Genomic DNA, 49,788 nt, shown 5'->3' on the forward strand with positions numbered 1-49,788 from the left:
AGCGCGAGGACGAGCAGGGTGCCGCCCAGGATGACGATCCTGCTGGTGGCCGTGACCGGATCGATGGCGAAGGACTCACCGAAGGCCGTCTCCACCGGACCCACCGCGGCGATCGCCGCCGCCACGATCCCCCCGATGCAGGCCGCGCCCGCCAGGGCCCCGGTCAGCCACTGACGGCGACGCGGCAGCCACGCTCCGAGCAGCAGGCCGAGCACGGCGGAGGCGGCGAGCAGGACCTCGGGCAGGAGGTCGAGGGGGTTCTCGTTCATCCCGGTCATCTCGTTCATCGCGTGAGCAGCTCCAGCACGGCGCGGGAGGCCGGTTCGATGACGTCGAGGACGAACCGGGGTGCGAGGCCGAGGACGACTCCCAGGGCCAGCAGGGGGACGATCGCGAGTCCTTCGTGGAGGCGGATGTCGGGGAACGGCCGGTCGGCACCGGGCGCGACGGCGGGCAGCCTCAGCGGCCCGAGGAAGACCTGTTGCAGGGCGCGCAGGAACAGGCCCGCGGTGAGCAGGATCCCGAGCACGGCGAGGCCGGTGGCGACCGGCTCCGGCCCCAGGCTCCCGGTGAGGATCTGGAACTCGGCGATGAAGCCGGAGAAGCCTGGCAGTCCGAGCGAGGCGAAGGCGGCGACGCCGGTCAGCGCGGCGAAGACGGGTGCCCGCTCGGCGATACCCGAGTATGCGGACATCTCGTACGTACGCCCGCGCTCGTACAGCACGCCGGACAGCAGGAACAGGGCGCCGGTCAACAGGCCGTGGCTGACCATCTGGAAGACCGAGCCGGTGACGGCGAGGCGGCGGGCCTCCTCCTGACCGGCGCCGACGGCCCCTGCCGCGCCGATCGCCAGGATGATGTAGCCCATGTGGTTCACGGATGTGTAGGCGACCATCCGCTTGAAGTCGGTCTGGGCAAGGGCGACCAGGGCTCCGTACAGCACGGAGACCACGCCGACGACGACGAAGACGAGCGCGTAGTCGCGCCAGGCGTCGGGCAGGACGGGCATGGCGATGCGCAGGAAGCCGTACGTGCCCATCTTCAGCAGCACGCCGGCGAGGATCGCCGACCCGGCGGCCGGCGCGTCGGTGTGGGCGGGCGGCAGCCAGGTGTGGAAGGGCACGGTCGGGGTCTTCACCGCCAGCCCGACGGCGATGGCGAGGAGGACCAGGGCGCCGTAAGTGGAGCGTCCGGCCAGGGGGTTGGCGCGGGTCAGATCGACGATGTCGAAGGTGTGCGGGTCGGCGGCCAGGTAGAGGCCGATGAAACCGAGCAGCAGGGCGAGGGAGCCGATGAAGGTGTAGAGGAAGAACTTCAGCGCGGCGCGGGCGGCGCCCTTGTGTCCCCAGCCGGCGATGATGAAGTACATCGCCACGATGGACAGGTCGAAGAAGACGAAGAACAGGATCAGGTCGAGGGCCACGAACAGGCCGAGGCACGTCGTCTGCAGAAAGAGGAACAGCGCCGCGAACTCCCTGACCCGCTTGGTCTCGCGCCACGCGTACAGCGCGCAGGCGAGGAACAGTACGCAGGTGACGGCGACGAGCGGCAATGACAGTCCGTCGACGCCGACGTGGTAGCTGATGCCGGCGCTGGGGATCCAGCGGGCCCGGGTCTCGTACTGCATCCCGCCGTCGGCCCGGTAGCCCGCCCAGACGATCACGGTCAGCACCAGCTCAGCGCCGGCGGTCACCGCCCAGGCCGACAGGAACAGGAGGCGGGGCGCGCTGCGGGGCACGCACAGCAGGAGGACCGCCATGGCGGTGGGGAGCAGGACGATGGCCGTGAGCACGGCGGTCACCTCACGAGGACGAGGACGACGGCGAGGACGGTGAAGGCGGCGACCGCCTGAGCGAGGTACTGGTGCAGCTGCCCGGTCTGCGGCCTGCGTGCCCAACGTCCGAGCGCACGGGCACCGCCCGCCACGCCTTCCACAGTGCCGTCGACGAGCCGCTCCGCCTGAGCGTTGGTCCATTGGGCCAGCCGGACAGAGCCGCGGCCGGTGCCTTCGACGGCGCGGTCCAGCACCCGGTCGTCGAAGGCGGCGAGCGCGTCGGCGAGGCGCAGGACCGGACGTACGAGGAGCATGTGTGCGGCGTTCTCCAAGCGGAGCCACTCCGACGCCAGGGTGGTGATCCGGCTGGGCAGCGTGAGGAGTTGGGGACCGCGGATCCAGACCACGGCCGAGACGGCGACCGCGGGTGCACCGGACAGGACCAACTCCCACAGGTGCGGGGCAGGTTGTGTCTCGCCGCCGAGCACCCGCTCGACGGCGTCCCGTACGGGCGGGAAGGACGTGACGGTCAGGGCGGCACAGGCGGCGGCCAAGGTCACCAGCGGCAGTCGCGTCGCATACGGCAGCGGCTCCTCCGTACGGTCGTCCGTCGCGGAAGCGGGCTGCCAGACGAACCACAGCGCCTTGGCGCTGTAGATCGCGGAGATGACGGCAGCGGCCAAACCGGTGACATACAGCGCCGCGTTGTCTTCCAGAGCGCCGGCAAGGAGTACGTCCTTGGCCGCCCACAGCGCCAGCGGCGGGACTCCGGCGAGGGCCAGCGCCGCGACGCCGAACGTGATCCCGGCCGTGCGGTGACGCCGGGCCGCGCCGCGCAGGGCGGGAAGCGCCTTGGTGCCGAGGGTTGTCAGCCAGGCACCCGCGACGAGAAAAGCCAGGCTCTTTGCGGCGGCGTGCGCGATGAGCTGGAGGGTTCCGCCGGTGACCGCGCCGGTCCCGGCGGCGAGCACCATGAAGCCGATCTGGGCGCAGGTGGAGGCGGCGAGCAACTGCTTGAGGTCGGTCTGCGCCACGGCGACCAGGCCGAGCACCACCGCCGTCACCGCACCCGTCCACGCCACCACGGGCCCGCCCCACCCGGAAGCAGACAGCAACGGCTCCAGCCGAAGCAGCAGATACGCCCCGGCCACCACCATGGTCGCCGAGTGCAGCAGGGCGGAGACCGGGCTCGGGCCCTGCATGGCCCTGGACAGCCAGAAGCTGAAGGGCAGTTGGGCCGACTTACCGAAAGCGGCCGCGATGACGCCGACGGTGATGACCGTGGACCAGGCGCCGGTCGCGTCCGGCAGTTCATCGAGGGCGAGGGAACCGGCCTGTCCGCTCGCCAGCGCCGCACCGGCAGCCAGATAGAGGCCGAGGTCGGCGGCGCGGGTGGTGAGGAAGGCCGTGTTGGCGGCATCGCCGCGCTCGGGGTCACGCCACCAGTAGCCGATCAGCGCCCAGGAGGTGGCCCCCATGACCTCCCACGCCATCAGCAGGACCGGCAGCGTGGTCGCGGTGACCGTGGTCAGCATCGCACCGCTGAACAGCAGCATCAGCCCGAAGAAGCGAGCACGGGCCTCGCCCGGACCGATGTCCGCGACGCTGAACAGGAGGACCGCCGCGGTCACCGCCGTGACGGTCACGACCATGAGCCCCGACAACCCGTCGACCGCGAGCCCTGCGGGGAGCCCTTCGAGCAGCGGCGCCTCGGCCCGCGGGTGCTCGAACGCCACCGCGACGGCAAGGCCGAACGCGGCGACGGCCGTGCCGACCGCGACACCAGGGGCGTACCGGTCCGCCGGGCGGCCCACGACCGCCAGCAGCGTCCCCACCGAAAGTGGCAGCGCGACGAGCGTCCACAGCAGCGCGCTCACTCCTTCAACTCCGCCGCCATGTCGGTCATGTCGACCTCACGAGCCCGGAAGAGCGCGGTGACCACGGCGAACCCGATGGCCATCTCCACCGCCATCACCGTGACCGCGAGGACCACCAGCACCTGTCCGTCGGCGGCGGCAGGGGCGACGTAGTGCCAGACGGCCGCCGCACCGACGATGACGCCGCCCAGCATCAGCTCCAGGCCCATCATCAGCATCACGATCGACTGCTGGGTGAGCGCGCCGAACAGCCCGATGCTGAACAGAGCCGCGGCGAGCAGCAGAAAGAGTTCAAAGCTCACCGGCCCATCCCTCCCCGCACGGGGTCCTTGGCGGTACGTGCTTTGAGGTCGTCGCCGAACCGGTCGTAGCGGCCCCGGCGGGTGGCCAGGACGACGGTGGCGACGATGGTGGCGAACAGGGCGAGTCCGAGGGTCATCATGGTGAGCATCTGCGGCCCCATCAGCGACAGGCCCAGGTCCATGGTGGGATCGGCCGACGGCCGGCCGCGCCGGGACGGCCACGGGGTGAGCAGGATCCCGGCGGCGAGCACGGCGAAGACCGCCGCGCAGATCACGGCCGCGCCCTTCTTGTTGTGGACCATGGTCATCGGCATGAGCCCGGCCGGGTTCATCATGTACATCACCATGAACACGGCCATGATGGCCATCTCGATGGTCATCATCAGCACGATCACGACCCCGAGATAGTCCAGCCCGAGCAGCAGCACTTCACCGCCCACACACAGCAGCGAAGTCAGCAGCGCGTACGTGGCCCGTGCCATGGAGTCGAACCGGAACACCATGACGCCACTGGCCACCGCCAGCAGGGCCAGCACCCAGAAGATCACGTCGTCAAACACGGCCATCACCTCGCTCATCGGTTCAGGACGACGACGGCCACGACCAGCGCCTGAAGCAGCGTCAGCGGCACCAGCACCATCCACGCCAGTTCCATGTACCGCTCCATCCGCAGCGTGGGCAGCAGTCGGCGCCCGGCCACCAGCAGCGCCAGCACCGCCGCGGTCTTGAGCAACGTCCACGCCCAGCCCGGCAGCAGCGGTCCGTGCCCTCCGCCGAGGAACAGCGGCACGCTGAAGCCGGCGGTCACCACAAGCAGCAGCCACCGCCCGCCCAGGAACACCAGCCGGTCCACGCCCGCCAGTTCGGCGGCGGCGCCACCGGCCGCGTCCCGCGACAGCGGATGCTCGAACGGCCCCCAGAACGCCATGGCGAGCGCGCTCAGCAGATAGACGACGAACGCCACAGGCATCCACACCGCGAACCACAGCCCGTCCTGAGCCGCGACCACGTCACCGACCCGCAGGGACTCGGCGCCGAGGGCGGCGGTGGTGATCGCGAACATGTGCGGAAGTTCGTACGCCAGTCCCTGCGCGAGGAACCGGTACCCGCCGATCAGCGACAGCGCCGAGTTCGGCCCCCAGCCCGCCAACCACACCGCCGCCCAGGCCAGCGCCTCCATGGCGTTGAACCACACGACCCCGACCGACGGATCGCTCACGGAACGGAAGCCCCACGGCAGTACGGCACCCGCGAGCACCGCGGCCACGGGAACCATCACCACGCCCAGCCTTCCGAGCAGCCGGTCCGCGGCCGTCGTACGGCGCGGCTGCTGGACGAGCAGCCGCAGAGCTTCCCGTAATGGGGCCACGGCCCGCAGTCCGGCCTCCCGGACGCTCCTGGCGGGACCACGTTCGGCCGACCCGGACAGCACCGCGTCGAACCCGGCCGTGACCAAGGCGGCGACCGCCAGGACGACAGGAAGGATGGCGGTCGCCCACAGGGGCGCGGCATCAGACATGGGCCGCCCCGGACACGGGCGCAAGCGCGAGTTCCTCGATGTCGGGGTCCAGACTGGCGACAATGATCCGCGCGCAGGCGAACTCGGCGCCGGTCAGCAACTCCGGAAGGACGTCGAGCAGCGCCCGCGACGGCGGCTGCGCACCGTCGAGCCGCCCGCGCGGGCCGGTGAGCTCGTCCGGCGTCAACGGCCGTTCGTCGTCGATCCCCTCAAGGCCGCGCCCGATCTCGCCCAGCCACATCCGCAGCCGGTCGTACGCGTCCCCGTCCGCAGCGAGCGCCGGCCCGGTCACTCCTGCCGCCCGTGCTCTCGACGACGACAACTCCCCCAGCCCGGCGATCGACCAGCGCAGGGTGCGCGACCGTTCCACCCTGCGCAGTGCCCCGCGCAGGTCTCCACTGATCGCGTCACGAGACGCCCCCGACAGCAGTTCGTCCCGCAGCCGACGGCACCGCGCTGCGACGTCGTCCCAGCCGACGACAGCAAGGAGCCGCCCCACACTGTCCAGATGCGAGGAACAGCGCCGACGCGCCGCACTCCCCCTGGTGACCTCCTCGCCCTTCGCCGCCCGCAGCCACGGCTCGTCCCAGAAGGGCAGCCGAAGGCCGGACGATACGGGGAGATGGTCTACCTCGACGCCCTGTACGACGTCTCCTTGCAGAGTGAGGCGGAGAATGAGCCCCGTCGGCCAGTCGGCCAAGCCGGGGCCGATCGGCACGTGCAGTTGGTCGAGCCTCAACTCGTCCCGGTCGTCGCCCCGTTCGGCCATCGGCAGGCCGGCCACCTCACCCATGGCGTGCATGTCGTGACCCATGTGATCCATATGGCCTGCATGGCCTTGGTGATCCATGTGGTCCATGTGCGCCACATGGTCGCCGGGTTGATGGCCCCCATGGCCCTCATGGCCCTCATGGCCCTCATGGCTGGAATGAGCCGCATGGTCGCCGTGGCCGTGGCCGTGGCCCATGGTGTGGTTGTGATGGCCTTGGTCATCGGGCATCTGAGGCGGCGAGCCGTCGTGGTGCGCGCCGTGGCCGTGATCGTCACCGTGCCCGTGGTGCCCGCCTTGCGCATGGCCGCCAGGCTCGCCCCTCGCGGCCTCCAGCTGGTCGCCTGTGCCGGCCTCGCCCGGAATCACCGCTCTGTCCGTCAGATCCCTACGCCCCGTGTCGAGCGCGTGCGCGGCCTGCCCGGTCTCCTGAACCACAATCCGCACGGCGGGCTCCGCCATCGACCGCTGGATGCCGTCCAGCCACTCCGCGTCCCCTGGCTGCGGGGCGCCGCAGACGACCAACAGGTCGGCGGCCGCCGGGGCGCTCACCACCGGCCACCCCTGCCGACGTACCTCCGCTTCCACGGCCATCCGCACTTCCGTCGCTCCGGGCAGCGCGATCACCAGCACCGCCGGGCGCCGCATCGCGGTACGCCGCAGAAGGCTCCTCAGGTCCACCTCAGGGCCCCCTCACGCCAGGCGTAGGCCACCGCCGCGAACAGGATCCCCAGGAAGAGGAACATCTCCACGACAGCCGTGGTGCCCACCTCCGAGACGACCTTCACCCACGGGTACATGAACAGCATCTCCATGTCGAAGGCCAGAAAGATCATGGTGACCGGGTACCAGCGCACGTGAAACCTGGACACGGCGTGCTCGCCCGGCTTGAGGCCCCCGGCGAAAGGACCCGTTTCGAGAGGAGTCCGCGCTGCCGCCAGCCAGAGCCCCAGTCCGTACACGGCAGCCAGACCGGCCCCGACCATACCGAGAAGGACCAGCATCGGCTGCCACGCGTCCATCCCGTCCGACCTCCGTTCTCGGCGTCATACCGCTTATGGTGCGCGACCGGCCGGCTCGGGCCCTGCAGGCGTGACCCAGGGCACCGGGTGAGGCAACCAAGCACCACGCCACTAAGGACATTAGTGGTTGGGAAGCCGCCGGGAACACCCCCACCCCGGTGACACATTACCCCATGGGGGTATCGTGAGGCCCCTCTTGGGAAGGAGCAAGCACATGGTTCAGAAGGTGTACGACGTCAAGGGCATGACGTGCGATCACTGCGTCCAGGCCGTCAGCTCCGAACTCAACGGCCTCCCCGGAGTCGAGGACGTCCAGGTGGATCTGCAGTCGGGCAAGGTCACGGTGACCAGCGAGCAGCCACTGGATTCCGCCGCCGCCGCCGTCGCCGCCGCGGTCGACGAGGCCGGCTACGAGCTCGTCGGCGGCGAGAGCCGGTGAACCGGCGGGCGGAACTGCTGCGCCGGGCCGTCGGTCATCCGGTCGTCAGGCTCACGGCCGCCGCTCTTCTCCAGGCCGCAGTCTCCCGCCTCGCGGATCCCGGAGCGGCACCGGCGCGGAAGACCTGCGAGTGCGGCGGCTCCCCGCGCGCCACAAAGGTCTGAGCAGCGTCGTACTTCGCGAGCTGAGGATGGCCACGCCCCACTGAGTCGGGGCGCCCGTGGCCGGGAGCTGCAGCGCGTCGGAGCTTCTACGGCTCCCAGCACCGGGCGGCCGTTCGGGACTGGTTGCTCCTGGTCAGCAGCCCGTCCTGGTCAGTGCACGTGCGGGCCGCCGGTCGACTGCGGTTTGCCTCGCGGCACGAGGCCCAGGGCGACGACGGCGCCGACAGCGGCTGCCACGGCACACACCGTGAACGCGTCGGCGAAACCACCCACCGAGCCTCGCTCGAAGCCCGAGGCCGCGACGGTGGAGACGACGGCGACGCCGATCGAACCACCCACCTCGTGGAAGGTGTTGACGACCCCGGAGGCAAGCCCAGCCTCCCGGTGCTCCACCATGGCCAGCGCGGTGGTCGTGGCGGTGACGAACACGGCACCGATGCCCAGGGAGGCGATCACGAAGCCCGGCAGGAGCCCGGCGTACACGTTGCCGGTCTCCGACAGCCGGGTCAGCGGGATGCTTCCGGCGGCCGCGACGGCCATGCCCGCGACAGCGGTCGGGCGGCTGCCGATCCGGCCGACGAGCCGGGACCCGAGGTGGGCGCCGATACCGGTGGCCACGGCAACGGGCAGGAACACCAGCCCGGTCCTCAGCGGGCTGAAGCCCCGGACGTGCTGCAGATAGACGGACCCGAGGAAGAAGAACGCGATCAGCAGGGCCGTGGCGATCAGCATCAGGAAGGCCCCGGCGAGCACCGGCCGCCGGGTGAACATCCGCAGGTCCATCAGCGGGGCCCGGCCGGCCCGTTCGACCACCGCGAAGGCCGCGTAGGCGAGCACCGCCCCGGCCAGCGGCAGCAGGGTCGAGGCGTCCGCCCAGCCGCTGTCCCCCGCCTTGACCAGACCGTAGATCAAGGCGGCGGTGCCCGTGGTGACGAGCAGCGCGCCGGGGACGTCGAGCCGCGCGGGCTGCGGGGCACGGGCCGGGACGAAGGCGGGCAGGGTGACCAGCAGGAGCAGTCCGACGGGCACGTTGATGTAGAACACCCACTCCCAGCCGGGTCCGTCGGTCAGGGCTCCGCCGAGGAGCACGCCGGCCGCCGAGCCGGTGCCGCCGATCGCCGCCCAGACGCCGAGCGCCTTGTTGCGTTCGGTGCCGAGGAAGGTCGTGGTGACGATGGACAGCGCGGCCGGGGACAGCAGGGCGGCGCCGACGCCCTGGCCGATCCGGCCGCCGAGCAGCGTCGGGGCGTTCTCGGCCAGACCGGTGGCCAGGGAGGCGGCGGTGAAGAGGGCGAGTCCGGCGAGCAGGGTGCGGCGGGCGCCGAAGGCGTCGGCCAGCCGGCCGCCGAGCAGCATCAGCCCGCCGAAGCAGAGGGTGTAGGCGGTGACCACCCAGGTCAGCGTCTCCCGACCCAGGTCGAGGTCGGCCGCCATGTCGGGCAGGGCGACGTTCACGACGGTGACGTCGAGGATCAGCATGAACTGGGCGAGGCAGATCAGTGCGAGGGCTGCCCAGCGGCGCGCGTCGGCGGGCGGGTGGTGGTCGTGTTCGGCCGTGTGCGGCGCACCGGCTGCGGAGTGGGTCATGACGGGTCCTTCGGGCGAGTGGTTGCGGTCGGGTTGGCGCCACGGGAAGGCGCGAGCAGGAGAGCGAGGAGCACGCCCGCCGCCGTGACACCGGCCCCGGCGAACATCGCCGGCCCCATGCCGTCGACGAACGCGTGGCGGGCGGCTTCGGCGAAGGCGGCTCCGGCCTCGCCGGGCCGGCGGGTCGGCGGTCTGCGGCGAGGCGGTCATCGGATGAGTCACGGAAGGCACGAGGTCTCCTTTCTCGCGCACGGCCTCAATCGACCGATGCTCCAATCTGAACCATACTGTTCAGTTCACATGAACTCAACCGTACAGTTCAGATGGGTGCTAGGGTCGACCCATGAGCGTGGACAGCGTCAAACGGCCCCCCAGCGGCCCCCGCGCGGAGCTCAAGCGGCAGGCCATCGTGCGGGCCGCCCGCGAGCTGTTCCTGCGGGAGGGCTTCGGCGTAGGCATGGACACCATCGCCGCCGAGGCAGGCGTGTCCAAGGTGACCGTCTACAACCACTTCGGCAGCAAGGAAGCCCTGTTCACGGCGGTCATCACCGACGCACTCGACGAGCCACTCGCCGGTGAGTCGTCGGCCGCGCTGGAGGGATTGACCGAGGCCGAGAACCTGCGGGCCGCCCTCATCGAGGCGGCCGGCGCCTGGGTCCACGCCGTCCGCACCAACCACGAGGTCACCGCTCTGCGCAACCTCGTCGCCGCCGAGCTCCACCGCTTCCCCGAGCTGGGCGAAGCCTGGAGACACCGCGCCACCGAGAGCCACCACCCCGCCGTCGCGAACGCCCTGCGTGCCCTCACCGAGCAAGGTCGACTGGAGATCCCCGACCTGCAGGTGGCAATCATCCAGTTCTACGGGCTCCTGGTCTTCCCCCACATGGTCTTCAGCTCCTACGGCACACATATCGACGAGGATCTGACGGATCGCCTCATCACCGGTGGCGTCGACATGTTCCTGGACCACTACGGCCCACGGGGCACGTAGCGGCCCATCCGCGCCGGCGAGGCTGCACGACCTGGCGCGGGCCGGTTCTCTGCGGAAGGCGGCTGGCGAGCCGGCCAACCGGTCGCCCATGACGTCCCGTCCGCCGACGGGACGCCTCAGCACCGCCTCGTCCAGGACCATCCACCACGGATGTGATCTGCTGCGTGCTGCACCGTGCGACAGCAACCGTCCACGGCCGGGGCAGGAACGACTCCCGATCCACCAACGCCCGCCCCCAGGGCGGATTCCCGTGCCGGAACACCGAAGCATGATGTGGGCCACAGCGCATGGATTTCGGCTCCCCCTGTAAGAAGTGGGCCGCTGCGCGCATTGCTTGGTGAGAGAGCCGATATGTGGGGACGGCGCATGACACATGCCCAACGTTTCCGGGACATCTACGAGGAGTGCTATCCGCGCGTCCTCGCCTACACCACGAGCCTGGTGGGACGGCAGGTAGGAGAGGACATCACCAGCGAGACATTCGCCGTGGCCTGGCGGCGGGTGCGGGACATTTCGCAACCCGCGCTGCCCTGGCTCCTGGGAGTGGCTCGCAACCTGGTGCGCGAGCTGCGTCGCCGGGACAGCCGCCAGTACGCCCTCGCCGCCGCGGAGGCGCAGCGCATCAGCAGCGGTGCCCGGACCGACGTCGGCGACGTCGCGGCGGACGTGACCGATCGGGAAGCCGGTGTCGCGCCCGGGACCCGCCGAGGGCTTCATCCGTTTCGTCCTGAACCTGAAGCCGGTGGGCGCGGACTCCGTGTGGCTGACCACCATGGACTGGAACCCGACAGCGGACCCCGCCAAGGCGTACTCCGGGCAACTGGAGCACTGGAACGGCCGCAAGTGGAGCCGTACGGCACTGCCGCAGGCACCGGACGGCAGTCCGGTGGAGCCCTTTGCCATCACAGGTACCGGACCCGACGACGTGTGGGTCAGCGCGCACAGCGAGACGGACGGCGTCGTCAGGCCCCTGCTCTACCACTTCGACGGCCGCCGCTGGACGGTGCAGGCCGTCCCCGCCCCGTACGAGTACGGCCCCGGCTGGGTGGCCAACCACATCGTGTCGACCAGGCGCGGAACGGTTCATGTGCTCGGCAAGACCAACGATCCACAGGTGCCGAGCGGGCTGCTCTCCGCGCGCTGGGACGGCCGCAGGTGGCAGCAGCTACCCGCCCCCGGGGTCGACGAAGTGAACGCCGCGGGCGCGGACGCCTCGGGGAACGTGTGGGTCGCGGGCTGGCTGCCCCAGGGCGGCAGCCACTCGCTGCTCTCCCGCTGGGACGGCACCACCTGGACCGACGAGGAACTTCCGGCGGAACTCACCTCGACGAGCTGGGACAGCTCGGTCTTCGGCATCGAAGGCATTCCCGGCACCCGTGCCGTACTGGCCGCGGGCAACGCCGCGTGCGAGAGCGTGACGGAGGCGTGCGGCCTGCTGGTCTCGCGCGGGATCCGCTGACGGAAACGGACCGCCTGTGGCCCGCACCCGGGTGCGGGCCACAGGCGAACGTGCGCGGTTGATCGCCACCGAGGGCCATCGCTCGCCGACGGCAGCCGCCGCAGCACACGAGGCGTGGGTGTCCTTCGCCCAGGAGGGCACGCCCGGCTGGGAGCCCTATGACACGACCCGCCGCCCCACGGCACTGATCGCGGAGAAACTTCGCGTGGTCAACGACCCCGCCCCCGACGAGCGTCGTGCCTGGGACAGCCCAGATCATCCAGCCGTACCCACCTCGCGGCCAGGGAACAAAACACCTACTGAAGTACGCCGAGTTCGACACGGACTTCATCGCCGAGTTCCCCTCGGTGGCCACCCGCGAGAACCTTTGAGACCTGATCCGCCAGCAGTACGGCCAGATGTCGACCGTGACCGGGACCAGCCGGGCCGCCACGCCGGATTCGCCCTGCAACCGCACGGGCCCGTTCGGAGTCGTGATCACGTGGCTGGGAAAGGAATGGACGGGATGATGCTCGGGCTTGTAGCTTGCAGTGGACCGCGACACCGCCCGAGGAGGTGAGACCCATGAACGCTGTAGCGATGTGGGTGCTCCCCCTTCCCGTCACGGCCGGCGATTGACGTAGGTGTCGCCGGGAGCGCCTCGCCAACAAGGCACTCCCGAAAGGCAACACCTATGCACTCTCCGCAGTTCACCGCCGAGCCGTCGTCGAACGATACGGTCGAGCACGACTTCACCGTGGGCGACGTCCCCGGACTCCGGTCGTCGGCCTCCGGCGCCGATCGTGCGCCCCTCATGTTCGACGTGATCATTGCCGGGTGCGGGCCGACCGGCGCGATGCTGGCCGCCGAACTCCGGCTGCACGATGTGCGGGTACTCGTTCTGGAGAAGGAAACCGAGCCCGTGTCGTTCGTCCGCATCGTCGGTCTGCATATTCGCAGCATCGAGCTGATGGCAATGCGCGGACTGCTGGATCGCATTCTCGAACACGGAAGACAGCGTCCGGCCGGCGGTTTCTTCGCCGCCATCCCCAAACCCGCGCCCCAGGGCCTGGATTCCGCGTACGCCTATCTTCTAGGCATCCCGCAGCCGGTCATCGTTGACCTGCTCGAAGAGCATGCGATCGAACTGGGTGCGCAGGTCCGGCGCGGTCGCGCGGTCACCGATTTCGAGCAGGACGACGAGGGTGTGACCGTCGAGCTGGCCGACGGGGAACAGCTGCGTTCGCGCTATCTCGTCGCCTGTGACGGCGGGCGCAGTACGGTGCGCAAACTGCTCGGCGTCGGCTTCCCCGGCGAGCCCTCGCGGACCGAGACGCTGATGGGCGAGATGGAAATGGGTGTGCCGCAGGAGGAGATCGCCGCCAAGATGACCGGAATCCGCGAGACCCATCAGCGATTCTGGCTTCGGCCCTTCGGCGAAGGGGTCTACAGCGTCGTAGTCCCCGCCGCGGGAGTCAGCGATCGCGCGGAACCACCCACCCTCGAGGATTTCAAACAACAGCTGCGCACCATCGCCGGAACCGATTTCGGCGTGCACTCCCCGCGCTGGTTGTCCCGCTTCGGGGATGCCACCCGGCTGGCCGAACGCTATCGGGTCGGGCGGGTGCTGCTGGCCGGCGATGCGGCACACATCCATCCACCCACCGGCGGACAGGGCCTCAACCTGGGCGTTCAGGACGCATTCAACCTCGGCTGGAAACTGGCCGCACAGATCCGCGGCTGGGCGCCGGTAACACTGCTGGACACCTACCAGGCCGAACGCCATCCGGTCGCCGAGGACGTGCTGGACAACACCCGCGCCCAGATGGAACTGCACTCCACCGAACCGGGGCCGCAGGCCGTGCGCAGGCTGCTCACCGAACTGATGGACTTCGACGAGGTGAACCGCTATCTGATCGAGAAGATCACCGCGATCGGCATCCGCTACGACTTCGGCGAAGGCCCCGACCTGCTCGGCCGCCGCCTGCGCGACATCGAAGTGAAACAGGGCCACCTCTACGGTCTGCTGCATCGCGGCCGCGGCCTGCTGCTGGACCGCACCGAACGCCTGACCGTCGGCGGCTGGTCAGACCGGGTCGATCACCTCGCGGACCCCACTGCGGCACTGGATGTTCCCTGCGTCCTGCTACGCCCCGACGGCCACGTCGCCTGGATCGGCGACGATCAGCAGGACCTGGACGACCACCTCTCCCGCTGGTTCGGCAAGCCCGCCAACTGATTTCGCCCGAGCAACCGAAAAGGCCCGTGAGGAGGATCGAACGGCCAGTAGCGACCGACCATCGGAAGGCTGGAGGCTGCGGTCAGCCGGGTACGTCCATGCGCTGTGTGCCGAATGTCGTAGGCGGCCCACAGCCGGGCGAACTCCGCGCTGCCAGTGAGCAGGTCGTTTACCAGCGTGGCTACTTCGGGGTCGTCGGGGTAACGGGCAGCGGCGGCCCGCAGATGCCGGGCCGCGGTACGGCCGAAGATCTCCATGCCGGACCGGCTGTACCACTGCCGCTCCCCCACTCGCGAATCGAGGAAGGTACGGCGCAGGAAGTTGCGCTCGTGCCGGGGTAGGGCGGAGAAGTCTTCCAGGAGGGCGGCCGCCAGGTCGTTGTGGGCGATCACCTCATAGGTCGCGGACAGTACGAGTGCCGCGGCGTGCGGTAGCCGCCGCGGCAGGTCCAGGATGCTCGGGCGCACCTCGCGGGAGGGTCCTGACGGCGGGGTGGGCGGGGCGCCGGCGGGTCGACAACGGTGAGCGCGTTTCAGCCTGAAGTTGCTGGTCGTGGGGCTGGTGTGATGGCTCTTCCTGGTAATCGTGCTGGTCGTGGCGGGCTGTCTGGGCTGTAGATCATCTGTCAGCGGGCGATCTCGAGGTTGGCGTAGGACATGCCCCGCCGGGTCGGCACGACGCCGACGGGGCAGTCAGGGCTGGAGGTTGCGGTCCGGGGCCCACCTGTCGGGGTGGGGTCACAACAGCTTGCGCGCTTCGGAGTCGGCGAGCAGGTCCGGATTGGGCACCAGGGACTTGCTGGCGATGTTGGCCGGCATCTGGTGTGCCATGTGGAAGCCGAAGTCCTCGGTCACCGCCTTCTTCCAGTGCCGGGACAGGATGTTGTGGGTGGCCCACCGGGTGTAGCGCGGTCGCTTCATGATGAGCCGTGCGAGGTCCCAGGCGCGGTCGAGGAGCTGCTCGCGCGGGAGCATGTCGCTGATGATTCCCCACTCCAGGGCCTTGACCGCCGGAATCGACTTGGCCGCGCAGATGTAGTAGGCGGCGCGTTTGGGTCCCATCAGAGCTTCCAGGGCCATGCCTTGGCCGTCGCCGGGTGGTGAGCCCAGCCAGAAGTGCGGGTCCATGAAGTCGGCGTCCGGCGCCGCGAAGGTGACGTCGCTCATCATGGCGAACTCGGTGTGCACGCCCGGGCCGTTGACGACCGCGATCGTCGGGATGTCGATGTTGGTGACGAAGCTCTCGATGAGCTTCCACCCGTCCATCATCCGTTGGTAGGTGTGATCGGGGTCCAACTCGGAGGCGGGCCGGGGATTGTGCCCCTTGTCGCCAGTGCCGGTGATGATCAGCACCTGGTTCTCGGGGTCGTTGCCGATCTCCTGCCACACCCGCGTCCACGCGTTGTGTGCGGCGTGGGTATGGGCGTAGGGGCCGTCGTTCGTGTGCAGGCGGGCTTCCCGAGTGGATGCTGGAGGAGCGGTTCGCCGCACTGGCTGCGAACGGCGAGATCCGAGCCGCGGACCCCGGACTTGCGGCTCGGCACTTCATCGCTCTGACAATCGGCCTCGCGCTGGACGAACTCAAGGCCGCGAGGACACCGAGGCCATGGAGCCGACGATTGCGGCCGTCATCGCCGACGCGTTCCTGCGCGCGTACCGGTGAACCCGCGTGCACGGGTACCGACATCCGCGCCAGAGCTTCACCGAGCGCGTTCAGTCCGCAACCGCGCGAGGCGTGGCCCCGGCCACACCCCGCCCGGCGCCTCCGGCAGTGGTGGGTTCGGTTCATGGGCGACTGCCGGTCCGTCGTGGCTGGTCGCGCAGTTCCCCGCGCCCCTAAAGGGCGCGTCCCTGGAGCCGCCAGCCACAACGTGCCCGCACTTGCCCACCGGCGGGAGGGGCCGTGGGCCGGTGCGTCGTATGCCCGTCGCTTAGGTTCGGTCTCGGAGAACCAGGACCGTGTACCAACACCGGGCCGTATGCCCGGCCTGCGACGGGCTGACGCACCGGCCCACGGCCCCGACCCACCACGCACCCCAGGGGCGCGGGGAACGGCGCGACCAGCCACCACGCACCCGCAGCCGCCCCACCGCCGGAGGCACCCCGCGGGGAACGGCGCGAGCAGCCACAACGCACCCGCACCCAAAAACCGCGCCCTCAGCGGAGCGCCACGGCTTCGACGCCGCTGTGTCAGTCCCTCCCTCTACGGTTTGCCCATGACTCCTGACATGCGGGACCGGTTAAGTCCCTTCCGTGACAAGGCGATCGCGCGGGGCATACCAGCCGACGACGTAGAGCGATGGCTGGCCACCGCCCGCCCCTGTGCGACGCTGACGCGGGACGGGGACGGGCCGGTCGTGGGCCAATTTGGCGGTCCGCTCCTGCTTCCGGCCGATACCCCGGACCCCGCCCACCCCTTCGTCGCCTCCATCGACCTCGCGGCCCTGCCCGCCGACGCGACGGACCTGCCCCTGCCTCCCGACGGCCACCTGCTGCTGTTCGCCTTCCCCGAGACCGCCGACGATCCCGAAACCATGGGCAGTGTGGTGTACGTCCCCGTCGGCTCGGCCGTGGCGGAACGGGACAGGCACGCCTGGAACTCCTTCGACTTCGAGGATGACGAGGCGATGTTCGAGGCGTTCCCGCAGGGTCCGCTGCGGGCGACGACCAGCGTGTCGCTGCCCTACCACCAGGCGGTCGAACTCCTCGGCACGCCGGGCAGCGGGCCGCTTCCCGGGCATCCCCGCTCCGAGGAACTCGTCGCGGTCTGGGAGAGCACCCATGACGACATCGCCCCCGAGGGGCCTCTGCAGATCGGGGGATACGCCGATGAGGAGGCCGTCTACACCGACCCGGTCGCCGTTGCCGTGTCCAGGGCCATGAAGGCGGCGGAAGCGGGCCGGTGGGACGGACCGGTTTCGGGTGACGTCTCGGACTGGGTGCTCCTGGCCGACTGGCATGCCGGCATGGACGTACAAGGCTGGGAGAGCGCCACCGTCCACTGGGTGATCCAGCGCGAGGACCTGGCCGCGCGGCGCTTCGACCGCGCGTTCACCTCGGTCTTCTGGAACCCCTGACCTGTGCCCTGGGCGGTTTCATTCCGATCGGCTGGTCGTTGGTCCGGGTGTGCCGGGCCAACCTGTACATCGACGGCGGCGAGAACCAGATCTGACCCGCGGGCGACATCCATCGCGATCAACTGGTCGCGTGGCTCCGGGCGAGGACGTTGACGCGGAGATCAAACGGATGGGGGCTGCCGCCGATGTTCGTCGAAGGCGGCCATCATCCGGGTGGGCGTCTCCCCGTACTGCTTCTTGAAAGCCCGGATGAAATGGCTGCTGTCGGAGAAGTGCCAGCGCGCTGCGGCTTCCGCGATGGTCGGCCTGCCCCATGGGGTGAGCAGTTCGTGCCGTGCGCGTTCCAGTCGTCTGCGGCGGATGTAGGCCGCCACCGACTCTTCGGCTGTGCCGAACGCGCGGTGCAATGTGCGCACAGAGACGTTCAGTTGGCGTGCCAGCCACCGAGGCGAAAGGTCGGGGTCCGTGAGGTGCTCGTCCGCGAGATCCATCGCGGCGCGGGCGAGTGCGGGAGCCAGCTGGGGCTCGGCGTCGTCGAACTCGTGTCGCACAGCGGCTCTGGCGAGTTCGAGCAGGGCGTCGCGTGCGCCGTGGACGCCTGCCCCGGTGAGGCCGCGCACGGTCTCGCGGACCATGCTCGCGTGGGCCATGAGAATGCGCATCTCGCTCGAACGGGTCGAACCGACGATCTGCCTGCCGCGGGTTGTCCGCTCGAGCACTGCGGTGGGCAGGATCAGTACCGTCGCCCGGGCCCCGGGCACCACGTCGAACAACGAGGGTGGGTTGTTGTGACGGGCAATGAAGGACCCGGCCGGAACCGTGACGCTTTCACTCCGTCCGTCAAGTGCGGCGAAGCGCCAGGAGCCGTGCCGCATCAGGTGCACGAGCACCCGGTCGCCGCATTCGCGGGCCGCCGCGGGACGCCCGAGGAAGCGCTCGCTGTAGACGTCCGCGATCACTGCATCGTGCAAGTTGGCGGCCTGGACGTTGATCCGGAAATCGCCGGACTCGCCGACGTCGAAGGAGGGCAGGGGTAACGCTTGGCCCGTTTGTGTCTCCCACTCCTGCCGGAAGACGTCGAATCCGTTTCTGGCTGTTCTCGGCTTCGTGACGTCTGCCCTGAACGTCCTCCCCAGCCGGTTCCCCGTCATGACTCTCTCGCCGTCGCCCTCTTCCGTAAGGCACGGAAGTCCCATCGGTGTGTCACTCAGATACAAGCGCCCCCACACCAACCAAAAGAAAATTACAGGCCTCTGCAACACGAGAGGTAACGAGGTCCTACTTTCATGACCGAAACGACCACGACACACGCAACGGACGAGGGCGCCGACGACCCGGCAGCTGATGTCGCAAACCTGATGCAGATGATCGCCGGCGGCGCGATCCTCCAGACACTGCACGCGGTTGCCGAACTCAACATCGCCGACCACCTTGCCGATGGAGCACGCACGGCAAGGGAGGTGGCCGCGCGCGAAGGCAGCCATGAACGGGCCACCTTCCGTCTGATGCGTGCGGCCGCTTCACTGGGAGTGCTCAGCTACGAAGGGTCGGGGCGCTTCGGCCTGACCGGGCGGGGGCAACTGCTGCGTACCGGTGTGCCGGGCTCCCTGCGCTCCTTGGTGCTGATCCAGGCCGGGGAGTCGCACTGGCAGCCCTGGAGCCTGTTCCCCGAGGCAGTGAGGCAGGGCGCGAGCCAGGCGAAGAAGGCATTGGGCGCGGACGTCTTCGACTACTACGCGCGGCCGGAGAAAGCCGATAAAGCCAGACTGTTCGCCGAGTCCATGCGCGACTTGGCCGGCATGGTGACCCAGGGCATCATGGCCGAGGCCGACACCAAGGGCATGTCCACCGCGATCGACGTCGGTGGCGGGGACGGACACCTCGTCCTGGGACTCATGGAGGCCAATCCCGCTCTGCACGGCCAGGTACTCGACCTGCCGCACGCCGTCGATGATGCGATCCGGCAGGCCGGACGGCGGGGTCTGTCCGACCGTTTCTCCGGTGTGCCGGGCGACTTCTTCCATGAGGTACCCAGCGCGGATCTCTACCTCCTCAAGACCGTGCTCCACGACTGGGACGACGAGCGCTGTACGACGATCCTGCGCAACTGCCGCTCTGCGGCGCGCGAAGGCGGGCGCGCCCTGGTCGTGGAAATGCTCGTCGACCACGAGATCGGCAAGCCCGACTTCGCCACCATTGCGGACGTGACCATGCTCTGCGTCACGGGCGGCATCGAACGAGACCTGGACGAGTTCGACGCTCTCTTCGCTGCGACCTGCTGGCGCCGCGGCAGAACGTACCCCGTTGGCGGCGGCTACTACGCCATGGAACTCGAGGCCATCTGACCAACCGGACTGCGGGTGGCGTCCAGTTGCTGTCCTGCATGACCGCTGCCTCCGACGTTCAAGAGGCGGTCGGCGCCGTAATCAATTACTCCCCAAGGGACGCCCTCTGAGGAGATGAGCGACTCTGTAATCGAGTCGATGAATTTCAGGAAAATGACATGTCAAAAATTCTCATTACCGGTGCCAATCGGGGCATTGGCTACGAGACGGCCCGAGCACTCATCGCCGAGGGTCACACTGTGTGGCTGGGCTGTCGGGACAAGGCCCGAGGGGAGCGCGCCGCCGGCGAGCTGGGCGGGAAATTCGTATTGCTCGACGTCACCGACGACGCCTCTGCCCAAGCTGCCGCCGCAACCATCGGCCAACTGGACGTACTGGTCAACAACGCGGGCCTGCTGGAGCCGCCGACGCACATCGGAGACCTCACGTCCGACCTCGTGCACCAGGTTTTCGACACGAATGTCTTCGGTGTCGTCCGCGTCACGACGGCCTTTCTGCCTCTCCTGGCGGAGTCGGCGCAGCCGACGGTGGTCAACGTGACCAGCAGCATTGGCTCGTTGGCCAAATCGGCCGATCCGAACGACGAATTCACCGCCTACCCGCAGGATGTGTACCGCGCTTCCAAGGCGGCTCTCAACATGTTCACCGTCCAGTACGCCAAGGCATACCCCGCTGTGCGGATCAATTGCGTCGACCCGGGTTTGACCGCAACCGACATGATGGGTGGTCAAGTGGGCCAGCCGGTAGCCCGAGCAGCCGCGATCGTCGCCAGGGTTGCTCTCCTTGGCCCGGACGGCCCGACCGGACAGTTTCTCGGTGCCGACGGCGTCGTCCCGTGGTGACCGTGAACGCGAAGCCCAGGGGGCCCATCACCGAGACCATCGACCGCTTCGTCGACAGCTTCAACGTCCAGGACCTCGACCTCGCCATGTCCTTCTTCGCCGAGGACGCCGAGTACCTTCCCGGCGACGGCACCACCCACCGCGGACCCGCACAGATCCGCGCCGCGTTCGTGCCGATCTTCTCGGGGAAGTTCGGCCTGGTCACCTTCGACGAACACGACCGGCTCATCGACGAACCGCAGCGTCGCGCGGCCATCCGCTGGACCTGCCGCCTCGACCTGGCGCCCCAGCACACCCGCGGCACCACCTCGGTGCTGCGCTGGGCCCTCCGCGCCCGCTACGGCAGCCGGATGCGCTGGGAAGGAACCGACATCTTCCACTTCGACGAGGAGCTTCGCATCACCGGCAAGTACACCTACGCGAGTTTCCGTCGGCCCATCATGCTCAAGGGCTGACCGCCTGGCGCTACGTCAGCCAGGGCGCCGCCGCGCCCCGGCTGCGATCGCTCAGTCGACCGTCGCTTCGATGATCGAGTAGGGAATCGACGTCGGTACGACCCTGTCGATGCTGATACCGGCGGCGTTCAGCAGCGACTCGTACTCCGCCCGGGTGCGTTCCTTCCCGGAGCCCATGGCGAGCATGGTGAGGTCGATCGTCTTGGCCACGTGCGGCTCGTCGCCGTCCGGCATCACAGCCTCGAAGACCAGCACCCGAGCACCCGGCCCACCCGCCTTGGCCGCTGACTGGAGCAGGCTGACGGCGGCGGCGTCGTCCCAGTCGTGAAGGATGTAGCTGAGTACGTAGATGTCCGCGAAGGGCACGCTGTCGAAGAAGTCACCGGCGACGACCTCGACCCGGCCGTCGAGCCCCCGGGCGGCGATGTTGGACCGCGCCGCCGGCGTCATCGCGGGGAGGTCGAAGACGATCCCCCGGCGGTCGGGCAGATCCTTGATGAGTTCGACCAGGACGCTGCCGTCGGCTCCCCCGATGTCGGCGACGAGCTCACCGGCGGGCAGCGCGTAGGCGTCGAGCATGCCGGCGCGAAAGCCGTTGGTGACCGCGGCCATCGCATCGCTGAACTGCCGCGTTCGGTCCGGACTCTCGGTCAGCCAGTCGAAGAAGGGCTGACCGAGGTAGTGCGTCGCAGCGGGCTCGCCCGTCCTGAGCGTCTGCAGCAGATCACCGAACGGGGCGTAGTGGGTCTCCATCCACATGAGCGCCACCGCGTGCACCGAATCGTCGGCGTTGCGGGACAACGTCGCCCCCAGGGGCGTCAGGGACACCCGATCGCCGTCGAGGACGAACAACCCCATCGAGGCGAGCGTGCGCAGCAGCCGGCGCAGGGGCTCGATCTGCGCGCCCGACCTCTCCGCCAGTTCGCTCACCGCCAGCGGGCCCCCGGCCTCGTCCAACATCGTCGGCAGGTCCAGCTTGGCCACGACGTAGACGGCCTGGGAGACCTGAAAGCCTCCCGTCATCTGCAACATGACGTCTGTCGGCTTCGGCATCGGCGGGTTCATCAGCGCTCTCCTCTTGAAGTCCGTCGGTGACAACGGACGGATCGAACAGTCGATGGTCGGGCGGCGGCGATGCCGCGGGGCACACAAGGTTTGTCCTCATTTGTGTGAACCGCGCCCGGAACCGCCCTGGGTTTGCTCCTCCCGCCGAAGCTTAGGAAGGTCGGCGCGGCGCGCCCTTGAACCACAGCGGCATCCGTACGGAACATCCGCGCCACGAGACAGCGTTGGAGCAGCGCATGGAGGTAGACGATGAACAACGCTGCACCGGAGGCCGAGGGGTCGCGCGGGGCGTTCTTACTGGACTCCACCATCGCGGGCGCCGGGCCGCGCGGGTTCGACGCCTTACGGCACGTATGGGAGACGCAGATCGGCGATGTCTTCCAACTGCCGACCTTCAGTCCGGCCACGATCGGTGACCTCCGGGTCAAGGGCCGCGCCGCCAAGGTGCGCGACGTGAGGTTCGCCGATGTCCGCAGCGCGTCGGCCCTCGCGGGCACCCCGGGTGACGATCACGATGCGGTGGTGATGCACGTAGTGCGGCGCGGCACATGGACGTTGGATGACCCGCCCAATCGCGGCGAACACACGGTTTCGGCCGGGCAGTTCCGCCTCCGGCACTTCGGACGGCCCACGCAGTTCGAGACGGCGCCGCACACGACGACGAAGATCTTCGCTCTGCCCGCCGCAATGCTCAGCCCCGTGCTCGGGAACCGGATCATCACCGGGCCGGCGAACTCGGCCGAGGTGCGCCTGCTGGTGGCCCACACGGAGATGGTCCACGCAACCATTGCCGACCTCGGCCCGGCCGGTGTGCACGCCGCTCACAGCACCCTGATCGAGCTGGCCAAGGCTGTGGTCGTACGTCGGTTCGACGACACAGAACCCCTGCTGGCTCCCGCGCTCGCCAAGGCCGCGAAGGACCTCGCCAACAGCCATCTCGCCGATCCCGAACTGTATCCGGCGATGCTGGCGCGTCAACTCAACGTCTCCGTACGCACGTTGCAGCGAGCGTTCGCCGCGGCGGGAGAGTCGGTGGCCGCCTACATCCGCCAACGGCGGCTGGAAGAAGCCCGCCTCGCGCTCTCCGCCCCGTCCGGACGGCTGAGCGTCTCCGAACTTGCCGCCCACTGGCACTTCGCCGACAGCAGCCACTTCATCCGCGCCTTCAAGAAGCAGTACGGCCGAACACCCACCGAATACGCAGGCTCGACCAGGTCGGCCAAAAGATGACCCGGCCTTGACGGTCATCTGTCGGCCGGCCACGCACCCGGCCCACCTGCCTATAAGAGGGCATCTGATCAATGAGCTCCTCCGGTTGGGCCCGGATCGGGTGACGAGGGAGCCGTGACGCACGAAACTCCTTGCCCGTTGCGATGGTGTCAACTACCGCCCGGAGCAAGGAGCTTCGTGGTCACCTGTCGCGCCACCCTCGATGTCCCGTCCGACCTGGTTTCCTAGCTGGAGAGCTCCCTCGTAAGCCGCCGCTGCGACGCTGTGTCTCCTGCAACGCACTCAACCGCTCACCGGTTCAACCGCCCATAACCCGAGCACCCCCAGACGGTAGTTCAACCGCCACCCCTTCGGGACGCCCCCGTTCCCGTCCCCGTACGAACTCCTCCCGCAGACGTTCCACCACCTCCCACGTCGGCTCAGCGAAGCTCTCGATCCCCGGGACCGGTTCTCCAACCGACGGCGGTGCACCACCGGATCCGAACACACCACCTCGATGAACACCACCGGCACACCATGACGATCCGCCAGCGACCGACACTGTCCCCGCGCCGCCTCCACGGCGTTGACCGCATCGACGATCACGGTCTGGCCCATGCCGAGCACACCATCGGCCACAGCCTCGGCCACGACATACGCCGCCAGGCCCGTGGGCTGGTCACGGGCCACCCCCGCACGCCACATCGCCGCCTCGATCGGGTCCACGGACACGACAGGAGCAGCCAGCTTGCGCCCCAACGCCTCGGCGACCGGCCGTGCCTCAGCAGGGGTGGCGACTGCGGTGTGGCGCCTCGCGCGCACGCTGTTGCGGGCGCGCTGGTTCAACTGCCGCACCGCAGCGTCGGACTTGCCCACCGCGGCGGCGATCTCCGCGTAGTCGAAGCCGAACACCTCGCGCAACACGAACACCGCGCGCTGGGCAGGGGTCAGGGCCTCCAGGACCAGCAGCATCGCGGTGGTCACGGCCTCGCCGGTGAGCACATGGTCGATGCCGTCGGGTGCCGCGCCGACAGCGTCGCACGCCAGCGGCTCGGGCAGCCACGGCCCCACGTACTGCTCCCGGCGGCGGACGGCCGACCGCAGTACGCTGAGCGCCTGCCGGGTGACGATCTGCGCCAGATAGGCCCGCGCGTTGTCCACCGAGGTGTGGTTCACCGACCGCCACCGCAGGTAGCTGTCCTGCAGGACGTCTTCGGCGTCGGCCACCGACCCGAGGATCTCGTAGGCGATCGAGAACAGCAGGGCCCTGTGCGTGGTGAACTCGTCCGCGGGATCCGGCTGCTCGGTCACTTCGAGCCCCGCAGCCAGGCGTACGTGGCGGTGCGGGCGCCGAACTTCGCGTAGCGACAGACTCGCTCCTTGACCGCGGCCGCGGTGCGCCCGGCGAAGTAGAGTCGCCGCACGGTGTCGTTCCTGCGGCCGGCCTGCAGCAGCCCGTCGCGCCGGCCCAGGCTCAACGCCTGTCCGGTGTACCCCGGTGTACCCCATGGAGTAGGGACGACTGACTACTGCTTGCGCGCCACACCGCCGAAGTCGTCGACCTCGGCGGGCGCTTGTTCTCCGGACTGGCTGGGGCGCCACCGGGAGACGGAGACCAGGCCGGGCTCCAGCAGTTCCAGGCCCTCGAAGAACCGGGCGAGTTCTTCCGGGCTGCGGTTGATGCGGGGGTTGTCGCTCGCCTCATTCCACTGCTCGATCATCTCGCGCATCTGCTGCGGGTTGAGTACTTCGGTGTCGTCGCAGAGCACGAGGTAGCTGCCGGAGGGCAGAGCGTCCATGAGGAGGCCGACGATGTCATAGACGGTGTCGTCGGTGATGTGGGCGGTGATCCCCAGCAGTATCAGCGCGACCGGCTGGGTGAAATCCAGTGTCTTGGCGGCCTGTTCCAGGACGACGGTGGGATCGCGCAGGTCGGCGTCGATGTAGTCCGTGGCTCCTTCGGGCGTGCTGGTGAGCAGCGCCTCGGCGTGGGACAGGACGACCGGATCGTGATCGACGTAGACGATCCGGGTCTCGGGGATCAGCCGCTGGGCGACTTCGTGGGTGTTGTTCGCGGTGGGCAGGCCGGTACCCACGTCCAGGAACTGGCGGATGCCGGCCTCGCCGACGAGGTACTCCACCGCCCGGACGAGAAACGCCCGCTGCGCCACGGCGATGTCGAGGATCGCCGGGTTGGTGCCCGCGATCTGGTCGCCGACTTCCCGGTCGATCTCGTAGCAGTCCTTCCCGCCGAGCCAGTAGTTCCAGATCCGGGCGGAGTGCGGCACGCTGCTGTTGATGAGCGGGCTCTCAAGTGACATCGGAACTCCCCGAGTTGGGCGGATGACACTCCATAACCTAGGCGAGTGAACCAATGCGAGTTCGGTCGCCGGCACCTCACCGAGCCCGGCCAGTCCGACGCCAAGGGCCTCGCGCGGGTCGCGGGGCGAATCCTGGGGCCCGGGTGCGTCGTCTCGGACCGCTTCGCCCCGCACCATGAACGGCCAACAGCCGGGGAGAAGCAGGCAGGCCTGCGCCTGGTCGACGCCGACGACCCGGGAGAACCAGAAACGTGGCTGGTCCATGAGGCGCTGACCTACCGTAAGTGCGCGGCCTGCGGCAGGCGCACAGCCGGCCTGCCCGAGCGCCACGTACGGACCGAGTGGACGCCACGGCGGACCTCGGTGAGACGAGGCCGCAGCCGGTACACCCGAGAGCTTGCCCCCGTAGACCAGGGACCGCACGCCGCTGACAGTCCGGCCTGCCCGACTGCGCCCCCGCGGGACAGTCCCACAACCGGCACGAGCAGGCCGGGCTCGCTCACCCTGCGCGAAGGGCGCTGGTCATGGCTCGGAATATCTTCCTCCAAGAACCGGAATGCCCACCTTCAAGATTGACTCAACGCACGCCAAGGTTCAGCAACGCGGACGATTCTCCGCGGATCCGGACGTACGTTCTTCCCCGTGAACACTGACGTTGCACCCCACAGAGCCGTCGGCCGTGCGTCGGCTGCGTCCGTCGCGGCGGCGATCCCCGCCCGGCGCTCCCTGCTCCGCGCCGCGCTGACCGGCACCGTTGCCATCGGTGCCGGTCTCGCCGTCGGCGCGCCCGCCGCTGCCACCACGCCCCCCACCGGCAGCACTCGCCCCCGCCCGACCACCGCCGAGGAAGCCCTGCGGGAACTCACGGCGGGCAATCTCCGCTGGCGCACCTACTGCGAGCGGCACCCCCACGAGACGCCCGCCGTCCGGCAGGACCTGACGGCGGGTCAGCACCCGTTCGCCGTGGTGCTCGGCTGTATCGACTCGCGCGTACCCCCGGAACTGGTCTTCGACCAGGGCCTCGGCGATCTGTTCATCGTGCGGTCCGCCGGCGAGGTCCTGGACGAGGCCGTGCTCGGCAGCATCGCGTACGGGCCGCTCGAACTGGGCACGCCGCTGATCATGGTGCTCGGGCACCAGTCGTGCGGCGCCGTGACCGCCGCCGTCGAGGCGGACGAGACCGGCGAGAAACTGCCCGCCCACATCCAGTACCTGGCCGACCAGATAGCCCCGGCCATCGACCACACCAAGGAGGGCGACGCGCGCATCGACGCGACGATCAACGCCAACGTACGCATGGTCCGCTCCCGGCTCGCCGCCGAGCCCGACCTCGCTGCCAGGGTGGTCTCGGGTGACCTGGCCATAGTCGGCGCCCGCTACGAGCTGAACACCCAGCGGGTCCACCGGATCTGCTGATCGCCGCATCCCCTGGGCGTTCGTCGTGCCGGCGAGGGCCGGAGGGGTGCTTGCGCGCACTCCGAAGGCCCGCAACGGTCCACCGTCTGCCCACTGTTCGATGCAGTGGCGGATGTATGCCTCGGTGTCTGCCCGGGTTCCCGGCCCTCCGTTGAGCCAACGCACCAGGAGTTCGTCCTCCCCCGCCAGATGGTCGTCGACGTCGTCCAGGTTCAGGGGGACAGCGTGATGGCGCCGTCGGTCAATGTCAGATCATGCACGTGCCGACTCTCAACTCCTTGGCTCGTCACGCGCAATGGAATATGCGGGCTGAAGGGCCGGGAGTACGGTCGGTGACGGGCGAATCGCTACTCGAACAGGTGCCGGTGGGTCAGGCTCCAGGTGATTCTGTCGGCAAGTTGGGTCAGCAGCCATTGGATGCCCACGTGGCCTGGGGCTCGTGCCCTTGCTCGGCAAGGCTGCGTACAAGGTCGGCGTTGTCGCGCTGTCTGGCGATGACGGCCTCGACGATCCCCTCGGTCGAGTCGATCCCGTAGGCGGTGCAGAAGAGTTCCAGCCGTCGGCGGCGGTCCGGCGGCGCGGGGTAGTGCAGCCGGCGCAGGCATTCGGCGTCGCCGCGGAACGGGGCGACGTATTCCAGCGCGTAGGCCACGTCGTGCAGCCGTGGCGCGGGACGGGCGAAGTCCCAACGGATGTGGATTCCGGCCCCGGCCAGTTGACTCACGACCGGCGGCTGAGGAACCGTTCCCGGGACCGGTGCGCGGGGGTGCGCACGGCGAGAAGAGCGAGGTCGTCGTGGCCGTCGCCGGGGTTCTGGTCGGCCAGCGTGCAGCAGAGTGCGTCGAGGGGCAGCCCGACGTGGGCGGCGGCGGTGACGGCAAGCGTGTCCAGTCCGGCATCCAGCGGGTGCTCGGGGTGTTCGACCAGGCCGTCGGTGAACAGCAGCACTGTGTCTCCGGGCGCCAGCGGGTGGATGTGGTCGGGGCGTGGCAGGCGGGTGTCGACGCCCAGCGGCACGCCGGGTTCGGCCTGCAGGTAGCGGGTGCGGCCGTCGGCAGAGAGGAGCATGGGCGGCAGGTGGCCGGCCGTCGACCAGTGCAGGCGCCAGCCGTCGCCGCCGGGTTCGATGCGGGCCAGGCAGGCGGTGGTGACGGGGGCGTCGGTGATGGCGTGCAGGGTGTCGTCGAGCCGGTCCAGGACCAGGCTCGGCGGGGTGCGCCGGTCGTACAGCAGGGCGCGGAGCATGTTGCGGGTCTGCGCCATGGCGGCGGCCGCGGTCAGGTCGTGGCCCACCACGTCGCCGATGATCGCGGCGCAGGCGCCGTCGGGGAGCAGCAGGGCGTCGTACCAGTCGCCGCCCAGGTGGTGGTCGGGGGCGGTCGCCGGCCGGTACACCGCGGCCGCGGTGAACGGAGCCAGGTCGGGCAGGGTGGGCAGCAGCAGGCGCTGGAACTGCTCGGCGGAGGTACGCACCTGCTGATACAGCCGGGCGTTCTCGATGGCGATGCCGGCGGCCCCGGCCAGCGCGAGGACGACCGCCGCGTCCTGGTCGTCGAACGGTTTGCCGTCGCGCCGGTCGGTCAGGTACAGGTTGCCGTAGATGCGCCCGTGCACGCCGATCGCCACCCCGAGCAGGGCCCGCATCGGCGGATGCCCGGTGGGGAAGCCGACCGCGTCCGGATGGTGCGGTACGTCGTCCACGCGCAGCGGTTCGTGCTGCTCGATCAGGTGGGCGAGCAGGCCGCGGCCGTGCGGGGGGTGTACGTCGGCCAGGGCCTGGTGCTCGGTGTCGCTCAGGCCCAGCGGGATGAAGTCCTCGAGGCCCGTACGGTCCTCGTTGAACACGCCGAGGGCGCCGTAGCGGGCGTTCACCAGCTGCATCGCGGCGCTCACGATCTCCCGCAGCACCACCGGCAGCTCCAGCTCGCGGCCGACCGCGAGCACCGCGTCCAGCAGCGCCTGCATGCGTCCCTGAGCCCGGGTGAGTTGTTCGACCTGCCCGGCGATGTCGACCACGTCCGCATCCCCGGCCGGACTGAACGCCGTCGGCGACTGCCGGCGCTGAAGGCTCTCGTCGCCGCTCATCGGCGCCTCACCTCTTCCCGGCCGCTCCCGGGTTCTGCGGGCCGGATACGGCCACACCGCACACCCTAGAACACCGGTAGCCCTCTCGCCCCGCCGTGAGCGCCAGCGGCAAGGAGCGGCCTTACAGCAGTTACCGCACGCCGTCAGGCGATCCCTCCGCCCTCGCCGGCTCGGAGGGTGTGGCCTGCAGCTTGAGCGGGGGCCAGGGGCGCACCCGCACCCGGCAACGAACCCAGCGTCGGGAGGGGTCCCCGTAGGGACGGCCTACCGTGCTCGTCGACGTCGAGGAGGGCGATGGTGAGCTCCTCGGAAGCGGACACCGGCAAGAAGTGGACTGGTGAGAGGTGAGGGGGATGGACTTGCCCGCACGAGTGAAATGCGTCGCGGCGGTGGTGGTCGGGGGCGTACTGGCCGTCGGCGGTTGTTCGTCGGACAAGGACACGTCCGAGGCCAAGCAGTCGGCGAGCCCGGTACCGAGCCGTGCGCTCGTCGTCTGGGCCGACGGAATGTGTGAGTCCACCGACGGTTTCGAGGCGTTGAAGAAGGAGAGCGCCGAGGGCATCAAGGACGTCACGGATCCCCCCGAAGACGTGATCATGCCGATCGACATGGAGACACAGAGCTATCTGTCGAGCACCTCGTCGTCCCTCGACACGGTCGCTCAGGGGCTCGACAGTGTACGGAAGACGGGCATCACCGCCGCAGACCGGCTGCACGACCGGCTGGCCAAGGATGTCGGCAAGGCCGCCGCGGAGGCCGACAAGCTGTCCGACCCCATGACTCTCTACAGCCTCTCCGAGAAGGAGCAGATCGACCGCGCCGAGCGCCTGGCCGGCCTGGTCGAGGCCCTGAAGATGCCGAAACCCGCACTGCCGGCCGTGGTCGCCGAGGAACCGAGGCTCAAGGCCGCCCACGGGCTCGCGCCCCGCTGCGTCCCGCCCGCCAAGCCGTCACCCAGCGCCCCCGAGCCCGCGTCCCCGAGCCCGGCCTCGACCGGCCCGCTGCCGAAGGCCAAGGACGGCAGGGACACCGGAGCCTGCAAGGACGGGGACTGCGAGGTCCTCGTCACCAAGCCGGTGGACTTCGTGGTCGGCGACTGGAATCTGCACGTGACCGTGAAGGGCTCCACGGTCACCGTCACGCACAGCGATTCCTCGGGATTCGTGAGCAATATGTCGTTCGGCGACGGCGGGGGAGGCGCGTTCTCCACAGCGGACGGCAAGGAGACCACCGTCGACGCCATCGCGGTCAACAAGGACGGCGCCGTACTGAAGTTCAGTACGAAGTAAGTACCCGTCAACGGCACCCAGAATGATCCAGATGACGGCCGACAGCGGCGCCGCTTGCAGAGGGATGTGCCGGCACGGCAGGGTTTCGGAACGTGGCCACCTTGTTGATCGTGCATCACACGCCTTCGCCCAACTGCCAGGCGATGTTCGAAGCCGTCGTGTCCGGCGCGACGGCACCGGAGATCGAGGGCGTACGGGTCGTACGGCTCGCCGCGCTGTCCGCGACGGCGTCGGACGTACTGGCCGCGGACGGATATCTGCTCGGCACTCCGGCGAACCTCGGCTACATGTCCGGCGCCCTCAAGCATTTCTTCGACCAGGTGTACTACCCGTGCCTGGACGCGACACGTGGTCGCCCGTTCGGCTTCTACGTGCACGGCGGGAGTGACACGACAGGGGCCCTGCGCGGGATCGAGTCGATCACGATGGGCCTCGGCTGGCGCCGTGCGGCCGAGCCGGTGACCGTCACCGGCGAGCCGGGCAAGGCCGACATCGAGGCGTGCTGGGAGCTCGGCGCGACGGTCGCAGCCGGATTGACGGACTGAGCGCGGGGATTCCTGAATTCAGGAATCCGTGCATTTAGCCCGTGTATCTGGCCAGTCCACCAGGGGGTGGGGCCCGGAGCCGAGGTGAAACGGCTCCGGGGCCCACTCTGCTGCATCACATTCAGCGGCCGGTGTACTGGAAGATGTAGAGCCCGTAGTCGCGGTCGGAGGCGGCGACGTACTCCTTTCCGAAGTGGTGGAAGGTCTGGACGCCCCAGAAGTTGCTGCCCTCTTCGTCGATGAAGCGGCCGACCTCCACGAGCTTGTTGTGCTTGACCTTCGCGACGCGGAAGCCGCCCGCGTAGTAGGAGAAGTACGCGAGATCGGGCCGCACCTGGGAGGCGGCGGCCTCGTGGATCGACAAGTCGCCGAAGCCGGTGGCGTACTCCGGGTCGTGCGCCTCGTCGATGGCGTAGGTGTCCAGCTCGGTCATCTTCCCGCGCTCGTTGCGGTACAGGTGCGCGTAGCCCCAGCCGTCGAAGAACGAGGAGAAGGTGAGCCGGTCGCCCTTGGTGCCGATGTCCACCGGCAGGGTGGCCGGGCCGGTGCCGGCGAGGCAGTCGTCGTTGTTGTAGGGCTGGTCGAAGACGGCGAAGCCCTGGCCGCGCGGTGCTACGCCGAAGGTGGGCAGGGTGCCCTCGACGGTCATGCCGGCCTGGCTGTCGCAGGCGTCGGCGCCGGTGCGGTTGACGACGAGGACGGCGTCGTAGCCGCCCGCCGCCTCGATGTTGGCGACCTTCTCGCTGTAGGTGCACACGCCGCCTTCGACGTGGGAGCCACGTTCGACGACGGCGATGTCCATGGCGGCGGGGTCGCCCGGAGGGACGGCCGGACCACCGTTGCAGGCGCGACCGACGTACGTGGTGCCGCCGGTGACGGTCTGCCCTTCTTCCAGGGCGACGCCCTGGGCGGCGTTGACGGTGGTGTCGTCGTCCGTGTTGCGGGCCGAGACCTGGTACGGGGCGAAGTCCTCGTCGGCGGCGATGACATACCGGTTGTCGAGGGTGAACTCGGCCTGGTGGGCGTTGCCTTCGGGCGCCACGTCGAGTCCGCTCTCGGCGGCCTCGGGGTCGGGGTCGGCGAAGTCGGTGTCGCCGAGGTACGTGATGTTCTTCGGGTCGGTCACATCCGCGGTGATGTACCCGCCGTCCCAGTACGAGGCCAGCAGCACCTGGCGGCCGCGGATCTTCTTGACCACCATGTCGTGGAGGAAGATCTCCCCCAGGTTCTCCGGCGCCGCCTGCACGATCTGCGGGAACGTCTCCGTCAGGTCGTACTCCGCGACGAGTCGCGGGTTCGCCGGGTCGGTGATGTCCATGAAGTCGGTGTTGGCGCCCTCCTGGTTGTCGACGATCACGGCGTACGCCTTGTCGCCGGCGTCCCAGGCGAAGACGCTGTGGATGTCGTTGGCCTTCTCGGTCTGCTCGCCGTCCAGCGTGAAGTCGCCGATGCCCTCGGCCAGCACCTTGGGCTTGGCGGGGTCGGTGACGTCGTAGAGGTTCATGCCGCCGGCACCGCCGTCGCCGCAGACCTCGTTGTTGCTGACGAGGACGTCGCCGGTGAAGGCGGGCGTGGAGAGGCGGACGGTCTGGATGCCCTCGCCGGGGGCGCTGCCTGCCGGAGCCGGGATGAACCCGGCGACCTTCGGTTTGCTGGGCTTGCGGATGTCGACGACGTGTACGCCGGTGTTGTCGCAGCCCACGCCGCCCCAGGAGGCGAGGTAGGCGTATCCCTTGTAGACGCCGACATCGGCGATCTTGCCTTCGGTGACGTTCGGCAGCTTCAGCTTGCTGATGAGGCGGACGTTCTTGTCGGTGGCCGGGAGGTGCCCCTCCTCGCCGCCGTGCTGGTGGTCGTGGTCATGGGCGGCACCGTTGTCGACGGCGTCGTCCGCGGCGGGGACGCCGTGTCCGTACGCGGTGCCGGTGAGTCCGGTGACGGCGAGGGTGATCGCCGTGACAAGGCTGGTGGCGGCCCGTCTGTGGCCGTTGTGCATGGTTCCCTCCACTGGGACTGGTCGGGTCCCCCGAGGCGCATGCCGGTTCGAACAACCGGCACCGGAAAGGTACTTGATGTTTCAATCGGGTGAGCGGTCGTCAATGTGGCTGTATTCGGGGGAAGTTGAGGAAACCGTGTGTGCACTCACTCCAGGTGAGCCGGAGAGTGCCGGCCGTATCGGGTGGCCGCTGACCGCCGACAGCATCGACACCTTCTGCGAACCCGCCCGGCGGTTGGGCGGGTTGCCTCCGGCGGTTGGGCGGTTGGGTTCGTTTTCGGGTGCGGGTGCGTGGTGGCTGGTCGCGCCGTTCCCCGCGCCCCTGGGTGGGTGGTGGGTCGGGGCCGTGGGCCGGTGCGTCAGCCCGTCGCAGGCCGGGCATACGGCCCTGGCCTGGTACACGGTCCTGGTTCTCCGAGACAGCACCTAAGCGACGGGCATACGACGCACCGGCCCACGGCCCCTCCCGCCGGTGGGCAGCTGCGGGTAGTTGGGGGTGCGGAGGCGGCGGCGAGTACTCCCCCTGGGCGGCAGACCCGGACCAGTTCGGTGGCGGTCCGGCCCGGGGCGGGTGCGAACATCGCGCCGAAGTCGGCGGCCGACATCTCCCTGACCGTGCTCGGCCCGGAGACCTACGGCCTGCTGGTGACCGGCCGCGGCTGGTCACCAGCACAGTGGCAGCGGACACGCTCGCGCGCCAACTCCTGCCATGAGCGGGGGCGTTGGCTACTTGAGCCCGGATGTGGAGATGCCCGAGACGAAGCCGCGCTGCATGATGAGGAAGAGCGCGAGCACGGGCACGACGTACATCACGGCGCCGGCGGCGACGAGGTTGGACATCTGAGCACCGTGTTCGTTGACGTAGCCGGTGGCGAGCTTGACGGTGAGTGTGGTGCGGTCGGAGTCCAGCAGCAGGGCGGGGGCGACGTAATCGCCCCAGCTCCAACTGAAGGAGATGATCAGGCTGGCGGCGATGACCGGCCAGGACTGCGGCAGGAAGATGCGCCAGAAGATGCGCACGCTTCCGCAGCCGTCGACGATCGCGGCCTCCTCCAGTTCCTTGGGCATGTTGGAGAAGAACTGCCGGAACAGGAAGATGAGGAAGGGGGCGCCGGCCAGGCCCCACAGCACCCACGGCATGTAGGTGTTCAGCAGGTTGATCTTGGCGAACAGCAGATAGGTGGGGATGAGGGTGATGATCTGCGGCAGCATCATCGTCGACATCAGTACGCCGAAGATCACCCGCTTTCCCGGCGCGTCCAGCCGGGCGAAGCCGTATCCGGCCCAGGCCGAGGCGAGCGTGATCAGCACCGAGTAGATGGTGGCGATCGTCAGGGAGTTGCGGGCGTACGCGAAGTACTGGAAGTGGGTCAGAGCGTCCTTGAAGTTTTCCAGGCTCGGGTCGTGCGGCCACCAGTGGATGGGCATGGCGCGCAGCTCGGACGAGTCCTTCAGCGCGGTGATCACCAGCCAGCCGAAGGGGCTGAGGAAGAGGACGAGGACCGCCACCAGGACCATGTAGACGGCGCTGCGCCGGGCGAACACCATCACTTGCCTCCGATCGTGCGGGGCTTGTTCTTCGCCGGCTCCGGTTCCACGGAGTAGAAGACAGCGCCCTTGCTCAGCTTGAAGAGGAGGAAGGTGACGGCCATGATGATCACGAAGAGCACCCACAGCATGGCGGAGGCGTAGCCGTAACGTCCGTTGGCGAAGTACTCGGCGAAGACGTTGATCATGAAGAAGTAGTTGCTCTCGGGAACGTTCCCCACCCCCGCGGGGGTGGGATCGAGCGCGATCAGCAGCGGTGCGAAGCTCTGCAGCGCCGCGATGACCCCGGTGATGACCTGGAAGAACAGCACCGGAGAGAGCAGTGGCAGGGTGATGCGGGTGAAGGACTGCCAGGGGCTGGCCCCGTCCACTCGGGCCGCCTCGTGCACCTCTTTGGGTATGTCCTGGAGTCCCGCCAGCGAGATGATCATGACGTTGCCCGCGGCCCACATCGTCAGCATGATCAACACGTAGCGGGCGTACGGATCCACCAGCCAGGTCACCCCGTTGACGCCGAGGGAGTCCAGGGCGCCGTTGGCCGCCCCCGAGTCACGGTCGAAGATCAGCTTGAAGACGAGGGCCGCACCGACCGGCGGGACGACGGCGGGCAGGTACAGCAGGGTGCGGAACAGGCCGCGGGCCTTGATCGGCCGGTTCACCAGCACCGCCATGATCAGCCCCGCCAGGATCGTCAGCGGCACCGTGATCGCGGTGAACAGCCCGGTACGGGCCAGCGAGGAGATCGTCTCCGGGTTGGTGAAGACCTCCCGGTAGTTGTCCAGGCCGACGAAGCGGGAGTTGTCGGAGAGCCCGTCGGAGTTGGTGAAGCTCAGCCACAGGGCGTACCCGAGCGGGTAGGCCGTCAGGGCCAGGAAGCCCAGCATCCAGGGGCCGGCGAACAGGTAGAAGTCCCAGGCCCTGCGTGCCCTGAGTGAGCGCCGCCCGCGCGCCGGGCGTGGGGCCGGCCCCGAGGACGGGGACGGCACGCGCGGCCCGGCGGCCTGACCGGTGAGCTGACCGGTGCTCACCTTACGAGCTCCTTGCCCTTGGCGATCTGCTCGTTCATACGCGAGTTCAGCTCATCGGCGACCTTCCCCGCCGAGGTGCCGGACTTGACCGCGCCCGGCAGCACCTTGTTGACGACACCGTCCAGGGCGGCCCGCTGTACGTACGGGGTGAAGGTCAGCGTCGAGAAGTGTTCGAGTTCCTGCGTCTGCACCTCGAACGCCTGCTTCTGGTACGGCTTGCCCTGTGGCATCCGCGAGCGCAGCGACTTCAGAGCCGGGATGCCCCAGCCGCTGCTCGCCCGGTCCTGGGCGGGCTTGCCGCCGAAGTACCACTCGAAGAACGTCCAGGCCGCGTCCTTGTTCTTGGCGTCCTTGGGGATCCAGCAGCCGGTGGCGCCGAAGCAGGGGCTGATGCGGTTGCCGCCCATCTGGGGCGCGGGCGCCAGGCGCGACACCGCGGCGACCTTGGCGTCGCCGCCGATCACCCCGCCGAACCAGTAGCCGGTGCAGGTCATCGCCATCCGCCCGGCCTGGTAGGGGGGCCAGTCCCAGCCGTCCGGGTTGGGGTTGGCGACGCTCGGGCCGATGTCGGCCCGTGCGTACTCCAGGTGCCACTTCAGCGCCTCCAGCGCTTCGGGCGAGGAGAAGTCGACCGAGGCCAGGTCCTCGGCGAACAGACTGCCGCCGGCCGACGCGGTCATCCCCATGACCTGGGAGAAGACGCCCAGTCCGGTGGCGTTCAGCCCGTACACCTTCACCTTGCCGAGCCTGCGCTTGACCAGCCGCTTGCCCAGGTCCAGCCACTCGTCGTAGGAGAGCGGCTCGGTCTCGCTGGGGTGGTCCAGCTTCGCGGCGTCGAACATGTCGGTGCGGTACCAGAACATCTGGTCCTGCGAGTAGTCCTTGGTCATGCCGTAGCGGGGGCCCGCGCCCTGCTTGGTGCCGTCGAAGCGCCAGACGTCGTTGACCGGGTCGAGGTCGGACGGCTTGAGCGCCGTGCTCTTGGCGAAGTACGGGTCCAGGTCGGTCATCAGCCCGCGTGCGGCGAAGTACGAGGTCTCCGACGCACCCCAGCCCACCACCACGTCCGGCGGGGTCTTCGCGGCCAGCATGGCGTTGAGCTTGGAGTTGTCCTGGACGATGAGCCTGACCTTCATCCCCAGCGCCTTTTCGGCGGCCTTGACGTCGAATTCGTTTTCCACGGCCATGACGGTGAGCGTCGTCTTGCTCTTTTTGCCGCCGGAGCCGCCGGAGTCATCGCCGTCGTCGACCGAGGCGGCGCAACCGGGCAGGGCTGCCGCGGTGAGCGCGGCGCCGGCGGAGGCGGCGAGGAAGCGGCGCCGTCCGAGAGAACCTGTGGTGGGAACGGACACGTTGGTGGGCCTTTCGTGCGGGTGGTTGCAGCGGGGGGGCGGAACGCCGGGCTGATCCACGGTGGAAAGGGAGTGGAAAAGGGGGATGAAGCGCAGGGCTCGCTCGGCTCAAGTGACCTGTGTGGGCACGCCGAAGCTCGGCTGGTCGTGGCCGGCCAGGAGCGTTTGTATCGATAAAAGAGTGCGGCGCCGCGAAGGGCGCGTGAAAGGGGTGCGGGAGTGGGTCGGCTCGCCCTGGGCTGTGTCCTGTCGCGCATCAACCGGCTCTTCGGCTGTGGCCGTTATGCCGCCGATGCCCGTCTCGGGAAACCGGTTGCGTAAAACTTCGGCGGACATTAGGTGGCGGCGCCAGAAGGTGTCAAGGGGTCTGACAAACCGGCCTGCAACGCCCACACGCCGCGCCGCCCGGCCCGCATGACACCGCGGCGCCCTGACGGCCAAACAGTTCCCGCACGTCTCTTGACACGTTCACGAGAAGGCGGTTTTTATCGATACAAACCTGCCGAGCCACCCACCCCTGGAGTACCTCCGTGGCCAACGCCACCGCGATCATCAACCTCGACCTCGAGGGCCCGAAGATCAGCCGCCACCTCTACGGCCACTTCGCCGAGCACCTCGGCCGCTGCATCTACGGCGGCTTCTGGGTCGGGGAGGGCTCGCCGATCCCCAACGAGGGCGGTATCCGCCTTGACGTCGTCGAGGCCCTGCGCGCCCTGAACATCCCCAACCTGCGCTGGCCCGGCGGCTGTTTCGCCGACGAGTACCACTGGAAGGACGGCATCGGCCCCCGGGACCAGCGACCCCGCATGGTCAACACCCACTGGGGCAACGTCGAGGAGAACAACCACTTCGGCACCCACGAGTTCATGGCCCTGTGCGAACTGCTCGGCACCGAGCCGTACATCAACGGCAACGTGGGCAGCGGCACCGTCCAGGAGATGAGCGAGTGGGTCGAGTACCTGACCCGCGACGGCGACAGTCCCATGGTGCGGCTGCGCAAGGCCAACGGCCGCGACGAGCCCTGGAGTGTGAAGTTCTGGGGCATCGGCAACGAGACCTGGGGCTGCGGCGGCAACATGCGCGCCGAGTACTCCGCCGACCTGGCCCGCCAGTACTCCACGTACTGCCGCGACCACGGCGACAACAAGCTCTACCGCATCGCCTCGGGCGCGGCCGACGACGACTACAAGTGGACCCGGACGCTGATGGAGCAGATCAACTGCTTCGGCTGTGAGGCCACTCCGCGCACCTTCTACCAGGGGATATCCGTCCACTATTACACGATGGCCGGTGTCTGGGACGCGAAGGGCAGCGCCACCGTCTTCGACACGGACGACTACTACCGGACGATGGTCTCCGCCCGGAAGATCGACCGCATCCTCACCGGTCACTCCACCGTCATGGACATCTACGACCCCGGCCGGAAGGTCGGTCTGGTCCTGGACGAGTGGGGCACCTGGTGGGACGTCGAGCCGGGCACCAACCCAGGCTTCCTGTTCCAGCAGAACACCATGCGTGACGCGCTGGTGGCCGGCACGCACTTCGACATCTTCCACAAGCATGCCGAGCGCCTGTACATGGCCAACATCGCGCAGACCGTCAACGTTCTGCAGGCGATGGTCCTCACCGACGGCGACTCGCTGGTCCTCACCCCGACCTACCACGTGTTCGAGATGAACAAGGGGCACCAGGACGCCGCCTCGCTCGCCGTGCACCTGCGCACGGAGGGCGCCCGTCGCACCGTGGGGGACGCCGAGCTGGACACCCTCTCCGCCTCGGCCAGCGTCAAGGACGGAACGGTACTCATCTCGCTGTCCAACCTCGACGCCGAGGAGTCCGCCGAGGTGACGCTCGACCTGCGCGGCCGCTCCATCGGTGAACCGGTCGCCCGCCTCCTGACGGCCGACCGGCTCCAGGACCACAACAGCGCGGAGGCACCGGGAGCGGTCAGCCCGCGCCCCTTCGACGAGTTGAAGGTCACCGAGCAGGGCCTGAGCCTGACGCTGCCGCCCCACTCGTTCCTCACCATTCAGGCCCCGCTGGCCTGACGGCCGCCAACCCAGGAGTTGTCAGAGCGATGGAAACCGAGACGGTCGTCGAGGTGGACGCGGCGGCACCCGGCACCGCCATCTCACCCGATCTGTTCGGGGTGTTCTTCGAGGACCTCAACCACGCGGCGGACGGCGGTCTTTACGCCGAGCTGGTGCAGAACCGGTCCTTCGAGTACACCCCCGACCACCGGCCGGAATGGCACGCCCTCACCGCCTGGGAGCTGCTGGAGAGGGACGGCGCCGCAGGGTCGGTCGCGGTGTCCGTCGAAGCGCCGCTGCACCCGGCCAACCCGCACTACGCAGTGCTGCGTACCACCACTGCCGGTGCGGACGGACGCGGGGCGGCGCTGCGCAACGAGGGCTTCGACGGGGTCGCCGTAAGGGAGGGCGAACGCTACGACGTCAGCCTCTTCGCCCGCCTGGCGGACGGCACCGCGGACCGTCTGGTGGTGCAGATCGAGAGCCGGGACGGCAGCCGGGTGTACGGCCGGGCGGAGCTGGGTCCGGTCCACGGGTCCTGGCAGCGGCACTCAGCGGTGATCACGTGTGAGGCGACGGACCCGGACGCCAGGTTCACCGTGATCGCGGGCGGGGTCGGCACCGTACATCTGGACCTGGTCTCGCTCTTTCCACAGAGCACCTTCCGCGACCGGCCAGGCGGCCTGCGCGCCGACCTGGCGCAGGTGATCGCGGACCTGAAACCCAAGTTCGTACGTTTCCCGGGGGGTTGCCTCGCGCACGGTCTTGGGCTCGGCAACATGTACCGCTGGCCCGAGACCATCGGGCCGTTGCACGAGCGTCGGCAGCAGCGCAATCTGTGGGGCTACCACCAGTCGATGGGCCTGGGCTACTACGAGTACTTCCAGTTCTGCGAGGACATCGGCGCCAAGCCCCTGCCCGTCGTACCGGCCGGCGTCTGCTGTCAGAACACCGAGCCGACCGGCCAGGTCGGCATCCCTGAGGAGGAGATGCCCGCCTACATCGCCGAGGTGCTGGCCCTGGTGGAGTGGGCCAACGGCCCCGCCGACTCCCCCTGGGGTTCCCTGCGCGCCGCTGCCGGGCACCCCGAGCCGTTCGGCCTCGAGTACCTGGGGGTCGGCAACGAGGACACCATCACCGACACCTTCCGCGACCGCTTCTCCCGTATCCACGACGTGCTGCGTGAACACCACCCGGAGATCACGGTCGTCGGCACGGTCGGCCCCTCCCCCACCGGCGAGGACTGGGAGAAGGGCTGGGCGTTCGCCCGTGAGAGGAGCGTCCCGGTCGTCGACGAGCACTCGTACAAATCGCCGCGCTGGTTTCTGGAGAACACCCGGCGCTTCGACGGGATGGACCGCGAGGGCCCGCACCTGTACATCGGCGAGTACGCGGCCCGGGACAACGACATGCGCAGCGCCGTCGCCGAGGCGGCCTACATGATCGCCATGGAGCGCAACGGCGACGTCGTCCGGCTGGCCTCGTACGCGCCGCTGCTCGCCAAGCGCGGCCACACCCAGTGGCTGCCCGACCTGGTCTACTTCGACAACACGAACGTCTGGCCCACCCTCAACTACCACGTCCAGCACATGCATTCGGTGAACTCGGGCGACACCGCTCTGCCCGTCGACGTCATCGGAGTGCCCCAGGCTCGCCCCGTCCCGGAGACCGCCCGGCACGGTGTCCACGTCGGTACGGGTCACGACACCCGCGCCGAGTTCACCGAGGCGCGTATCGGCCTCCTGGGCGCAGAGGCGGAACCGACCGCGGATTTCGCCAACTGGGCTGCCGGGTCCGGCAATTGGGAGCCGGAGGGCGACGGCCGTATCCGGCAGACGGCGTACGGAGCGGACGACGCCAGGCTGGTGCTCGCGGAAGCAGCGGCCGGCCCGTCGTACGCCTTCTCCGTGCGGGCCAGGAAGAACGGCGGCGGCGAGGGCTTCACCATCGGCTTCGCCGAGACGTCGCCCGGCAACCGGTACCAGTGGTCGGTCGGCGGCTGGCTCAATCGCGGCATGCGGCTCCAGCGGGTGGACGACGGTGTGGTGCACGACCTCAACGACGCCGTGGCCGGCCCCGTCGAGACCGGCCGCTGGTACGAGTTGCGGGTCGAGGTGGACGGCCGGCGTATCCGCTGCTTCCGCGACGGCGAGCTGATCCACGATCTGGAGGACGCCCCGGCGGCCCCGGAGGTCTTCGCCGTCTCGGCCGTCCGCGACAGCTCGGCCGGTGACGTGATCGTCAAGATCGCCAACTCGACGTCCGAGCCCGTCACCGTGCGGCTCCGGCTGGCCGGCGCGGACGTCGGCACCGGTCTCGTACGGACGTCTCTCGCCGCACCTCCCCACGCGACCAGCCGGTTCGGGCCCGCCCCGGCCTCCCCCGTCGAGGACCGGCTGTCCGGGCCGGTCTGCGACATCCCGCCGTACTCCTTCACCGTCCTGCGCACCCGCCCAGAAGAAGATCAGGAATAGTTCAGCCATGACCCGATCCGCACGTCCGGTTCCCGAACGACGCCTGCGTCCGCCGATGGGCTGGAACAGCTGGGACTGCTACGGCACCACCGTCACCGAGGAAGAGGTCCTCGCCAACGCGACGTTCATGCGGGACCACATGCTCGCGCACGGCTGGGACACCGTGGTCGTGGACATCCAGTGGTACGAGCCCACGGCCCGCGCCCACGGCTACAACGCGGACGCCCCGCTGGTCCTCGACGACCACGGCCGCCAACTGCCCGCGCCGAACCGGTTTCCCTCGGCGGCGGGCGGCGCGGGATTCGGGCCACTGGCCGACCGTGTGCACCAACTCGGCCTGCGTTTCGGCCTGCACATCATGCGCGGCATCCCGCGCCGGGCCGTCGCCGCCCGGCTGCCCGTGGCGGGGACGGAGTGGACCGCCGACGAGATCGCCGACACCAGCTCCGTATGCCCCTGGAACCCGGACAACTACGGCCTGAACCACGACCATCCGGGCGCGCAGGCGTACTACGACTCGCAGGTCGCCCAATTCGCTTCGTGGGGCGTCGACTTCATCAAGGCCGACGACATGCTCTTCCCGTACCACGAGCGGGAGATCTCGGCCTACGCCCTGGCCATCACCCGCAGCGGCCGGCCCATCGAGCTGAGTCTGTCCCCCGGCACCGACGTCTCCGTCGCGCACCTGGACCACCTGCGGGACACGGCCACCATGTGGCGCGTCTGCGACGACCTGTGGGACCGGTGGGAGGACGTGGCGGCCCAGTTCGCGCGCATGGCGCGGTGGGCTCCTTGGCAAAGTGAGCGCGGCTGGGCGGACGCCGACATGCTGCCCCTGGGGCGCATCGGCATCCGGGCCGAGCGGGGCGAGGACCGCGTCAGTGGCCTCAGCCGGGCCGAGCAGATCAGCCTGCTGACGCTGTGGCTGATCTCCCGTTCGCCGCTGATGATGGGCGGCGACCTGCCCACCAGCCCGCCGGAGACGATCGAGCTGCTCACCAACGACGAAGCGCTCGACGTCCTGTGGCACAGCAGGGACAACCGCGAGGTCCTTCACGAGAAGGACCTCGTCCTGTGGACTGCCAGGGACACCGACGGGCGTACGCGCTACGCCGCCGTGTTCTCCCTGGCCGACAACCCGGCGCGGGTCACTGTCCCGCTCGGCTCCGTCGGCGCCCGGCCCGACGACCGTATCCGGGAACTGTGGACCCGCACCGACACCCCGCACGACGGCCAGTGCTTGCGGGCCGAACTCCCCGCCCACGGCGCGGCGCTCTACCGCCTCAGCCCATCCGGCACCAGCACCTGAGCGGGGCGGAGCGCTGCCCGCACGGACCAGGCAGGGCTGAGTGCTGAGATTCAATGATGTCGGTGGCTCCTCAAGGGAGCTCCTCAAGACGGCAGAGCGGGGGCGAACGTGGCAACGATCCAGGACGTGGCCAAGGCGGCCGGAGTCTCGGCGATGACCGTCTCGAACGTCATCAACGACCATCCCAATGTGCGTAAGGCGACGCGGGAGAAGGTCCTCGACGCCATGGCCCGGCTCGACTACCGCGTCAACGTCGCCGCCCGCAATCTGCGCAAGGGCCGCACCGGCACGGTCGGTCTCGCCGTGCCCGAGGTGAACAGCCCCTACTACGCGCAGTTGGCCGCCGCCATCATCGCCGCTGCCGAGCGGTACAGCCTGCGGGTGTGCATCGAGCAGACCGGCGCCTCGAGAGAGAACGAACTGGACGCGCTGTCCCTGTCGCGCAACCGGCTCTACGACGGGCTCATCCTCAGCACGGTCGGCATGGGACCGGCCGACGTCGAACTGCTCAAGGTGGACCACCCGGTGGTCATCCTGGGCGAGCGGATCTTCGGCGGTCCCGTCGACCATGTGGCCATGCCCAACGTCGACGGGGCACAGGCGGCCACCCAGCACCTGATCGAGCGGGGCTGCCGCCGTATCGCGATGGTGCGCGGGCCGGTGGGAGAGGAAGTCGACGTGTCCAGCCTCCGCTTCACGGGCTACCGGAAGGCGCTGCGGAGCGCCGGCCTGCCCGTGGGCCCCGGCCTCGTGCAGAGCATGGAGACGCTCACCATGCGCGCGGGTGCGCGTCGCGCCCGGGAGATGGTGCACAGCGGGCTCGACTTCGACGGCGTGTTCTGCGTGACCGACACCGTGGCCATGGGTGTGCTGCGCGGCCTGGCCGACGCCGGGGTACGGGTGCCGGAGCAGGTGAAGGTGATCGGCTTCGACAACGTCGAGGAGAGCGAGTTCCTCATCCCCTCCCTGTCCACCATCGATCCGGACCACGACACGATGGCGCGACGGGCGGTCGACCTGCTGGCCGGACGGATCGAGCAGACGGAACCCGGGACGGACCGCGAGGAGTTCGTGAGCCACTTCTCCGTGGTCAGCCGGGAGTCGACGGGTGGCTGAACCGGGCGCGTGATCAGCTCCGGTAACATGCTCCGCCCATGACCTGTGGGAATCTTGTGCGAACTGGGGGGATCTTGTGCGAACGAAATCGGCTGCTGTGGTGGCCGCACTGGGCTGCTTAGTGGTGGGCGCCACCGTGGCCGGCTGCTCGGCGGAGGGCTCTTCCGGAGACGAGCCCTCCGCCAAGCAGATGCTTGACGACGCGAACGACGCGATGAAGGCGCTCAAGTCGGTAACCATCGACGGCGACATCACTGCGACCGTCGCCAGCGGCCCGTTCTCCACTCACCTGACGACCGACCTCAAGGGCACGTGTGCGGGCAAAACGACCTGGGACACAGGCGCCAGCTTCGGGCAGATCCGGATCGGCGCAACGGCCTACATCCGCCCGAACCGCACTTTCCTGGAGCGGGAAGGCGAGACCGTGACCGACACCAGGGAGTACGAACGCTGGGTCAAGACCCCCGTCGACCAAGCCGCCACAGGACTCTTGGACTGCACTCAGCCGTTCGCCTCCTTCGGCAAAGCGACGAAGGGCGAACCGACCAAGGTCAACGGCAGCGCGGCAATTTCCCTCGTGGTGACCGACAAGGAGGACAAGGGAGGCACCTACACCTTCTATGTCGCGTCCGAGGGCAAGCCGTACATCCTCAAGGTCGTCTACAAAGGCGCCGACCACAGGAGCACCACCACGTTCAGCGCCTTCGACAAGCCCTTGGATGTACGTGCCCCGGCCAAGGCCGACTTGTTGTACGCGAGCGAGTGAACCGCTCCGGGTCTGGGTGAGGCTCCGACGCCGTCCACTCGGGAAAGGTCAGGTGCTCCAGACGCCCTGCCGGGCAGCGGCCTTGACGTAGTCCGTTCGTCTCCATCCGTTCGGCTACGCTCACCGGCATGGATCCCTCAGGACTGACCAGCGCGGATCCGCTGACGGACCTGCTGAACGGCGTACGGACCAGCGGCGCGGTCTTCAACCAGTCCTCCCCCTCCGGCTCCTGGGCAGCACGCTTCGAGGACGGCTCACCGCTGGCGCTCGCGGTCCTCCTGCGCGGCTCGGTCTGGGTCATGCCTCAGAGCGGTGACCCGGTGCGGCTCGGTCCCGGTGATGTCGCGGTGCTGTCCGGGGGCGCGCCGTATGTGATCGCGGACGATCCGGCGACCGAGCCGGAGGTGGTGATCCGTGCCGGGGGCCGTTGTACGACGCTGCAGGGCGAGGAACTGATCAGCGCGCGGACTCCGGGCGTACAGGCCGGGGACACGGCGGGGCCGGACAGCGCGCTGCTGGTGAACGGCCTGTACACCGTGGTCGGCGGTACACCGGGCCGACTGCTCGCCGCCCTGCCCCCGCTGGCCGTCATCGAGGCGGACGTGGGCCACTGCCCGTTCAGCCTGACGGCCTTCGAAGAGATCACCCGCGAGGAGCCGGGGCAGCAGATCCTGCTCGACCGGGCCCTGGACCTGATGCTGATCACGGCCCTTCGCGCCTGGTTCACCCGCCCCGGCGCCCAGGTCCCCACCTGGTACCGGGCCCACAGCGACCCCGTCGTCGGACCCGCCCTGCGTCTGCTGCACGCCAACCCCGCCCACCCGTGGACACTGCCGGCGCTGGCGGCACAGACCGGCGCGTCCCGGGCGAACCTGGCCCGGCGCTTCGCCGCCCTGGTCGGACAGCCGCCGATGACCTATCTACGGGAACGGCGCCTCGCCCTGGCCGCGGACCTGTTGCGCGAACCCGAGGCTACCCTCGCCGTGGTGGCCGACCGCGTCGGCTTCGCGGGCGCCTTCGCCCTGAGCGCCGCTTTCAAGAGGGAACACGGCGTCAGCCCGAGCGAGTACCGTCTGCGCGAGACCCGCGCGGAGATCTGACGCCCGAGGCGCTCGGCAGCAGCAGCCGGTCCTCCACCGGGGGTTCTTGCCGGGCGGGTTCGCCGTACGTACGACTACGAGTCCGGGCAGGGCAGAGCGGCGCAGGGCCGCAGCCGGTCCTGTTCCGGTCGCGGCCCTGCTGGTGCGAAGGTCGTCAGCGGGTAGTCAGCAGCACGAGTTCGCGGCGGCCGGTTCCTTCGAGCCGGTGTCGGCCGTGGCCGGGTCGGCGCAGCAGGTGCTGCCTTGCTGTTTGGCCAGGATGTCGGCGTCGGCCTTGACGACGTACACCTCCCAGGGTTCCTGGCCGGGGCCGTGGACCCAGACCTTGTCCTGGAGGGCGTAGCAGCAGGTGGTGTCGTTCTCCTCGTCGGTGGCCAGGCCCGCCTCGCTCAGGCGGGCGGTGGCGGCGTGGACCGCCTCGGTGGTGTCGACCTCGACGCCGAGGTGGTCCATGTGGGTTGCCTCGCCCGCCGTGCCTTCGATCAGGACGAGCTTGAGCGGGGGTTCGGCGATGGCGAAGTTGGCGTAGCCGTCACGGAGTTTGGCGGGCTCGGTGCCGAAGAGCCTTGTGTAGAAGGCGACGGACTCGGCGAGGTCGGGGACGCGGAGGGCGAGTTGTACGCGGGACATGGCGAACCTCCTTGAGTGGTACGGGTTTTCAGCAGCCGCCGGAGGCAGTGGCCGGAGCACCGATGCCGATCTGGAGGGTGGTGGGGGCGACGCAACAGCCGCCACCCTCGCTGCCCTGGGCGGCGTCGGGCTCGTCGAACAGGCCCGCGCCGCCGCAGACGCCGGTCTCCGGCAGGGTCAGTTCGACGCGCTCGGCGGCCTCGTGGTCGCCGGCGAGGGCGGCGGTGATGGAGCGGACCTGCTCGTAGCCGGTCATCGCGAGGAACGTGGGCGCACGGCCGTAGGACTTCATGCCGACCAGGTAGACGCCCTGCTCCGAGTGGGAGAGCTCGCGCACGCCGTGCGGGTAGACCGTGCCGCAGGAGTGGACGTTCGGGTCGATCAGCGGGGCGAGCGCGGTCGGGGCCTGGAGGCGTTCGTCGAGGCCGAGGCGGACCTCGGAGAGGAAGGAGAGGTCCGGGCGGAAGCCGGTCAGGACGATGACCTCGTCGACCGGATCGAGGCGACGGCCGTCCTCGGCGACCAGGGCGAGCCGGTCGCTGTCGCGTTCCACCGCCTGCGTACGGAATCCCGTGACCGCGCTGGCGTGTCCGGCCTCGACGGCGGCCTGGGCGCGCAGGCCGAGGGCGCCGCGAGCGGGGAGTTCGTCGGCCTCGCCGCCGCCGTACGTGCTCGCGCTGATGCCCCGTCGCAGGATCCACACCGCGTGCGTCCCCTCCTCCTCCCCGGCCAGGTCGGCGAGGAGTGCGAGGGCGGTGAAGGCGGAGGCACCGGAACCGACGACGGCCGTGCGCCTGCCCGCATAACGGGCGCGTACGGCCGGGTCCTTCAGGTCCGGAACACGGTAGGAGATGCGGTCGGCGGACGCCTTCTCGCCGAGGGCGGGCAGGCCGTTCGCGCCAACGGGGCTCGGGACGGTCCAGGTGCCGGAGGCGTCGATGACGGCGTGGGCGGTGATCCGCTCCTCGTGGCCGTCCGCGGACTGGATGTGCACCGTGAACGGCTGCTCCTCGCGGCCGGAGTCGACGATGCGGTCCCGGCCGGCGCGGGCCACGCCGGTCACCGTGGCGCCGTAGCGGATCTTGTCTCCGAGGACGTCGGCGAGCGGCTGCAGGTACTGCTCGGCCCAGTCACCGCCGGTGGGGTAGGCGGCGCCGTCGGGACGGGTCCAGCCGGTCGGGGCCAGCAGCTTCTCGGCGGCGGGGTCGGTGACTTCGGACCAGGGGGAGAACAGCCGTACGTGCGCCCAGTCGCGGACGGCGGTGCCGGCCGACGGTCCGGCTTCCAGGACCAGCGGTTCGAGGCCGCGCTCGACGAGGTGGGCGGCGGCGGCCAGACCGATCGGGCCGGCTCCGACGACCACGACGGGCAGCTGGTCGGTGGTGGGCACGTTGTTGATGGCTGCGGCCACGAGACTTCCCCTTTGTTTCGACATTCGTCGATGGCTTGCAATGCCAGGATGACACCTGATTCGATAAGCGTCAACATAGACATTCATCGAATCTGAGCGCCGGCCACCGGCCCTCGCCGTACTGGTTCGACGTATGTCAACATAGATGCATGTCGAATACGAAGGTGCTGCCGCTACTCGAACCCGCCCCCGGCGAGGCCGTGGCGCCATGCTGCCCACCGCTCACCGAGCGTCCGTTCACCGCGGACGAGGCCGAGACGGCCTCGCGGATGTTCAAGGCGCTCGGCGACCCCGTGCGGCTGCGGCTGTTCTCGCTGGTCGCCTCGCACGAGGGCGGCGAGGCGTGCGTGTGCGACATCTCCGACGTCGGCGTCTCCCAGCCGACGGTCTCCCACCACCTGAAGAAGCTCAAGGAGGCCGGGCTGCTCACCTCCGAGCGGCGCGGCACCTGGGTCTACTACCGCGTCGAGCCGTCCGTACTGGCCGCGATGGGCAAGCTGCTGACCAGCGGCACGCCGGCCGCGGCCTGACCGCAGCCGGCGACGAGCCCGGACTGGCCGCCGCCGATCACCACCACCTGCGTACTGTGGCTCATTCGGCCGATCGTCCAGGCATGAAGATGAGGGCCACGAGGGCCAACCCGACCACGGCGCCGACGAGTTGCATGCCGAGGAACCCCGGGACCGAGCCGGGCGCGATGCCCGCGAAGGTGTCGGTGAAGGCGCGGCCGATCGTCACCGCGGGGTTGGCGAAGGACGTCGACGAGGTGAACCAGTACGCGGCTCCGATGTAGGAGGCCACAGCCACCGGCGCGAACTGTAGCCGGTTGGCGCGCGCCAGGCCGAAGATCAGCAGGATCAGACCCGCGGTGGCGACGACCTCGCCCAGCAGCAGGTGACCCGCCGAGCGGTCGTGCGTGGACCACTTCACCAGCGGCTCGCCGAACATCGCGTCCGCCAGGATCGCGCCCGCGATGGCGCCCACGATCTGCACGGGCACGTACACCGCCACCTCGCGCGAAGTGACGCCGGCGCCGCCGCGTCGCGCCGTCCACCACTCGGCCAGCGTGACGACCGGGTTGAAGTGCGCGCCGGAGACCGGGCCGAGCAGGAGGATCAGGATGCCGAGGCCGAAGACGGTGGCCGTGGAGTTGGCCAGCAGTTGCAGGCCGACGTCCTGGGTCAGGTCGGTGGCCTGGACGCCGGAGCCGACCACGACCGCCACCAGCAGCGCCGTACCCACGAGTTCGGCGGCGGCCCGGGCCACCAGGGGCGTACGTGGCGGAGTGGCGCCCGGCGCGGGGCCGACGGACTCGGGTTCGGCGGCGGGTGTCGCGGACTCCGTGGCCGGGGCGGCTTCGGCGGGGGTCATGGGCAGGCCCTCTTGTTCTCAGCGGCGGTACGAGCGGACTCGGCCAGGTCGGCGAACTGACCGGCGAGCAGGGCGATGACGTCAGGCTTGAGCCGGTAGTAGGTGAACCGGCCGCAGGGCTCCGTCTCGACGACTCCGGCCTCGCGCAGCACTCTCAGATGGTTGGAGAGGTTGGTCTGCCGGGCACCGGTCTCCTCCACGAGGTGGGTGGTGCACAGCATCTCTTTGGCGAGCAGGGTCACGATCCGGAGCCTGAGCGGGTCGGCCAGCACCCGGATCAGGTCAGTGTCGACTGACGTCATCATGGGCTGATACTGTCACATCAGTGGTGGCTGACACCACCGGGTGCTGATGCCATGCGCGCCTGATGTCGACGTGAGACAAGAGAGACCTCCTGATGTCCGACAAGCCCTCCGTGCTCTTCGTCTGTGTCCACAACGCCGGCCGTTCCCAGATGGCCGCCGCATGGCTGACCCACCTGGCCGGGGACCGTGTCGAGGTCCGCTCCGCCGGCTCCAACCCGGGCGCCCAGGTCAACCCGGCCGCCATCGAGGCCATGCGCGAGGTCGGCATCGACATCTCCGCCGAGGTCCCGAAGATGCTCACGGTGGACGCGGTGAAGGAGTCGGACGTCTGCATCACGATGGGCTGCGGCGACGCCTGCCCCGTCTTCCCCGGCAAGCGGTACCTGGACTGGCAGCTGGAGGACCCGGCGGGCCAGGGCGTCGAGGCCGTCCGCCCGATCCGGGACGAGATCAAGAAGCTCGTCGAGGGCCTGATCGAAGAGATCGCCCCGGAGAAGACGGCATGAGCGGCGACGAGGTACGCGACGTCCGTAACGTGATCATCATCGGCTCCGGGCCCGCCGGCTACACGGCGGCGCTGTAC

General features: G+C 69.3%; 44 protein-coding genes and 3 pseudogenes. 22 read left to right on the plus strand and 25 right to left on the minus strand.

Translation table 11 applies throughout. The features are described from left to right. From ACYVO6_RS33000 to ACYVO6_RS33035, 8 genes and pseudogenes are all read right to left on the minus strand, one after another. Positions 1-278: pseudogene (locus tag ACYVO6_RS33000) on the minus strand (NADH-quinone oxidoreductase subunit N); the annotation flags it as partial. 5 nt (positions 279-283) lie between these two features. Then, positions 284-1,792, minus strand: a complete 1,509-nt coding sequence (locus tag ACYVO6_RS33005; RefSeq protein WP_461067637.1) for a complex I subunit 4 family protein — start codon at positions 1,790-1,792, stop codon at positions 284-286. A gap of 5 nt (positions 1,793-1,797) precedes the next feature. Further along, positions 1,798-3,651: an NADH-quinone oxidoreductase subunit 5 family protein gene (locus tag ACYVO6_RS33010; protein WP_461067639.1), complete on the minus strand. Its 1,854-nt coding sequence runs from the start codon at positions 3,649-3,651 to the stop codon at positions 1,798-1,800. Continuing rightward, positions 3,648-3,953, minus strand: coding sequence for an NADH-quinone oxidoreductase subunit NuoK (gene nuoK, locus ACYVO6_RS33015; protein WP_461067641.1), 306 nt, complete (start codon positions 3,951-3,953; stop codon positions 3,648-3,650). The genes ACYVO6_RS33010 and nuoK overlap by 4 nt, the downstream gene beginning before the upstream one ends. Then, complete coding sequence (locus ACYVO6_RS33020; protein WP_461067643.1) at positions 3,950-4,519, minus strand: NADH-quinone oxidoreductase subunit J; 570 nt, start codon at positions 4,517-4,519, stop codon at positions 3,950-3,952. Before ACYVO6_RS33020 ends, nuoK begins: the two co-directional genes overlap by 4 nt. A gap of 8 nt (positions 4,520-4,527) precedes the next feature. Next, positions 4,528-5,472: an NADH-quinone oxidoreductase subunit H gene (locus tag ACYVO6_RS33025; protein ID WP_461067645.1), complete on the minus strand. Its 945-nt coding sequence runs from the start codon at positions 5,470-5,472 to the stop codon at positions 4,528-4,530. Further along, positions 5,465-6,922: a hypothetical protein gene (locus ACYVO6_RS33030; protein ID WP_461067647.1), complete on the minus strand. Its 1,458-nt coding sequence runs from the start codon at positions 6,920-6,922 to the stop codon at positions 5,465-5,467. The genes ACYVO6_RS33025 and ACYVO6_RS33030 overlap by 8 nt, the downstream gene beginning before the upstream one ends. After that, complete coding sequence (locus ACYVO6_RS33035; protein WP_461067649.1) at positions 6,913-7,263, minus strand: NADH-quinone oxidoreductase subunit A; 351 nt, start codon at positions 7,261-7,263, stop codon at positions 6,913-6,915. The genes ACYVO6_RS33030 and ACYVO6_RS33035 overlap by 10 nt, the downstream gene beginning before the upstream one ends. A gap of 214 nt (positions 7,264-7,477) precedes the next feature. Between ACYVO6_RS33035 and ACYVO6_RS33040 the strand changes: the two genes are divergently transcribed. Beyond that, a complete protein-coding gene (locus ACYVO6_RS33040; RefSeq protein WP_461067651.1) occupies positions 7,478-7,702 on the plus strand; it encodes a heavy-metal-associated domain-containing protein in 225 nt (74 codons plus the stop codon). A gap of 314 nt (positions 7,703-8,016) precedes the next feature. On the opposite strand, the gene ACYVO6_RS33045 is transcribed toward ACYVO6_RS33040, so the two are convergent. Then, on the minus strand, positions 8,017-9,453 hold the full coding sequence (locus ACYVO6_RS33045) for an MFS transporter (RefSeq protein WP_461067653.1): 1,437 nt from the start codon (positions 9,451-9,453) through the stop codon (positions 8,017-8,019). Between the two features lie 343 nt (positions 9,454-9,796). Here ACYVO6_RS33045 and ACYVO6_RS33050 point away from each other — a divergent pair, with 343 nt between their 5' ends. From ACYVO6_RS33050 to rox, 5 genes and pseudogenes are all read left to right on the plus strand, one after another. Then, positions 9,797-10,444 (plus strand): TetR/AcrR family transcriptional regulator, encoded by a 648-nt coding sequence (locus tag ACYVO6_RS33050; RefSeq protein WP_461067655.1) that lies wholly within the window; start codon positions 9,797-9,799, stop codon positions 10,442-10,444. Between the two features lie 366 nt (positions 10,445-10,810). Next, positions 10,811-11,020, plus strand: a pseudogene (locus ACYVO6_RS33055) (RNA polymerase sigma factor); the annotation flags it as partial. A gap of 109 nt (positions 11,021-11,129) precedes the next feature. Beyond that, positions 11,130-11,903 (plus strand): hypothetical protein, encoded by a 774-nt coding sequence (locus ACYVO6_RS33060; RefSeq protein ID WP_461067657.1) that lies wholly within the window; start codon positions 11,130-11,132, stop codon positions 11,901-11,903. A gap of 236 nt (positions 11,904-12,139) precedes the next feature. Next, on the plus strand, positions 12,140-12,274 hold the full coding sequence (locus tag ACYVO6_RS33065) for a hypothetical protein (RefSeq protein ID WP_461067659.1): 135 nt from the start codon (positions 12,140-12,142) through the stop codon (positions 12,272-12,274). Between the two features lie 302 nt (positions 12,275-12,576). Then, complete coding sequence (rox, locus tag ACYVO6_RS33070; RefSeq protein WP_461067661.1) at positions 12,577-14,121, plus strand: rifampin monooxygenase; 1,545 nt, start codon at positions 12,577-12,579, stop codon at positions 14,119-14,121. Positions 14,122-14,225: 104 nt separating this feature from the next. Here rox and ACYVO6_RS33075 read toward each other — a convergent pair. Next, positions 14,226-14,630, minus strand: a pseudogene (locus ACYVO6_RS33075) (MmyB family transcriptional regulator); the annotation flags it as partial. A gap of 228 nt (positions 14,631-14,858) precedes the next feature. Continuing rightward, positions 14,859-15,509, minus strand: a complete 651-nt coding sequence (locus tag ACYVO6_RS33080; protein ID WP_461067663.1) for an enoyl-CoA hydratase/isomerase family protein — start codon at positions 15,507-15,509, stop codon at positions 14,859-14,861. 827 nt (positions 15,510-16,336) lie between these two features. Here ACYVO6_RS33080 and ACYVO6_RS33085 point away from each other — a divergent pair. Beyond that, positions 16,337-17,197 (plus strand): DUF1963 domain-containing protein, encoded by an 861-nt coding sequence (locus ACYVO6_RS33085; protein ID WP_461067665.1) that lies wholly within the window; start codon positions 16,337-16,339, stop codon positions 17,195-17,197. 161 nt (positions 17,198-17,358) lie between these two features. Here ACYVO6_RS33085 and ACYVO6_RS33090 read toward each other — a convergent pair whose 3' ends face one another. Beyond that, the gene (locus ACYVO6_RS33090) at positions 17,359-18,168 is read right to left on the minus strand and encodes a helix-turn-helix domain-containing protein (protein ID WP_461067667.1); all 810 of its coding nucleotides are present in this window, start codon (positions 18,166-18,168) and stop codon (positions 17,359-17,361) included. A 315-nt stretch (positions 18,169-18,483) separates the two neighbouring features. On the opposite strand from ACYVO6_RS33090, the gene ACYVO6_RS33095 reads away from it, so the two are divergent. From ACYVO6_RS33095 to ACYVO6_RS33105, 3 genes are all read left to right on the plus strand, one after another. Further along, a complete protein-coding gene (locus tag ACYVO6_RS33095) occupies positions 18,484-19,542 on the plus strand; it encodes a methyltransferase (RefSeq protein WP_461067669.1) in 1,059 nt (352 codons plus the stop codon). Between the two features lie 158 nt (positions 19,543-19,700). Next, entirely contained in the window at positions 19,701-20,384 is a 684-nt protein-coding gene (locus ACYVO6_RS33100; protein WP_461067671.1) for an SDR family NAD(P)-dependent oxidoreductase, read from the plus strand. Positions 20,385-20,386: 2 nt separating this feature from the next. Then, positions 20,387-20,839, plus strand: coding sequence for a YybH family protein (locus ACYVO6_RS33105; protein ID WP_461067673.1), 453 nt, complete (start codon positions 20,387-20,389; stop codon positions 20,837-20,839). A 51-nt stretch (positions 20,840-20,890) separates the two neighbouring features. On the opposite strand, the gene ACYVO6_RS33110 is transcribed toward ACYVO6_RS33105, so the two are convergent. After that, entirely contained in the window at positions 20,891-21,904 is a 1,014-nt protein-coding gene (locus ACYVO6_RS33110) for a methyltransferase (RefSeq protein ID WP_461067675.1), read from the minus strand. A 249-nt stretch (positions 21,905-22,153) separates the two neighbouring features. On the opposite strand from ACYVO6_RS33110, the gene ACYVO6_RS33115 reads away from it, so the two are divergent. Next, positions 22,154-23,134: a helix-turn-helix domain-containing protein gene (locus ACYVO6_RS33115; RefSeq protein WP_461067677.1), complete on the plus strand. Its 981-nt coding sequence runs from the start codon at positions 22,154-22,156 to the stop codon at positions 23,132-23,134. Between the two features lie 282 nt (positions 23,135-23,416). On the opposite strand, the gene ACYVO6_RS33120 is transcribed toward ACYVO6_RS33115, so the two are convergent. After that, a complete protein-coding gene (locus tag ACYVO6_RS33120) occupies positions 23,417-24,424 on the minus strand; it encodes a sigma-70 family RNA polymerase sigma factor (RefSeq protein WP_461067679.1) in 1,008 nt (335 codons plus the stop codon). Positions 24,425-24,639: 215 nt separating this feature from the next. Beyond that, positions 24,640-25,434, minus strand: coding sequence for an SAM-dependent methyltransferase (locus ACYVO6_RS33125; RefSeq protein WP_461067681.1), 795 nt, complete (start codon positions 25,432-25,434; stop codon positions 24,640-24,642). Between the two features lie 642 nt (positions 25,435-26,076). Between ACYVO6_RS33125 and ACYVO6_RS33130 the strand changes: the two genes are divergently transcribed. Further along, complete coding sequence (locus tag ACYVO6_RS33130) at positions 26,077-26,850, plus strand: carbonic anhydrase (protein WP_461067683.1); 774 nt, start codon at positions 26,077-26,079, stop codon at positions 26,848-26,850. 403 nt (positions 26,851-27,253) lie between these two features. Here ACYVO6_RS33130 and ACYVO6_RS33135 read toward each other — a convergent pair whose 3' ends face one another. Both ACYVO6_RS33135 and ACYVO6_RS33140 read right to left on the minus strand, forming a co-directional pair. Next, the gene (locus ACYVO6_RS33135; protein WP_461067685.1) at positions 27,254-27,574 is read right to left on the minus strand and encodes a hypothetical protein; all 321 of its coding nucleotides are present in this window, start codon (positions 27,572-27,574) and stop codon (positions 27,254-27,256) included. Continuing rightward, a complete protein-coding gene (locus ACYVO6_RS33140; protein ID WP_461067687.1) occupies positions 27,571-28,935 on the minus strand; it encodes a PP2C family protein-serine/threonine phosphatase in 1,365 nt (454 codons plus the stop codon). Before ACYVO6_RS33140 ends, ACYVO6_RS33135 begins: the two co-directional genes overlap by 4 nt. 353 nt (positions 28,936-29,288) lie before the next feature. On the opposite strand from ACYVO6_RS33140, the gene ACYVO6_RS33145 reads away from it, so the two are divergent. Together ACYVO6_RS33145 and ACYVO6_RS33150 are read left to right on the plus strand one after the other, a co-directional pair. Next, positions 29,289-30,224, plus strand: coding sequence for a hypothetical protein (locus tag ACYVO6_RS33145; RefSeq protein ID WP_461067689.1), 936 nt, complete (start codon positions 29,289-29,291; stop codon positions 30,222-30,224). 92 nt (positions 30,225-30,316) lie between these two features. Continuing rightward, a complete protein-coding gene (locus ACYVO6_RS33150) occupies positions 30,317-30,769 on the plus strand; it encodes a flavodoxin family protein (protein WP_461067691.1) in 453 nt (150 codons plus the stop codon). A gap of 121 nt (positions 30,770-30,890) precedes the next feature. Here ACYVO6_RS33150 and ACYVO6_RS33155 read toward each other — a convergent pair whose 3' ends face one another. The 4 genes from ACYVO6_RS33155 to ACYVO6_RS33170 all read right to left on the minus strand — a co-directional run bounded on the left by ACYVO6_RS33155 (position 30,891) and on the right by ACYVO6_RS33170 (position 36,693). Continuing rightward, a complete protein-coding gene (locus ACYVO6_RS33155; RefSeq protein ID WP_461067693.1) occupies positions 30,891-32,765 on the minus strand; it encodes an LVIVD repeat-containing protein in 1,875 nt (624 codons plus the stop codon). A 726-nt stretch (positions 32,766-33,491) separates the two neighbouring features. Continuing rightward, positions 33,492-34,313, minus strand: coding sequence for a carbohydrate ABC transporter permease (locus ACYVO6_RS33160; RefSeq protein WP_461067695.1), 822 nt, complete (start codon positions 34,311-34,313; stop codon positions 33,492-33,494). Next, positions 34,313-35,341 (minus strand): carbohydrate ABC transporter permease, encoded by a 1,029-nt coding sequence (locus tag ACYVO6_RS33165; RefSeq protein WP_461067697.1) that lies wholly within the window; start codon positions 35,339-35,341, stop codon positions 34,313-34,315. The genes ACYVO6_RS33160 and ACYVO6_RS33165 overlap by 1 nt, the downstream gene beginning before the upstream one ends. Beyond that, positions 35,338-36,693: an extracellular solute-binding protein gene (locus tag ACYVO6_RS33170; protein ID WP_461067699.1), complete on the minus strand. Its 1,356-nt coding sequence runs from the start codon at positions 36,691-36,693 to the stop codon at positions 35,338-35,340. The genes ACYVO6_RS33165 and ACYVO6_RS33170 overlap by 4 nt, the downstream gene beginning before the upstream one ends. Positions 36,694-37,223: 530 nt before the next feature. On the opposite strand from ACYVO6_RS33170, the gene ACYVO6_RS33175 reads away from it, so the two are divergent. The 6 genes from ACYVO6_RS33175 (at position 37,224) to ACYVO6_RS33200 (ending at position 45,488) form a co-directional block, all read left to right on the plus strand. Beyond that, a complete protein-coding gene (locus ACYVO6_RS33175; protein ID WP_461067701.1) occupies positions 37,224-38,741 on the plus strand; it encodes an alpha-N-arabinofuranosidase in 1,518 nt (505 codons plus the stop codon). A gap of 29 nt (positions 38,742-38,770) precedes the next feature. Then, positions 38,771-41,197: an alpha-L-arabinofuranosidase C-terminal domain-containing protein gene (locus ACYVO6_RS33180; RefSeq protein ID WP_461067703.1), complete on the plus strand. Its 2,427-nt coding sequence runs from the start codon at positions 38,771-38,773 to the stop codon at positions 41,195-41,197. A gap of 7 nt (positions 41,198-41,204) precedes the next feature. Beyond that, a complete protein-coding gene (locus ACYVO6_RS33185; RefSeq protein ID WP_461067705.1) occupies positions 41,205-42,506 on the plus strand; it encodes a glycoside hydrolase family 27 protein in 1,302 nt (433 codons plus the stop codon). A gap of 108 nt (positions 42,507-42,614) precedes the next feature. Further along, complete coding sequence (locus ACYVO6_RS33190) at positions 42,615-43,622, plus strand: LacI family DNA-binding transcriptional regulator (RefSeq protein ID WP_461067707.1); 1,008 nt, start codon at positions 42,615-42,617, stop codon at positions 43,620-43,622. A gap of 76 nt (positions 43,623-43,698) precedes the next feature. After that, positions 43,699-44,388 carry a hypothetical protein gene (locus ACYVO6_RS33195; protein WP_461067709.1) on the plus strand — a complete coding sequence of 230 codons (690 nt, stop codon included), beginning with the start codon at positions 43,699-43,701 and terminating at the stop codon, positions 44,386-44,388. Positions 44,389-44,516: 128 nt separating this feature from the next. Further along, entirely contained in the window at positions 44,517-45,488 is a 972-nt protein-coding gene (locus ACYVO6_RS33200; protein WP_461067711.1) for an AraC family transcriptional regulator, read from the plus strand. A gap of 165 nt (positions 45,489-45,653) precedes the next feature. On the opposite strand, the gene ACYVO6_RS33205 is transcribed toward ACYVO6_RS33200, so the two are convergent. After that, entirely contained in the window at positions 45,654-46,118 is a 465-nt protein-coding gene (locus ACYVO6_RS33205) for an ArsI/CadI family heavy metal resistance metalloenzyme (RefSeq protein WP_461067713.1), read from the minus strand. 28 nt (positions 46,119-46,146) lie between these two features. Then, the gene (locus ACYVO6_RS33210; protein ID WP_461067715.1) at positions 46,147-47,529 is read right to left on the minus strand and encodes an FAD-dependent oxidoreductase; all 1,383 of its coding nucleotides are present in this window, start codon (positions 47,527-47,529) and stop codon (positions 46,147-46,149) included. A 149-nt stretch (positions 47,530-47,678) separates the two neighbouring features. On the opposite strand from ACYVO6_RS33210, the gene ACYVO6_RS33215 reads away from it, so the two are divergent. After that, entirely contained in the window at positions 47,679-48,059 is a 381-nt protein-coding gene (locus tag ACYVO6_RS33215; RefSeq protein ID WP_461067717.1) for an ArsR/SmtB family transcription factor, read from the plus strand. Between the two features lie 61 nt (positions 48,060-48,120). Here ACYVO6_RS33215 and ACYVO6_RS33220 read toward each other — a convergent pair whose 3' ends face one another. Both ACYVO6_RS33220 and ACYVO6_RS33225 read right to left on the minus strand, forming a co-directional pair. Beyond that, positions 48,121-48,900, minus strand: a complete 780-nt coding sequence (locus tag ACYVO6_RS33220; RefSeq protein ID WP_461067719.1) for an aquaporin — start codon at positions 48,898-48,900, stop codon at positions 48,121-48,123. Next, a complete protein-coding gene (locus ACYVO6_RS33225) occupies positions 48,897-49,205 on the minus strand; it encodes an ArsR/SmtB family transcription factor (protein ID WP_033320119.1) in 309 nt (102 codons plus the stop codon). Before ACYVO6_RS33225 ends, ACYVO6_RS33220 begins: the two co-directional genes overlap by 4 nt. A gap of 92 nt (positions 49,206-49,297) precedes the next feature. On the opposite strand from ACYVO6_RS33225, the gene ACYVO6_RS33230 reads away from it, so the two are divergent. Next, the gene (locus ACYVO6_RS33230; protein WP_461067721.1) at positions 49,298-49,711 is read left to right on the plus strand and encodes an arsenate reductase ArsC; all 414 of its coding nucleotides are present in this window, start codon (positions 49,298-49,300) and stop codon (positions 49,709-49,711) included. The last annotated feature ends 77 nt before the right edge of the window (positions 49,712-49,788 follow it).

Source organism: Streptomyces pseudoechinosporeus (assembly GCF_054783935.1).

Coding starts and splice junctions, on each gene's coding strand:
- ACYVO6_RS33020 (WP_461067643.1), bottom strand. CDS start 4,519: ATGGCCGTGTTTGACGACGTGATCTTCTGGGTGCTGGCCCTGCTGGCG.
- ACYVO6_RS33025 (WP_461067645.1), bottom strand. CDS start 5,472: ATGTCTGATGCCGCGCCCCTGTGGGCGACCGCCATCCTTCCTGTCGTC.
- ACYVO6_RS33035 (WP_461067649.1), bottom strand. CDS start 7,263: ATGGACGCGTGGCAGCCGATGCTGGTCCTTCTCGGTATGGTCGGGGCC.
- ACYVO6_RS33040 (WP_461067651.1), top strand. CDS start 7,478: ATGGTTCAGAAGGTGTACGACGTCAAGGGCATGACGTGCGATCACTGC.
- ACYVO6_RS33045 (WP_461067653.1), bottom strand. CDS start 9,453: ATGACCCACTCCGCAGCCGGTGCGCCGCACACGGCCGAACACGACCAC.
- ACYVO6_RS33050 (WP_461067655.1), top strand. CDS start 9,797: ATGAGCGTGGACAGCGTCAAACGGCCCCCCAGCGGCCCCCGCGCGGAG.
- rox (WP_461067661.1), top strand. CDS start 12,577: ATGCACTCTCCGCAGTTCACCGCCGAGCCGTCGTCGAACGATACGGTC.
- ACYVO6_RS33085 (WP_461067665.1), top strand. CDS start 16,337: ATGACTCCTGACATGCGGGACCGGTTAAGTCCCTTCCGTGACAAGGCG.
- ACYVO6_RS33095 (WP_461067669.1), top strand. CDS start 18,484: ATGACCGAAACGACCACGACACACGCAACGGACGAGGGCGCCGACGAC.
- ACYVO6_RS33100 (WP_461067671.1), top strand. CDS start 19,701: ATGTCAAAAATTCTCATTACCGGTGCCAATCGGGGCATTGGCTACGAG.
- ACYVO6_RS33110 (WP_461067675.1), bottom strand. CDS start 21,904: ATGAACCCGCCGATGCCGAAGCCGACAGACGTCATGTTGCAGATGACG.
- ACYVO6_RS33115 (WP_461067677.1), top strand. CDS start 22,154: ATGAACAACGCTGCACCGGAGGCCGAGGGGTCGCGCGGGGCGTTCTTA.
- ACYVO6_RS33125 (WP_461067681.1), bottom strand. CDS start 25,434: ATGTCACTTGAGAGCCCGCTCATCAACAGCAGCGTGCCGCACTCCGCC.
- ACYVO6_RS33140 (WP_461067687.1), bottom strand. CDS start 28,935: ATGAGCGGCGACGAGAGCCTTCAGCGCCGGCAGTCGCCGACGGCGTTC.
- ACYVO6_RS33145 (WP_461067689.1), top strand. CDS start 29,289: ATGGACTTGCCCGCACGAGTGAAATGCGTCGCGGCGGTGGTGGTCGGG.
- ACYVO6_RS33155 (WP_461067693.1), bottom strand. CDS start 32,765: ATGCACAACGGCCACAGACGGGCCGCCACCAGCCTTGTCACGGCGATC.
- ACYVO6_RS33160 (WP_461067695.1), bottom strand. CDS start 34,313: ATGGTGTTCGCCCGGCGCAGCGCCGTCTACATGGTCCTGGTGGCGGTC.
- ACYVO6_RS33180 (WP_461067703.1), top strand. CDS start 38,771: ATGGAAACCGAGACGGTCGTCGAGGTGGACGCGGCGGCACCCGGCACC.
- ACYVO6_RS33185 (WP_461067705.1), top strand. CDS start 41,205: ATGACCCGATCCGCACGTCCGGTTCCCGAACGACGCCTGCGTCCGCCG.
- ACYVO6_RS33200 (WP_461067711.1), top strand. CDS start 44,517: ATGGATCCCTCAGGACTGACCAGCGCGGATCCGCTGACGGACCTGCTG.
- ACYVO6_RS33205 (WP_461067713.1), bottom strand. CDS start 46,118: ATGTCCCGCGTACAACTCGCCCTCCGCGTCCCCGACCTCGCCGAGTCC.
- ACYVO6_RS33215 (WP_461067717.1), top strand. CDS start 47,679: ATGTCGAATACGAAGGTGCTGCCGCTACTCGAACCCGCCCCCGGCGAG.
- ACYVO6_RS33220 (WP_461067719.1), bottom strand. CDS start 48,900: ATGACCCCCGCCGAAGCCGCCCCGGCCACGGAGTCCGCGACACCCGCC.
- ACYVO6_RS33225 (WP_033320119.1), bottom strand. CDS start 49,205: ATGATGACGTCAGTCGACACTGACCTGATCCGGGTGCTGGCCGACCCG.
- ACYVO6_RS33230 (WP_461067721.1), top strand. CDS start 49,298: ATGTCCGACAAGCCCTCCGTGCTCTTCGTCTGTGTCCACAACGCCGGC.